At 69.3% G+C, this 46629-nt stretch carries 54 protein-coding genes and 2 pseudogenes; 31 read left to right on the plus strand and 25 right to left on the minus strand.

Features of this window, described 5'->3' with window-relative positions:
• From ACFYMM_RS40525 to ACFYMM_RS40535, 3 genes are all read left to right on the plus strand, one after another.
• Nucleotides 1-404 (plus strand): integrase core domain-containing protein (locus ACFYMM_RS40525; RefSeq protein ID WP_388396879.1); only part of this gene is annotated, 404 nt, incomplete at its 5' end.
• Between the two features lie 25 nt (nt 405-429).
• Nucleotides 430-1401: a hypothetical protein gene (locus ACFYMM_RS40530; RefSeq protein WP_388396882.1), complete on the plus strand. Its 972-nt coding sequence runs from the start codon at nt 430-432 to the stop codon at nt 1399-1401.
• Nucleotides 1398-1598: a hypothetical protein gene (locus ACFYMM_RS40535; protein WP_388396885.1), complete on the plus strand. Its 201-nt coding sequence runs from the start codon at nt 1398-1400 to the stop codon at nt 1596-1598. The genes ACFYMM_RS40530 and ACFYMM_RS40535 overlap by 4 nt, the downstream gene beginning before the upstream one ends.
• Nucleotides 1599-1749: 151 nt before the next feature.
• On the opposite strand, the gene ACFYMM_RS40540 is transcribed toward ACFYMM_RS40535, so the two are convergent.
• Entirely contained in the window at nt 1750-2553 is an 804-nt protein-coding gene (locus tag ACFYMM_RS40540; RefSeq protein WP_388396887.1) for a rod shape-determining protein, read from the minus strand.
• 239 nt (nt 2554-2792) lie between these two features.
• On the opposite strand from ACFYMM_RS40540, the gene ACFYMM_RS40545 reads away from it, so the two are divergent.
• Nucleotides 2793-2987: a ubiquitin-like domain-containing protein gene (locus ACFYMM_RS40545; RefSeq protein WP_388396890.1), complete on the plus strand. Its 195-nt coding sequence runs from the start codon at nt 2793-2795 to the stop codon at nt 2985-2987.
• A 98-nt stretch (nt 2988-3085) separates the two neighbouring features.
• Here the strand turns inward: ACFYMM_RS40545 and ACFYMM_RS40550 are convergent, their stop codons facing one another.
• Together ACFYMM_RS40550 and ACFYMM_RS40555 are read right to left on the minus strand one after the other, a co-directional pair.
• On the minus strand, nt 3086-3235 hold the full coding sequence (locus tag ACFYMM_RS40550; protein WP_388396893.1) for a DUF4913 domain-containing protein: 150 nt from the start codon (nt 3233-3235) through the stop codon (nt 3086-3088).
• 23 nt (nt 3236-3258) lie between these two features.
• Nucleotides 3259-3483, minus strand: coding sequence for a hypothetical protein (locus ACFYMM_RS40555; protein WP_388396895.1), 225 nt, complete (start codon nt 3481-3483; stop codon nt 3259-3261).
• A gap of 83 nt (nt 3484-3566) precedes the next feature.
• On the opposite strand from ACFYMM_RS40555, the gene ACFYMM_RS40560 reads away from it, so the two are divergent.
• A complete protein-coding gene (locus ACFYMM_RS40560; protein WP_388396898.1) occupies nt 3567-4259 on the plus strand; it encodes an ATP-dependent DNA ligase in 693 nt (230 codons plus the stop codon).
• A gap of 37 nt (nt 4260-4296) precedes the next feature.
• Here the strand turns inward: ACFYMM_RS40560 and ACFYMM_RS40565 are convergent, their stop codons facing one another.
• On the minus strand, nt 4297-4509 hold the full coding sequence (locus ACFYMM_RS40565; RefSeq protein ID WP_388396901.1) for a hypothetical protein: 213 nt from the start codon (nt 4507-4509) through the stop codon (nt 4297-4299).
• A 296-nt stretch (nt 4510-4805) separates the two neighbouring features.
• The gene (locus ACFYMM_RS40570) at nt 4806-5003 is read right to left on the minus strand and encodes a hypothetical protein (RefSeq protein WP_388396904.1); all 198 of its coding nucleotides are present in this window, start codon (nt 5001-5003) and stop codon (nt 4806-4808) included.
• A 159-nt stretch (nt 5004-5162) separates the two neighbouring features.
• Here ACFYMM_RS40570 and mobF point away from each other — a divergent pair, with 159 nt between their 5' ends.
• Entirely contained in the window at nt 5163-6974 is a 1812-nt protein-coding gene (mobF, locus tag ACFYMM_RS40575) for a MobF family relaxase (RefSeq protein WP_388396906.1), read from the plus strand.
• Nucleotides 6971-7318, plus strand: coding sequence for a hypothetical protein (locus tag ACFYMM_RS40580; RefSeq protein ID WP_388396909.1), 348 nt, complete (start codon nt 6971-6973; stop codon nt 7316-7318). The genes mobF and ACFYMM_RS40580 overlap by 4 nt, the downstream gene beginning before the upstream one ends.
• A gap of 187 nt (nt 7319-7505) precedes the next feature.
• On the opposite strand, the gene ACFYMM_RS40585 is transcribed toward ACFYMM_RS40580, so the two are convergent.
• The 4 genes from ACFYMM_RS40585 to ACFYMM_RS40600 form a co-directional block, all read right to left on the minus strand.
• Nucleotides 7506-7682, minus strand: coding sequence for a hypothetical protein (locus tag ACFYMM_RS40585; RefSeq protein ID WP_388396912.1), 177 nt, complete (start codon nt 7680-7682; stop codon nt 7506-7508).
• 113 nt (nt 7683-7795) lie between these two features.
• Nucleotides 7796-8311 carry a GNAT family N-acetyltransferase gene (locus tag ACFYMM_RS40590; protein ID WP_388396915.1) on the minus strand — a complete coding sequence of 172 codons (516 nt, stop codon included), beginning with the start codon at nt 8309-8311 and terminating at the stop codon, nt 7796-7798.
• Between the two features lie 622 nt (nt 8312-8933).
• Nucleotides 8934-9398, minus strand: coding sequence for a hypothetical protein (locus ACFYMM_RS40595; protein WP_388396918.1), 465 nt, complete (start codon nt 9396-9398; stop codon nt 8934-8936).
• A gap of 9 nt (nt 9399-9407) precedes the next feature.
• Nucleotides 9408-10007, minus strand: coding sequence for a hypothetical protein (locus ACFYMM_RS40600; protein ID WP_388396921.1), 600 nt, complete (start codon nt 10005-10007; stop codon nt 9408-9410).
• 889 nt (nt 10008-10896) lie between these two features.
• On the opposite strand from ACFYMM_RS40600, the gene ACFYMM_RS40605 reads away from it, so the two are divergent.
• Nucleotides 10897-11688 (plus strand): replication-relaxation family protein, encoded by a 792-nt coding sequence (locus ACFYMM_RS40605; RefSeq protein ID WP_388397019.1) that lies wholly within the window; start codon nt 10897-10899, stop codon nt 11686-11688.
• 53 nt (nt 11689-11741) lie between these two features.
• On the opposite strand, the gene ACFYMM_RS40610 is transcribed toward ACFYMM_RS40605, so the two are convergent.
• Both ACFYMM_RS40610 and ACFYMM_RS40615 read right to left on the minus strand, forming a co-directional pair.
• Nucleotides 11742-12446 carry a hypothetical protein gene (locus tag ACFYMM_RS40610; RefSeq protein WP_388396924.1) on the minus strand — a complete coding sequence of 235 codons (705 nt, stop codon included), beginning with the start codon at nt 12444-12446 and terminating at the stop codon, nt 11742-11744.
• A 151-nt stretch (nt 12447-12597) separates the two neighbouring features.
• Entirely contained in the window at nt 12598-13896 is a 1299-nt protein-coding gene (locus ACFYMM_RS40615; protein ID WP_388396926.1) for a hypothetical protein, read from the minus strand.
• A gap of 193 nt (nt 13897-14089) precedes the next feature.
• On the opposite strand from ACFYMM_RS40615, the gene ACFYMM_RS40620 reads away from it, so the two are divergent.
• The 5 genes from ACFYMM_RS40620 to ACFYMM_RS40640 all read left to right on the plus strand — a co-directional run bounded on the left by ACFYMM_RS40620 (nt 14090) and on the right by ACFYMM_RS40640 (nt 18051).
• On the plus strand, nt 14090-14239 hold the full coding sequence (locus ACFYMM_RS40620) for a hypothetical protein (RefSeq protein ID WP_388396929.1): 150 nt from the start codon (nt 14090-14092) through the stop codon (nt 14237-14239).
• A 19-nt stretch (nt 14240-14258) separates the two neighbouring features.
• Nucleotides 14259-15431 (plus strand): JmjC domain-containing protein, encoded by a 1173-nt coding sequence (locus tag ACFYMM_RS40625; protein ID WP_388396931.1) that lies wholly within the window; start codon nt 14259-14261, stop codon nt 15429-15431.
• Complete coding sequence (locus ACFYMM_RS40630) at nt 15428-16342, plus strand: aldo/keto reductase (RefSeq protein WP_388396934.1); 915 nt, start codon at nt 15428-15430, stop codon at nt 16340-16342. The genes ACFYMM_RS40625 and ACFYMM_RS40630 overlap by 4 nt, the downstream gene beginning before the upstream one ends.
• Complete coding sequence (locus tag ACFYMM_RS40635; protein WP_388396936.1) at nt 16323-17156, plus strand: hypothetical protein; 834 nt, start codon at nt 16323-16325, stop codon at nt 17154-17156. Before ACFYMM_RS40630 ends, ACFYMM_RS40635 begins: the two co-directional genes overlap by 20 nt.
• 76 nt (nt 17157-17232) lie before the next feature.
• Complete coding sequence (locus ACFYMM_RS40640) at nt 17233-18051, plus strand: Ku protein (protein WP_388396939.1); 819 nt, start codon at nt 17233-17235, stop codon at nt 18049-18051.
• Here ACFYMM_RS40640 and ACFYMM_RS40645 read toward each other — a convergent pair whose 3' ends face one another.
• Nucleotides 18052-18297, minus strand: coding sequence for a hypothetical protein (locus ACFYMM_RS40645; protein ID WP_388396940.1), 246 nt, complete (start codon nt 18295-18297; stop codon nt 18052-18054).
• A 505-nt stretch (nt 18298-18802) separates the two neighbouring features.
• Between ACFYMM_RS40645 and ACFYMM_RS40650 the strand changes: the two genes are divergently transcribed.
• Genes ACFYMM_RS40650 through ACFYMM_RS40660 form a run of 3 tightly spaced genes read left to right on the plus strand, consistent with a single transcriptional unit; the run spans nt 18803 to nt 20255 of the window.
• A complete protein-coding gene (locus ACFYMM_RS40650; protein WP_388396943.1) occupies nt 18803-18997 on the plus strand; it encodes a hypothetical protein in 195 nt (64 codons plus the stop codon).
• Nucleotides 18998-19001: 4 nt separating this feature from the next.
• Nucleotides 19002-19634 (plus strand): RNA polymerase sigma factor, encoded by a 633-nt coding sequence (locus ACFYMM_RS40655; protein WP_388396945.1) that lies wholly within the window; start codon nt 19002-19004, stop codon nt 19632-19634.
• Nucleotides 19635-19637: 3 nt separating this feature from the next.
• The gene (locus ACFYMM_RS40660) at nt 19638-20255 is read left to right on the plus strand and encodes a hypothetical protein (RefSeq protein WP_388396948.1); all 618 of its coding nucleotides are present in this window, start codon (nt 19638-19640) and stop codon (nt 20253-20255) included.
• Nucleotides 20256-20524: 269 nt separating this feature from the next.
• Here the strand turns inward: ACFYMM_RS40660 and ACFYMM_RS40665 are convergent, their stop codons facing one another.
• Nucleotides 20525-20806 carry a hypothetical protein gene (locus ACFYMM_RS40665; protein WP_388396951.1) on the minus strand — a complete coding sequence of 94 codons (282 nt, stop codon included), beginning with the start codon at nt 20804-20806 and terminating at the stop codon, nt 20525-20527.
• Nucleotides 20803-21501 (minus strand): HNH endonuclease family protein, encoded by a 699-nt coding sequence (locus tag ACFYMM_RS40670; protein WP_388396953.1) that lies wholly within the window; start codon nt 21499-21501, stop codon nt 20803-20805. The genes ACFYMM_RS40665 and ACFYMM_RS40670 overlap by 4 nt, the downstream gene beginning before the upstream one ends.
• Before the next feature lie 512 nt (nt 21502-22013).
• Between ACFYMM_RS40670 and ACFYMM_RS40675 the strand changes: the two genes are divergently transcribed.
• Nucleotides 22014-22184: a hydrophobic protein gene (locus ACFYMM_RS40675; protein WP_388396955.1), complete on the plus strand. Its 171-nt coding sequence runs from the start codon at nt 22014-22016 to the stop codon at nt 22182-22184.
• 328 nt (nt 22185-22512) lie between these two features.
• Here the strand turns inward: ACFYMM_RS40675 and ACFYMM_RS40680 are convergent, their stop codons facing one another.
• Both ACFYMM_RS40680 and ACFYMM_RS40685 read right to left on the minus strand, forming a co-directional pair.
• A complete protein-coding gene (locus ACFYMM_RS40680; RefSeq protein ID WP_388396958.1) occupies nt 22513-22755 on the minus strand; it encodes a DUF3761 domain-containing protein in 243 nt (80 codons plus the stop codon).
• A 335-nt stretch (nt 22756-23090) separates the two neighbouring features.
• A complete protein-coding gene (locus ACFYMM_RS40685; RefSeq protein ID WP_388396960.1) occupies nt 23091-23282 on the minus strand; it encodes a hypothetical protein in 192 nt (63 codons plus the stop codon).
• Between the two features lie 278 nt (nt 23283-23560).
• Between ACFYMM_RS40685 and ACFYMM_RS40690 the strand changes: the two genes are divergently transcribed.
• Complete coding sequence (locus ACFYMM_RS40690; RefSeq protein ID WP_388396962.1) at nt 23561-23938, plus strand: STAS domain-containing protein; 378 nt, start codon at nt 23561-23563, stop codon at nt 23936-23938.
• Between the two features lie 161 nt (nt 23939-24099).
• On the opposite strand, the pseudogene ACFYMM_RS40695 reads toward ACFYMM_RS40690, so the two are convergent.
• Nucleotides 24100-24384, minus strand: a pseudogene (locus ACFYMM_RS40695) (STAS domain-containing protein); the annotation flags it as partial.
• Between the two features lie 148 nt (nt 24385-24532).
• Here ACFYMM_RS40695 and ACFYMM_RS40700 point away from each other — a divergent pair.
• The 3 genes from ACFYMM_RS40700 (at nt 24533) to ACFYMM_RS40710 (ending at nt 26739) form a co-directional block, all read left to right on the plus strand.
• Nucleotides 24533-25012, plus strand: coding sequence for an ATP-binding protein (locus ACFYMM_RS40700; protein ID WP_388396965.1), 480 nt, complete (start codon nt 24533-24535; stop codon nt 25010-25012).
• Nucleotides 25013-25585: 573 nt separating this feature from the next.
• Nucleotides 25586-26431: an RNA polymerase sigma factor SigF gene (locus ACFYMM_RS40705; RefSeq protein WP_388396968.1), complete on the plus strand. Its 846-nt coding sequence runs from the start codon at nt 25586-25588 to the stop codon at nt 26429-26431.
• Nucleotides 26432-26583: 152 nt separating this feature from the next.
• Nucleotides 26584-26739, plus strand: a complete 156-nt coding sequence (locus ACFYMM_RS40710; RefSeq protein ID WP_388396970.1) for a DUF6131 family protein — start codon at nt 26584-26586, stop codon at nt 26737-26739.
• A gap of 44 nt (nt 26740-26783) precedes the next feature.
• Here the strand turns inward: ACFYMM_RS40710 and ACFYMM_RS40715 are convergent, their stop codons facing one another.
• A complete protein-coding gene (locus ACFYMM_RS40715) occupies nt 26784-26960 on the minus strand; it encodes a hypothetical protein (RefSeq protein ID WP_388396972.1) in 177 nt (58 codons plus the stop codon).
• Nucleotides 26961-28370: 1410 nt separating this feature from the next.
• Between ACFYMM_RS40715 and ACFYMM_RS40720 the strand changes: the two genes are divergently transcribed.
• Complete coding sequence (locus ACFYMM_RS40720) at nt 28371-28592, plus strand: hypothetical protein (protein ID WP_388396975.1); 222 nt, start codon at nt 28371-28373, stop codon at nt 28590-28592.
• A 672-nt stretch (nt 28593-29264) separates the two neighbouring features.
• On the opposite strand, the gene ACFYMM_RS40725 is transcribed toward ACFYMM_RS40720, so the two are convergent.
• Nucleotides 29265-29681, minus strand: coding sequence for a hypothetical protein (locus ACFYMM_RS40725; RefSeq protein WP_388396977.1), 417 nt, complete (start codon nt 29679-29681; stop codon nt 29265-29267).
• Between the two features lie 198 nt (nt 29682-29879).
• Between ACFYMM_RS40725 and ACFYMM_RS40730 the strand changes: the two genes are divergently transcribed.
• On the plus strand, nt 29880-30029 hold the full coding sequence (locus ACFYMM_RS40730) for a hypothetical protein (RefSeq protein ID WP_388396980.1): 150 nt from the start codon (nt 29880-29882) through the stop codon (nt 30027-30029).
• 142 nt (nt 30030-30171) lie between these two features.
• Here ACFYMM_RS40730 and ACFYMM_RS40735 read toward each other — a convergent pair whose 3' ends face one another.
• The 5 genes from ACFYMM_RS40735 to ACFYMM_RS40755 form a co-directional block, all read right to left on the minus strand.
• On the minus strand, nt 30172-31188 hold the full coding sequence (locus tag ACFYMM_RS40735; RefSeq protein ID WP_388396983.1) for a DNA-directed RNA polymerase subunit alpha: 1017 nt from the start codon (nt 31186-31188) through the stop codon (nt 30172-30174).
• A 763-nt stretch (nt 31189-31951) separates the two neighbouring features.
• Nucleotides 31952-32563: a hypothetical protein gene (locus ACFYMM_RS40740; protein ID WP_388396986.1), complete on the minus strand. Its 612-nt coding sequence runs from the start codon at nt 32561-32563 to the stop codon at nt 31952-31954.
• Between the two features lie 734 nt (nt 32564-33297).
• Nucleotides 33298-33825 (minus strand): tectonin domain-containing protein, encoded by a 528-nt coding sequence (locus ACFYMM_RS40745; RefSeq protein ID WP_388396989.1) that lies wholly within the window; start codon nt 33823-33825, stop codon nt 33298-33300.
• Nucleotides 33826-34209: 384 nt separating this feature from the next.
• Complete coding sequence (locus tag ACFYMM_RS40750; protein WP_388396991.1) at nt 34210-35946, minus strand: acyl-CoA dehydrogenase; 1737 nt, start codon at nt 35944-35946, stop codon at nt 34210-34212.
• A 382-nt stretch (nt 35947-36328) separates the two neighbouring features.
• A complete protein-coding gene (locus tag ACFYMM_RS40755; RefSeq protein ID WP_388396994.1) occupies nt 36329-36871 on the minus strand; it encodes a hypothetical protein in 543 nt (180 codons plus the stop codon).
• Nucleotides 36872-38249: 1378 nt separating this feature from the next.
• Between ACFYMM_RS40755 and ACFYMM_RS40760 the strand changes: the two genes are divergently transcribed.
• The 8 genes from ACFYMM_RS40760 to ACFYMM_RS40795 all read left to right on the plus strand — a co-directional run bounded on the left by ACFYMM_RS40760 (nt 38250) and on the right by ACFYMM_RS40795 (nt 46450).
• Nucleotides 38250-38486, plus strand: coding sequence for a hypothetical protein (locus ACFYMM_RS40760; RefSeq protein ID WP_388396997.1), 237 nt, complete (start codon nt 38250-38252; stop codon nt 38484-38486).
• Between the two features lie 329 nt (nt 38487-38815).
• Nucleotides 38816-39379: a hypothetical protein gene (locus tag ACFYMM_RS40765; protein ID WP_388396999.1), complete on the plus strand. Its 564-nt coding sequence runs from the start codon at nt 38816-38818 to the stop codon at nt 39377-39379.
• 802 nt (nt 39380-40181) lie between these two features.
• The gene (gene uppS / locus ACFYMM_RS40770) at nt 40182-40955 is read left to right on the plus strand and encodes a polyprenyl diphosphate synthase (RefSeq protein ID WP_388397002.1); all 774 of its coding nucleotides are present in this window, start codon (nt 40182-40184) and stop codon (nt 40953-40955) included.
• A gap of 66 nt (nt 40956-41021) precedes the next feature.
• Nucleotides 41022-41819 (plus strand): phytoene/squalene synthase family protein, encoded by a 798-nt coding sequence (locus tag ACFYMM_RS40775; protein WP_388397004.1) that lies wholly within the window; start codon nt 41022-41024, stop codon nt 41817-41819.
• Nucleotides 41816-43336, plus strand: a complete 1521-nt coding sequence (locus tag ACFYMM_RS40780; RefSeq protein ID WP_388397007.1) for an oxygenase MpaB family protein — start codon at nt 41816-41818, stop codon at nt 43334-43336. The genes ACFYMM_RS40775 and ACFYMM_RS40780 overlap by 4 nt, the downstream gene beginning before the upstream one ends.
• Nucleotides 43337-43376: 40 nt before the next feature.
• Nucleotides 43377-44873 carry an ABC1 kinase family protein gene (locus ACFYMM_RS40785; RefSeq protein ID WP_388397010.1) on the plus strand — a complete coding sequence of 499 codons (1497 nt, stop codon included), beginning with the start codon at nt 43377-43379 and terminating at the stop codon, nt 44871-44873.
• Between the two features lie 809 nt (nt 44874-45682).
• Nucleotides 45683-45943 (plus strand): hypothetical protein, encoded by a 261-nt coding sequence (locus ACFYMM_RS40790; RefSeq protein ID WP_388397013.1) that lies wholly within the window; start codon nt 45683-45685, stop codon nt 45941-45943.
• 324 nt (nt 45944-46267) lie between these two features.
• The gene (locus ACFYMM_RS40795) at nt 46268-46450 is read left to right on the plus strand and encodes a DUF1918 domain-containing protein (protein WP_388397016.1); all 183 of its coding nucleotides are present in this window, start codon (nt 46268-46270) and stop codon (nt 46448-46450) included.
• 95 nt (nt 46451-46545) lie between these two features.
• On the opposite strand, the pseudogene ACFYMM_RS40800 reads toward ACFYMM_RS40795, so the two are convergent.
• Nucleotides 46546-46629 (minus strand): annotated as a pseudogene (locus ACFYMM_RS40800) (transposase); the annotation flags it as partial.

The following is a 46629-nucleotide window of genomic DNA, read 5'->3' on the forward strand; positions in this document are numbered from 1 at the left end:
CCGCGATACTCCCGCGCCGCCCGCTGCCGATTCCCCACACCCATCCGCAAACCTCCAGTTCACAGGAGGTGTTGCGACCACCGATTGAATCCGCCGAATACACATCCGAGGCGTTCCAGCAGCTGTGCGGCCGCTGGGGCGTGGTTCAGTCGATGGGGCGCGTCGGGTCCGCGCTGGACAATGCCGCCGCGGAGTCGTTCCACTCGGTCCTCAAGGTCGAGTACATCCACCGGCACGCCTTCGCCACCCGCGCCGAGGCCCGGCTGAAGACCGCCACGTGGATCGCGGACTTCTACAACACGAAACGCCGTCACAGCGCGGCAGGCGGGAAACCACCCGTCGAGTTCGAACTGATCATCCAGGAAACGCGAGCCCGGACCGATCAGGAAGACCGGGTCGCATAACCAACGTCTCTACGCAACCAGGGGATTGACAGTTCCCGACCCGCGGGGCCCCGCATCGGCAGGTTCGGGGGTCCTGCGAGTTCTCCTGGCCTGGCTGGGCGCCGAGGCACCGTTCAGCGAGGAGGATGTCCTTGGTCTGTCCGCCACGTTCTCCCCGACCGCAACGGCGCGCGCTCTGGGGTACCTGCGACGCCAGGGCCTTCTACGCCCCGCTGGCCCCACCCAGCAGGGCGAAGATGCGCTACGCGAGATCCACGCCGGGCGGCGCCAGCGTGTCAGCGAGCTTGGCCGCGAACGCCGCAACCGGCGACACGAGGCCGCGATCGCCACCAAGCTCACCGTGCTGCCCGGCCCGGTCGCCGCCCAGGTCCAGGTATGGGTGAGGGTCATGCGCGGCCAGGGGCGACGCCGTCACCGGGCTGCCGACTACGCCCGTATCCGGCGCAACCTCAGCACCGTCCTGCCCGTGCTCAAGGCATGGGCCAGCGTCGGCCTGGACCTGCGGCAGATCACCGCCGAGCACATCCGCACCGAACTCAACCAGCGTCAGGGCAGCCAAGCCCGCGCGGTGCACCACGTCCTGCGCAGCGTCTTCGCCGCGTTGAAGCAGGAGAAAGTTGTCTTCCACAACCCTACGCTGGGAATCTCGCTGACCACCGCGGTGCCCGTCCCTACCCCGCTGCCCAGCGACCGGCTCCGCGGCCTCCTGGACCGCCTCGACGGCCCCCGTGCCAGTCTCACCGTCGGCCTGGTCGCGGTCCACGGAGTGCGGCCTCTCGAAGTCACGCGGCTCAGACTTGACGACCTCGATCTGCACCGCCGCACCCTGCGCATCCGGCGCGGCAAGGGCCACCAGCACGTCGTCCACCTGGACGTGCTGACTCTGCACCTTCTCGCCGCCTGGCTCACGAGCGCCGCAGGAACTGGCCCACCTCGGACAACCCGCACCTGCTCATCACGAGCCACTGCGCCCACCACCCCGCCCAGCCACCCATGAACTACTGCGCACTGAGGGCCGCCTTCGACCGGACCGGCATGCTGCCCAAACAGCTGTGGAGCGACCGTGTCCTCGACGAAGCCAGACACACCGCCGATCCTGTTCACCTCGTCCGCGTCTTCGGCATCCACCCCCACACCGCCGTCAGGTACGTCCACGCAGCCCACCCGGACAAGGCACTGGCGAAAATCCGCTGAGGCGACACCAGCCCCCCCGCGCGGTGATCCGCGCCAGCCCCAAACCCTGGGAAAGGAAGTTCTTCGAGGGGGAAGGAGGTGTACCCCGAGGCCGTCGCACAGGCCCACGCGGGTCGGGACACGAGCGCCGGGCGGCACGTGGTACCGCTGGTCACTGTGATGGGCGGATGTACCCCTTGGTGATGAGGTCCTTTTTGTGGTGCTCGTAGTGCTTGATGCCGTCGCGAAGAGCCGTCTTCAACGACTTCTCGGACACATGCACGCTCATGCGGAGCTCCGCGCGGATCTGGTCCCGGTGGCGGCTGACTTCCTTGTCGTCGCTGTACACCGTCAGCTCCCTCTCCGCGAGCGACCGCGAGAAACCGGGGCCTGACTCGTTGATCACCCAGCGCGCCGTCTCGATGAGCGAGCCCAGGCGCTCCTCGATGGGCAAAGGCTCGGACGATCCGGGCACCGCACCCGGCGGCGCAGCCGAGTGGGAGACGATCATGTCTCCGACGTGATACATCGCAGATGTGGTGCGGGTGGAGGTCAGCAGGTTCAGGAAGACCCCCGTCGCGTCCCAAATCGGCTGCCGCGCGCCGGTGGCGACCATCTTGCTCTCGGGCACGATCACCACCTTGGTGTCGGCACCCCACACCTTCTTGACCAACTCGCCCATCTCCGACCTGGCCAGCTTGGAATCCGGGTCGGGCAACACGAGGAGGACGCACGCCACCCTCGGCTTCTCGTCCGAAATCAGCTCGGCGACGTGCGCAAGGAGCCGCTCCACGACCTCGGGATCAGCGATGTGCCCATCGGCGAGGCAGTGACGCGCCGGTTCCTCCGCCTCGTGCCCTACCAGCACTTCCCCGTCGGGACCGTCACTGACCACGGCCGGTTCGTCGATGATCGTCCGTCCGTTCAGGGTAACGAACAGATCCTCCGTCAGCGACACGGCAACCAGGTCGTCCATGCCCGTGCTCCTCATCTCCCGCTGTAACAGTGCCACACCCAGCCACAACATAAAGTAGTTAGATAATGACAGCGAGTTGTGCAGGGTGACCGACCTCGGGGAACACCGGTACAGCAGTTGGCGCTGAGAACGATCATGGCCAGTAGCGAATGCCGCCTGTGACGGCGTGGGGCACCTGTTTCACGGTGCCTGAGCAGTGGAAGGGCTGAGCGGTACTTCTTCGCTCCTTGGAGGACTTCATGCCAGAAGATTTCGAAGACGTCCCTGAGCCGTACGAGGACACCGTCGACGAGCCCGTCGATGAGACCGGGGTTGACCCCAAGGACATCGAATTGGTTATGGCGCAGACTGGTGCGTCAAGAGCGAAGGCGGTCAGGGCCTTGAAAGAGAGCGGCGGCGACCTCATCAACGCGATCATGGCGGCCGGCGAATAGTCGGCGAACCGCGCCGCCCCCGATCGGTGTGCTAGCCGACCATGATCGTTCTCAGTGCCAACCGCTGTACCGATGTGCCCCGAGGCCGGTGACCGGGTTCAAGCAGCGGCGCGGCCGGGGGCCTGCTGGCCGGTCAGCTCCTGCCAGGCCAGCCAACATGCGTGCAGTCGAGCGACGGCGACCGGGTGCTCGAACCATAGGTGGCACCAGCAGGCGTACGCGCTGGGCTCGGCGAGGTATCCGGGCACGAGGACGCCTTTGCCCCCCTCGATCAGCGCCCCGTAGTTCCTCGTCGTACTCGGGCGAGTCCAGCAGCAGGATGAACGGTGGGGAAGCCCACTCCCCCCTCGGCTGCTTCGTCGTCCTCCCCGGTCTCCGCGTCGGGCTCCGGATCGTTGCCGGCGCCGTCGGCTTGGTGTTCGGCGGCATCGATGAGGGCCTTCACCTGGTCGGTACGCACGTCTTCGGTCTGCCGGCCGACACGGCCGAACGGCATCCGCCTTTGCTGCCGCCACCCCCGACGATCTGGAACCGCCCCACCCCACCCATCAGAACCGCACGCACACAGGCAGGTTCCGAGTGTTCGGGCCCCCGGAATCCGCGAACCCGTTCGCTTTCGCCTTCGACCTCCTCCAGCTCGACGGCCAGGAGCTGCCGCACGTCCCGTACGGCGAGCGGTGCGCGCAACTGGAGCAGCTGTTCACCGACCACGGCCTGAGTGCCCCGTGGACGCTCTGCCCGGAGACGACCGACCCGGCGACGGCCAAGGAGTGGCTAACGTCCTGGACGCAGGTGCCCGGCGTCGAAGGCCTCGTGATCCGGGGGAGCGGTCAGCGGTATCTGCCGGGAGTCCGTGCGCTCTACAAGGTGCGCCGCCGCGATACCACCGAAGCCGTGGTGGGTGCGATCACTGGCACCGTACGGCGGCCGCAGACGCTCGTGCTGGGCCGCCTCGATCAGACCGGCACGCTCCGGCTGGTCGGGCGCAGTACGCCGCTGCGGCCGGACGCGGCGCGGGACCTAGCCGAGCGGCTGACGCCCGCAGGACCCGGCCACTCATGGGAGGGCGTCCGGTTCACGACCTCCTGGGGGTCGCGCACGCCGCTCGACGTCGTGCTGGTCGAACCGGAGCTGGTCGCCGAGATCACGGTGGACACGGCGCAGGAGCGCGGCGCGTGGAGACACCCGGTGCGCTTCGCCCGGCTCCGGCTGGACGTCGCGGTCACGGACGTCCCGCCCTTCGGGGCGGGCGCCGAGCCCGCCAGCAGCTGACCCCCTCCCCTCCGCTCCCGACGCGCTCCGAGCAGCATCACGGGCCGGTGAGGATGTCGTGGGTGCCGATGCGACGCCAGATGACGTGCTGTACACCGGGGCATATTGCTGGCCCGTGCTGCCAGGTCGCCCACCCATTGCCGTCCCAGGCCAACTCGAAGACACAGGGCGCGCTCCGGATGCCCTTCACACGAAGTCCGGCGCGGAAGCGCCCGCGTCCGGCGCGCAGGTCGTCGACGAAGGCAGCCACGGCCTGGCAGAAGCGGCGGCGCTGGGCGGGGGCGGTCCAGATCGGCGGTGAAGCGGGGCAGGACCTCGTAGGTGGGCACGGCGAACTCCTTCAGGACGCACGAAGCCCCCGGCCGGTGGCCGGGGGCGGTGGTGGCTGTTCGTGTTGAAGGGCGTCGGTGACGTGGTGCTCAGTCGTGGCGGGTTGTCGGCGGAGTGGTGCGTTGGTGTGCGGTCGATGACGGTGGAGTCGGTTGGTGCGCGTTTTCGCTGCGGGTGGGGCTCGTGTGGTCGTAGCGCAGTATTCGCACGGCACGGTCAGCTCTCGTAGAGAGCGCGCATGGCGTCCCAGAACTGCTGGGGCCGGGTGGCCTCGCAGCTGGAGCATCGGCGCCCTGTGATCCAGCTACGGGCCGGGTGGTCCTGCTGGGCGGAGCGCTGGGTGTGGCCGTACTCGATCCGGAGCGGTCGGCGGCAGAGCGGGCAGAGGTCGTCGTGAACGAGGTTCGGGTTCATGGGCGGCAGGGTGCACACGTCGGTGGCTTACCGTCTCGGGCTGGCCCGGCGGCCCGCCTGACGGGCGCTCCGGTAAAGACTTGGTGATGCCCTCCCGCCCGGCGGGAAGGACCTCGGATCGCGCTTTTCCGCAGGTCAGGACCGGGGTCCCATGTGGCGATGATCAGCATGTCGGCAGTTCGCCCGGGGACCGGGTGGCGCTACCTGTTCCGTGGTGTGATGGTCGGCGACGGCCACCGCCGGGCGGGCACGCCGCTGCGCGCCGCCCAGGACGAGGCCGGTGTCCCACCCGGTGTCTGGAAGGGGCGGGGCCTGGCCGCGGTCGGTCTCAAGGCCGGGGATGTGGTGACCGAGCGGCAGGCCGAACTGCTCCTGGGGGAAGGCCGGCACCCGGATGCCGACCGGATCGAGCGCGAGCGCCTGGAGGCGGGCGACGATCCGGCGACGGCGCGGCGGGCGACCGTGCTGGGCAGGCCCATCGAGCACAACCGCTCGCCGAAGACCGAGAAGGCCAAGGAGCGGACGCCCTGGCTGGCCATGGACCTGGTGTTCCGGGCGCCGTCGACGGCGCACATCGCCTGGGCGCTTGGGGATGACGAGACCCGGCTGGTGCTGGAGCTGTGCCAGGACATCGCCAGGGACAAGACGCTGGCGTGGTTTGAGGATTCGGTCGCGGAGATCCGCTGGAAAGGCGGCGGCAAGCACCGCGCCCGGGTCAAGGATGGGCTGATCATCGCGGTTTTCCGGCACTACGAGTCGAGAGCTGCCGAGTCGAAGCCGCTTCTTCACGATCATGCGGTGGTGTCGATCCGTGCCCGGCGGCCGGACGGCAAGGGGACGTGGGGCAACCTGTCGGCGGACTCGCTGATGGCTCACATCGTCGCCGCGGACACTCTCTACCTCCTGTACTTCATGGAGGAGGTGTCCGCCCGGCTCGGGTGGGCGTGGGAGCCGCGCGAGGTGACGCCCGGCCGCCGGCCGGTCATGGAGATCGCGGGCATCGAGCAGCGGCTCATCGGCTGGCAGTCGACTCGCCGTCAGCAGATCGAGGACGCGCTGCCCGTCCTCACGGCCAAGTACGAGGAACGGCAGGGGCACGCGCCGGGGGAGCGGGCCTCCTACGCGCTGGCCTGCCAGGCCGCCGACCAGACGCGCCCGCCCAAGCGCACGGAGCTGCTGTCACTGACCGAGCTGCGCAAGCGATGGCGCACCTCAGCGATCCGGGCCTACGGCGCCGACGTCGTCGATCGGCTGGCGGAGCGGGCGCGGGCGGCGGCCGTGGCGGTGTGGGCGCGGGTGCGGCCGGTGGTCGACATAGCGCTGGCGGCCGTCGACGTCGTCGCCGTGGTGTACGTGATGCGCGGAGCGTTCAAGCGCCACCACCTGCTCGCCGAAGCCCGCCGCTACCTCTCCTACGTCCTGCGCGGCCGACCCCACCAGCCCGGGCTGGACGAACAGATCGTGCAGACAGCCGTCGACGACTACACCCGCCCGGCTAGCCGACGGATGATGACCGCCGACCTGCGCGCCCTGTACCCGCGCGACACCGAGGACCAGGCCGTGCTGCGCCCACTGACCCGGAAGCGGTCCGCGCCCCAGTACGAGCGGGCCCGCCTCGCCGCCGGCGCCCTGGCCGCCCGGGTCCACGCAGCGCGGCGTGCGGAGCGCCTGAGCTCCCGCACCCGGCCGCGCGCCGTCGCCGTGCCCGCCGCCTTGAGGTCGCACCCGCGGCCGTTCCACTCCGGCCGGGAGGCCGGCCGCGTCCTGGAGCAGGAGACCGGCGTCGACACGGTGGAGCAGATCCGCCGGACCCTTGAGGCCGCCGCCGCCAAGCTCCAGGACGGCATCCGGGAGCGTGCCGTCGCCCACGGCCCCCGACCGCAGCCCGCCCCGGCGACGGCCCCGCCGCCGCACACCCAGCAGCCCGGCACCCAGCACACGCCGGGCCGGACCACAGGAGGAGTCGCGTGAGCACCCCGGAAGAACAACCCAGCCTTGATGACGCCCTCGCCCGCGCCCGCGCTGCCGCCAAGGACATATCCGCCGCGCTCGATGAGGACCAGGAGCCCGAGTCCGATGAGCCCCTGGGGTGGCAGCCGATCTGGAAGCGCCCCCGGAAGCCGAAGTCGAAGGCGGCGAAGAAGCAGGAGCTGCGCAAGCAGCGGCGGCGACTCCAGGACGCCGGGAAGCGCCGCCTCGCCGCCGCGCAGTCGCGCCGGCCCCGGTCCCGGCAGAACCGGATCGGCAACGCGGCCGCGCGCCGCGATGTTCGTGCCCTGTCCCGGGTGCGGCACTCCACCGCCTGGCTGTGGTGACGATGCCGGGCATCGTCCACCGAGTGGAGCCCACGATGTTCTGCATCCAGTGGCGATGCACGACATCGGGTGGACTCCACTCAGTGAGCCTCCGCCAACTTGAAGTTGCAGGTCAAAGGGCTGGTGTGACCCGTTCTCGGTTTGCTCACGCTGGTCGTGGGCGGGAGTCCGCGAAGAAGATCATCCGTCAGCGGTTGACTTCGAGGTTCGTCAGGACGAGCAGAGCGCGCATTACACGTTCAGCGACGGCGAGTTCGTCCCGCTCGGCCCGCACTTCGGTCAGCTGTTTGGCCAGCTGATCTTCGAGTTCGTCCAGTTCCGCGCGCCGCGCGGTGATCCGTTCCAGCAGCTCGGGATCCAGCATGCACCGGATCGTAGAAGGCTACCGAACTGCTGCGAGCGAGAATCAGCAAGCTGACCATTGGAACGGGAGACAGCGGTCTTCGAGCTGACCAGGATCACCCGTTGCCGCTGAAGTCAGAGCACACGCCGGTAGCGAAGCTCAGTGAGCGTGATCTCGTCGTAGGGGTCGTCCTGAGTAGCACCGTCGGCTTGATAGCCAGACCGCTCGTAAAAGCGCCGGCCTCGTTGGTTGTCAGAGAGAACCCACAAGGCCGACACTTCGAAGCCCTGACTCTTCATCTGCGCGTGGGCCTCCTCCAGGAGCCTCCGGCCGATGCCCTGGCCGATCAGATCCGGCGAGACGTACAGGGCGTAAACCTCACCGACCCGTCCCAGACCAGGCACTTCACCTCGCCACGGCCCGAAGCAGACCCACCCCACCGGGCCACGGTCACCGAGTGCCACAAGATCTCGTGACTGTCGTCCGGGTTGAGAAACCCACTGCCGCCGTTGACTGGCATCACCCTCCACCGTCATGGCATCCAAATACGTCTGGGGAACGATGCCGGCGTACGCCGCCTGCCATCCCCGGACTCGGATCGTCGAAACGGCCTCGACGTCGGCCGCATCCATCTCCCGCACGTGCACCATCGCGCCACCGTAATCGCACAGGTGCCTCAGGACGAACTCCTTTACCCCGCCGTCGGTGCCTCTCCAACGAGAGCAACTCCTGACGAACGATCTACTGCGCAGACAGTCGCTCATGAGCTGCGTGAGTCCCCCGAGCACGAGGCACACCAGCCCTTTGACCTGCGACTTCAAGTTGGCAGAGGCTCAGTGGACTCCACCCGATGGGATCCACCGAGTGGACTCCACTCCGGTGCACCGGATGACGATGCACGCCACGTGGTGCGCATCGCGATGTCCGCCACCGCATCCGGCGGCGCACCACCCGACGATGCCCGGCACTCTCGCGCGCGCCTGGTACGCCGCACCCGATGTCCCGCACCGCACCGGTGCGCACACCGCCGACCGACCCCTTGACCAGGTGCGGCCGGTGGCGTGCGCTACCCCTTGACCAGGTCCGCCACCGAGGACGATTCCCCTTGACACAGCCCCTTTCGGCTGGCGATCAGGTCGTGGTCAAGGGGGTGTGTGATAGAGGAGCCGGCCCGGCCGTGGCGCGCGCCCGGTGCGGTGCGGCGATGCCGATGGAACGCACCACTATGGGCGATGCGGTGGGGCGCGCGGCGGTGGCGCGCATTGGGTGCGCTTAAACGACGGTCAGGCGCACCGGATGCGAGCCGGCCGGTGCGGGGTGGGCATCGAGGGCCTGGCCCACACCGACGGCCTCCAGCTGGCGCAGAGTGTCGGCGACGTCCTCGTGGTCCTCGGTGAGGAACTGCAAGGCGAAGTCGATGACGGAACGGGCGATGCCTTCCGCCGTGTCCGGCCCGGCCTGCGCCCAGGTCCGCAGCGAGGTCACGAAGACGCGCCCGAGGGCCTCCAGAGCGAAGGTGTCCGCGCACGGCTCGCCCGCCTCCGGGCCGGGCAGCGCGGTGACGGGGACGACGATCCGTTCGACGACGTCGACGAGCAGCTCGGGCATCCGCGGCTCGCCGCCGGCGAACTCGCGGGCGGCTTCGACGTCGTCGGCCTGCACGGCCCGGAGGTAGCTGAACGCGGAGATGGCCGCGTCCGGGGGCATCGGGGTGAGCGGCATGTCGGTGGTGGGCATGATGGCTCCTCACGTACGGGGCGCCGCGCCGATCGCGGCGACCTCATAAGCGATCTTCAGAGCAGATGCCTGTGGATAGAGTCCGCGCACCGACGGTGAGCGGACTCGCCTGGCCGGCGCATGCGTTGCCCCCTTGTCCAGTTCCGCTACCTGCGACATTCCGCCCATTCCGGTGAGGAGAAATCTCCGTCCCGCCACGCTGCGCGACGGCCAGAGGAAAAGCCGCTGCCGCCCGGGGCGCGCCGCTGGGAGACTGCGGAGATGACCACGCAGCGGCTGCCGTTCCCGGTCCCGGACGAACGCGCCCACCTCGTGATCGGGCCGTGAATGCGCCGCTAGGCTGCCGACCGTGACAAGGCGACAGTCTTCCCGGCCTGCGGGCTCCATGTCCCCCTGCGCCATCTGTAAGAAGCCCATCGGTACAGCCGCGCGGACGAAGTCCCGGTCCGGGAAGGTCTGCCACGAGGCGTGCTTGAAGCAGGCGAAGGCTGCGGGCGCGGGCGGCGCGAGCAACCAGCCGCCCGCGCTGCGCCAGCCGACCGTGTCTCGGCGTGACCGCCCGGACAAGTCCTCCAAGAAGCCGTCGCGGCCGAAGTTGCAGATGCCCACCCTTGCGCAGATCCTGCGGGTGTCGTGCCCCGCGTGTCAGGCTTCACCCGGCACAGCGTGCACTCTCCGCGGCGGCCACCAGGCCCGTGTCGAGGCATACCGTGCGGTTGCGGGCGAACTGAAGGGCAAGGCGCAGACGCAGAAGAACGCTCGTCGTTCACAGCGTGGGCCTGGTCCTGTAGAGGTCTCCCGTGTCGCCCCGGCGGCGGTTCCGCCGCCCCGGCCGAAGCAGGTCACCGTTTCGCCGTTCCAGGGCCAGCCGGCCCGCTTGCAGACGTGCCCGCAGTGCGAGAAGCCGATCGGGCCTCGCGATCCCGTGGCACCCACCGAGGAAGGGCGCTTGGGCCATTACCGGTGCGTCACGGGGCACGGCTTCGACAGCGGCAAGGCCCTCATCGAATCGGGTGAGACGTTCCGCGCGCGGCGGTCGTCCGGGTGGCGGCTGGGGGCATCCCCGTCCAGCACGGGCGAGAACAAGCGGTAGCTGACACATGGCGGTGACGATCACGGCTCGGTAACGCCGCTCAGTGGAGTGTCACACCGTCGACTTTCGCCACACCTCTACCAGGTGACGGCGGGATTCTTTCCGGAGTCCCGCGCCACCTGCGTGAGGAGCTTCGTCATGACGTACACCAGCAGCGCCCGGCAGCCCGAGCCGGAGCCGCGCCCGACCTGGACAAGGGGTGCTGAACGGCCTCCGGGCGGCCCGGAATCCAGTGCCGTGAACGGTGCCGCGAACGAATCCAACGTCGTGCCCATCACCGCAGCTCACACCGCCCGACAGGGCGCTTCTCGGCATGCTGACACCTCTCTCCCTTCCCCTGAGACGTCAGCGAAGGGGAAGAAGTCCACTCCCACGGCCGGGAAGGTGCGGGCCGATGCCCTGCGGATGCTGGGGTGCGTGCGGATAGCCACGGTGCGGCAGATGACTCAGGTGATCACGAAGGATGAGTCGGACGGCCGGTCGTACGTGCGCAGGGCGATGAAGGAACTGGCGGAACTCGGGCTGGCGGAGACGAACGGCAAGGCGGGCAAGCACCCGATCTGGAACCTGACCCCAGCAGGACAGAAGGCTCTGGCCGACGGCAACGAACTGCCTCCCCGACCGAAGGCCGGCACCGGAGCGAAGGCGGTGAAGGCCGGGTTCGGTCCGCACGGCGTCGCGGTGACGGACATGATCCTCGCCTACGGCGGCCGCAAGCACCTGACCGACTGGCAGGTGGAGGTCAACCACGCCATCAAGGAGACCGGCCTCAGCTTCAACACCGACGCCGTCCTCGCGCTGCCGACCAAGACCAGCGAGGTGCGCCTCTTCGAGCTCGACAACGGCACCATGTCCCAGGCCCGGCTCGCCAAGGAGGTCTGGGACTACGAGCGCTACGCCGGACACCGCGTCTGGGAAGGCGCCCGCGGCACGATCGGCAACACATTCCCGTTCTGGCAGCGCCACCGCTACACCAGCTCCCAGACCTTCCCGCGGCTGCACGTCGTCCTGGCGGGCAAGGAGGAGCACCTGCTCGACAACCGCCTCCAGGCGCTTGCCGACGACGTGAAGGGCATCGCCGTCGCGGTGTGGGTGAACACCCTGCCCCGGCTTCAGCGAGGCGAGCCCTGGTACGAGATCGGCGTCGACGACCCCGATCGGCGCCGCCGGCGGTACCCCGAACCCGTAGGCCGCTGAGCCGCGCGCGACGCCGGGCAAGCCCTTCGCGCGAGGGCTTGCCCGGGGCACGGCTACACGAGGGCGGCGGCCACGGTCTCAAGAACAGCGCGCTGCTGCGGATCGACGGGCACGTCGGCTTGGCGCAGTGAGCGCAGTGTGGCGCCTTCGACGCACAGCCTGCACAGCCCGAACACCGGCATCGGACCGGCACCGATGAGGGTGTGCGAGGTGGAGCTCTCGTAGACAGGGCGGTAGCAGCCGGGGCACAGCTGGCAGTCCTCGGGCTCATTCGCCGGCGGCGCGTCGGGGCCGAGCAGCGGGACGATCCGGCGGAGGTTCTCCCCGGCCTCCGCCCACAGTCCCATCGGCCGTTCCGCGGACCGCTCGAACACGACGTCGCCGTCCGGGCCTTCGCTGGTACGGACCCGGGCTAGCGTGCCGACGCCTTCCTCGGGGTGGTCGGGAAGGAACGCCAGGACGGTCCGGTAGCCGGGCCCCTCGGTCACACCGAAGACGTGTCCCCGCCCGGCAGCGAGCGCCGCGGCCACCTCCTTCAGCCCCTGGCCGTCGTCGTCGTTGCGCAGACGCAGCGGCCACGCAGCCGGAGCGCCGTCGATCTCGGCAGGGGAGGAGGTGATCAGGATGCCGTTGCCGGACTGGCGGACGTCCAGGTGCTGCATTCCCCGGGTGGAGTGGAAGGCGGTGCCGAACCATTCCGTGGTCGGCTGGCTCTCGCCCCGTGGGCGGCGTGGCTTGTGCTGCTTGTGACGTCCCATGTTGTGCCTCGCAGACGTGGGCCCCTGCACGGGCCGGATCGGTCCGCTGAACCCACAACCGGCTGCCCGGCAGGTCGGGTGCGCCACGGGCCCGTCATTCACCCGCACAGCCGATCCGGCTGTCGGGTGCCCGCTGTGAAAGCGGTCGTCGTCAGCCGGCTACGACGTCGCGTAGTTCCTGTACGGCGCGTTCGCGGTGGTGCTGTGCGGGGATCGCCTCGTACAGGTCCAGGGCGCGACGGCGGACCAGGCCGGTGCGGTAGTCGACGGGCAGCGCCGTCAGGGCAGCGACTGTGCGACGGCACGCCTCTTCGCTGTCGCCGTTGTGATGGGCACAGGCGGCACCGTCGATGTACAGCAAAGTGCGCGTCATCGTGCTGGTCGGCGCGGACAGCTCCAGCGCCCGCTGCTGGCTCTCCCGGGCGCGGAGGGTGTCCCCGAGGGTGGTGAAGGCGTGGCTGAGGTGGACGTGGTGCTTCTGTTCGCCGTACGTCAGCCACGTGTCCGACCGCTCGCCCTCGGGGAGCCGGTCCATGAGGGCGTCGGCGGCCTCGAGCGCGGCGCGGGCCTGTTCGCTCTGGTGGTTGAGGGCGAAGGCACGGGCGGCGACGGCGGCCGCCAGCACCGCGGCGGCGGTCGGCCGGGTGCCGGCGATGCGGCGGGCCTGTTCAGCGAGGCCGGCCGCTGCCCTGGGAGCGCCGTAGTTGAGCGGCACCATCGCCTCGCGGGCGAGGACCCAGGCGTGCAGCTGCTGGTCGCCGGATTCGGCGGCGGCCCGGGCGGCGGTGGCGAACCAGGCGCGGGACTCGCGGCGGCTGCCCAGGTCGTGTAAGACGATCGCGGTCATCCCGGCCATCTGCCCGGTCGTCCGGCACAGCCGGGCCCGTACTGGTGCGGGCTGCGGGACGGTGAGCAGCGGGCGCAGGGTCGTGAAGTCGGTGACCAGGTCGGCCAGGACGCGGGTGGGCGCTTGTCCGTGGTAGCCGTATCCGTAGCTTTCGGCTGCGGCCTCGAGGTCGGCGAGGTCCTGGGGAGTGTCGGGGGTTAGGGTCTGGTCGACGTCGGTCCGGGCGGTGGTGAGGGCGGCGAGGGCCGGGGCGGTGAGGCCGGCGGCCAGCGCGCCGCGCAGCAGGTTGCGGCGCTTCATCGGATCGTCTCCATGGTCGGGCTCCGTGCTGTGAACGGCGGTGTCCTCCCAGGGTTGCGCAGCAAGCCCCAGTAGGGCACCGGGAATGCGCAGTCCGCCGGCGATTCGCTCGACAGTCGTGAGGGCGGTGACAGCTGTGGTGCCCCGGGCGATCTGGCTGACCCGCTCGGCTTTCAGCGCGCACGCTTCGGCGATCCGGTTGAAGGAGATCCCCGCGTCGTGGGTCATGGCGAACACGGTGGTGAAGTCCCGTTCGCGCAGGGCACGGACGAACGCCGGGTCGGCCAGGAGGCGGTGCGGCACTTGGGCGGGTGACGGCGGTAAGTCGTCCACAAGGCCCCCAGAAATCTCGTGGAATGACAGTGCGTCAGCCCAACGACCATACCCACCGTGGGGGCCCCGTCACGGGGTTATTGCCCGCGTGGTTCGCGGCTGTACTGACGGTGTCCGTGGCCGTGCCGTCCAGGGCCCGGCCACCAGCCCATAGGAGGATTCCATGCAGAGTCCCGCCACACCCCCGCCCGCCACGTCCGGGCCGTCGACCGTTGGCCTGGTCCGCTCCCGCCGGTCGATCGTCGCCGCCCGGGGCCGCAACGCCATCCCCTCGGACGGCGGCGGCACCGGCAAGAGCGACGGCAACGACTGACGATCGGGAGCCCCACGCGATGACGCACCCGTCCATCGCGGCGTGCCTGGGCGAGGACTTCCTCGCCCAGGCACTGCACCGCGAACACCGCCACGTACCCGGCGCCCTCGATGTCGCCGGGATCATGACCTGGGATGACCTCAACCAGATCCTCGGCGCTCACCGGCTGGAGCCGCCGCGCATGAGGCTGTCCCGCGACGGCGAGACGCTGCTGGTCGGCGGCTACACCACACCGGTCGCCACCCGCCGGCACACCGTGTGGCACCGCCTCCACCCTGCCGAACTGCACGCCCGCCTCCAGGACGGCGCCTCCCTCGCCCTGGACAGCGTCGACGAACTCCACCCACCGATCGCCCGCCTCTGCGAAACGATCGAGCGCGAGCTGCGCACCCGCGTCCAGGCGAACCTCTACGCCTCGTGGACCAGCACCGAGGGCTTCGGCGTCCACTGGGACGACCACGACACGGTCATCGTCCAGCTGGACGGCGCGAAGCGCTGGCGGATCTACGGCACCACCCGCCCCTACCCGCTCTATCGCGACATCGAAGACCCCGGCGAGGCGCCCACCAAGTCGGTCGCCGACCTAGTCCTGTGGCCGGGCGACGTCCTGTACGTGCCGCGCGGCGTGTGGCACGCAGTCTCCGCCGACCAGGGCACCCGCTCCCTGCACGTCACCTGCGGCCTGCAGACCCACACGGCGACCGACCTGATGGCGTGGGTGTCCGAGCAGCTGCTCACACACGAGGACTGGCGGCGCGACCTGCCGCTGCTCGCCGCGCCGGATGTCCAGGCCGAGGCCGTGGACGGGATGCGCAAGCGGCTCGCCGAACTGTTGGACGATCCCGGGCTGCTCGCCCGCTACCGGGTTGCGATGGACGGGCAGGCCGTGGGCCGGATGGTGCCGAGCCTGCCGTACATCGACACCGTCCCCGTCGACGGCGGTCTGCGCGTGCGGCTGACCACCGCCCGCGCGGTGCTAGAGGTCGGCGAGGACACGGTGACGCTGTCCGCCGCCGGGAGCACGTTCGCGTTCGCGCCCGAGGCGGAGGCGGTGCTGCGGCCGCTGGTCGCCGGGCGGACCGTGGACCTGGCCGCGCTCGCCGACACGGCCGGCCTCGCCCTGGAGGACGTCACCGGGCTGGTCCAGGAGCTCGTTGCCGGGCAGGCCGCGACCGTGGGGAGCCTGCTGTGACAGCGGAGCTCGCTCTGGGCACCTACCGGTGCCGGGCGATCCCGGAGGCGGCCGTCCGCGCGGCCGCCTCCGGCGCGCAGTGGATCGACACCGCCCCCAACTACGCCACCGGCCAGGCGCAGACCCTCCTGGCCCCGGTCCTGGCCGCCCGCCCGCACGTACGCATCGCCACGAAGACCGGGTTCTTCACCGCGCCCACCGGCGCCGACGCGGTGAACGACGGCGCCCTCACCGAGGAGCAGGCCCTCGCCGGGCACAGCCTCACCCCGGACTACGTGCGCTGGCAGATCCGCCGCAACCGCGCCCAGCTCGGGCGTGACCGGCTGGACCTGGTCCTGCTGCACAATCCCGAGCGCGCCCACCCCGGCGACCGGCCCGCCCTGCACCGAGCGATCCGCGAGGCCTTCGCCGTCCTGGAGGAAGCCGTGGCGGCCGGGCACGTGACCGGGTACGGCATCGCCACGTGGGCGGGCCTGGAAGAGGGGGCGTTCACGGTGGCGGAACTTCTCGCTCTGGCCGGTGAAGTTGCCGGGGGACCGCAGAGCCATCACCTGGTCACGCTCCAGATGCCGGTCAGCCTGGTGATGATGACGCCAATCGTCCAGGCCCTTGACGGCCGGGGCCCGCTCCCGGCCGCCGCCGGCGCGGGCCTGCGGGTGATGGCGTCCGCGCCGCTGCACGGCGGAGAACTGCCCGGCATGGTCGACCAGGAGCTCGCCGACCTCATCCGTCCGGGCCTGACCCCCGCACAGACGTGCATCCTCGCGGTCGCGTCCTGCCCAGGAGTGACAGACGTCCTTCTCGCCGCCTCCGGTGCGCCACACTGGAGGGAGGCGGCCGACGTGGTTGCTCAACCCTCCCTGACCGCCGCCAAGTTGCGGGAGATCACTGGTGTACTCGCCTCCCCCTGACCCGGACACCGAGCGCCGTATGCGGGCCCACCATGCCCGAGCCGCGCAGGCCCTGGACGTACGAGCCCAGCCGGGCGGGGAGTTCTGGGGTTGGGCCGGGCGCACCCTGGGTGCCCCGGCCCGCACCGCGGCTGGCGTTCCGGCGTGGCTCCGGTTGGTGTCGGCTCCGGAGGACAAGGCGTCGGGGAAGCTGTGGGACGGCGCCCTGGATGCGCAGCACGCCCTCGGCGACCTCGACGGGCGCCGGCCCGCACTCCTGGGGGTGCACGACGCTTTCGACGACGGCACTGCCTACCGGGCGGAGCTGTCGGCCCGCGTCGATGAGCCCGTCCTGTCCGACGATCCGATCCTGCGGCGCGACCTGGACCTGCCCGACTCCTGGTGGGAAGCGCTCGCCGGGACGCTGGAGAAGCTCTCGGCTACCAGCACCGACCGCGTCGCCGTGCGCGAGCAGTACATGAGCCGGGCCATCCCCGAGTTCGTGGGCATCCCGGCCCCGGCCGTGACCTCCGTGGCGACAGCCCACGCAGACCTGCACTGGGCGAACGTCACCTCGCCTCTCCGGGTGCTCGATTGGGAGGGATGGGGGCAAGCCCCTCAGGGCTTCGATGCCGCCACGCTCTACGCCTACTCGCTACTCCAGCCGAACATGGCCGCCCGTGTCCGCGCCGTCTTCCCCGTGCTGGGCAGCCCGGCTTGCCTCGCCGCCGAAGCGACCGTGTGCGCCCAGCTCCTGCAGACCGTGGCCCGCGGCGACAACCTCGTCCTCGAAGCCCAGCTCCGGAACTGGGCTGGGGAACTGCGCCACCGCTGATCGAGCTCCCCGGAAGCTGACGTGGCCGTGGCCGTTCCCGGATGCGGGGACAACCGCGGCCGCCGACGCTGGAAGCATGAGCGCCACCGCCACCTGGTCGGGCACGATCGCCTTCGGGATGGTCGTGATCCCCGTCCAGCTGCTCGCGGCCACCGAAGCGCACACGGTGCGGCTCCATGAGATCCACACCGCCGACGGCAGTCGCGTTCAGCACCGCCGCTTCTGTGCTGCGGAGGACCGCGAGATCCCCTATTCCGAGGTGGGGCGCGGCGTCGCCCTCCCGGACGGTCGCACGCTGCCGCTCTCCGAGGACGACCTCGCCCGCCTGCCGCTGCCGACCAAGCGCACGATCACGGTGGCGGGATTCATCGAGCCGCAGGGCGTGGTCCCGCTCAGCTACGACCGGCCGTACTACATCGCTCCCGCATCACGGGATGCGGACCGCCCGTACGCCCTGATGGTGGAGGTCCTCTCCAAGACCGGGCTTGTGGCCATGGCGAAGGTCGCGATCCGCAACCGCGAACGCAGGGCGATCATCAGCCCGTACCGCGGACTGCTGCTGCTGCAGACCCTGCGCTGGCGCGATGAGATCCGCGACCCCGCAGACCTCGCCCACCTGGTGCCCGCCGTCCCGCTCAGCGACCGCGAGCGACGGCTGGCGGAGGTGCTGGTGCAGGAAATGATCGGCGTGGACGACAGCGTGGATCACGACGGGTACGCCCACGCCCTGGAGCAACTGGTCGACGCCGTCATCGCGGGAGAGGAACCGGCCGAACCGCCTCAGCCCGAGCCTGCTGTCGATCTCATAACCGCACTGCAGCAGAGCGTCGATGAGGCACGATCCACCCGGCATCCCACGAAGCACCCCTCGAAGGCTGACCGGGACGGGAAGTGATCAGCCCGCCCACCCGATGTCACGGACCTCGATTGCTCCGGCGTGCGGCATGTACTGGATCCAGCACCGCCGGCCGAACGCCTCCCGGATCTCCTCCACCGAGCCCGGATCCCGCACATCGGGCCAGGCCCGCGGATCCATCCGCGCGACCTCCACGAGCGCCATCACCTCCCGTCGCGCCCAGTCGTCCGGCAGCTGCGCCATGACCTCCACCGCGAGCTCCTCCACCACCACGCCGTACCGCATCCCGCACACCCCCGTGTGATCGACTCGGGCAGCAGCGTACGAAGGAATCGCCGACCGCGTTTCGGCCTGTGGATAACCCGGATCGGGGAGGTCCAGGCGACGGACGGCGGCGAGGTACAAAATGGGCCGGACCGCCGTGGTGGAGGCCGACCACAGGCCCGACCATGACCGAGGAGGAGCAGCTCCACGTTCGATCATGTGATGTCCGTCACATGACCGATTGTGTGCTGGGCAGTTCATGGCATTTCCTGCAGTCGCTTGCGTCGACTCCTGAAAGCTGTCCTCCCTGGTCACAGTCCGTGCCCGAACGGTAACTCACCGGCAGGTCAATGCCTGTGTGTGCGTATGTGATCACCGAGGGTCAGAAATTGATCGGGCGGACGCTGTGCGTTTGGGCCCTGTGATCCGAAAAGCTGCCGCCGAGGACCCACCGCGGTGTCCTCCAGCGCGACCTGCCCTGCCCGAAGGGCCAGGACGCTGCGTTGGCAGGAAGGACAAAGGTCCCGTGTCCCACAACGATCTGCTCGCGCTGCTGGCGGTGAGCACCGCCCTTCGCGTCTTCCTCCCCGACATGCGCTCGGGGATGCGCCGCCTGCTGCGCGCCGGCGCCCGGGTCGGCGTCGCCGAACTCCTGCACACCCAGCAGACCGCCCCCAGCGAGGCCCGCGCCTCCATGGCTGCCCGGGACACGGAGGTCTGAAGCGATGAGTGACGACAGCGACGCCCACACCCTGCCCACCTCCTTTGAGGAACTCAACGCCTTGCACGGCATCCACTACGAGATGCCCGCCAGCCTGGACGGCTTCTACCGCCGCTACGCCCGCGCCCAGGTCCGCTACGCCGCCACCATCCTCGGCAGCAAGGAAGCCGCCAAGACCGTCGTGCGCAGCCTCTACACCCACCTGGCCCTGAACTGGGGCGCCACCCTCCTGGAAGAGGGCGGCCCGGAGGCCTACGCCTGGCGGGCGCTGAAGCTGCGGGTGGAGACGCACGCCCGCATGACGATCACCCCCACCGCCGACGGCCGTTCCCAGACTGCGTCAACAAACGACCGAACCACCGCCGTCTACCAGGCGGTGCGTGCCACGCTGTCTGACATGCGCTCGCAGATGGCGGACATGGAGTCCCCGATCGGCCTCTACACGGCCATAGCCGCCCTGCCCGAGCGCCAGTTCGACGTGATCATCCTGCTGTTCGCGCTGGGCTACTCGGTGAAGCAGGCCGCGGAGATCATGGGCATCCATGAGGGCACGGTGCGCACCCACCGGCGGGTGGCCCGCCGCAGCATCGCCGCCAAGCTCAGTATCGATCTGGGTGACGACGAGGAGAAGGAGTAGAAGGTGTCGCGCAGCATCGACAGGATCCTCGACCAGGCGGCCATCCCGGACACGGTCACCGACGACGAACTCGACGGCCTGAAACAAGAGATCGTCCGCGACGTCACCGCCACGCTCATGTTCGGCGCCCAACCAGCGCCGCAAGGCCACCACCCCACCCGCCTGGAGTTCGCCGACAGGCACCTGAAGACACTCTCCTGCGACCTGCTGCGCAGCAGCCAGGCCGCAGAACACATCGCCGGCATCGCCGACGACCCCGTCGACATCGACGGCGCCCTGCACTTCGGCTGCCTGCTCAACCTGGCCAGGAAACCCGAGGGAGCGCTGTGGTGGTGGCAGTACGCCGCCGGCGCCGGCAACGCCACCGCCGCCTACTGCCTCCACCTGCTCCACCTGGGCCGCGGCGAGCTGCGCGACGCCGACCACTGGATGCGCCAGGCCCTCGACCTCGACATCAGCCTGGCCCGCCGCCCCACCCGGCCAGAGCATCCATGGCCCACACACACCCGCGTCCTGCGGGAAGCCGTAGACCGTCTCAAGGTCGAGGAAGCGTGCGGCGAATTCCACCACCCCGACCAGCGCCTGGCCGATCAGATCGAAGAACTCGCCGACGCCTGCTGACCGTGGTAACAGCCCCGGGCGCAGAGGGCTCCGGGTATTCACGTGGTGCCGCGTCCCGCTCGAGGACCGGCCGCGGCACCACCACCTAGTAACGCGCCCGGGCTATGCCCGCGCTCCTGGGCACACACCGGACAACAGAGCGCGGCGAAGTGAAAAACCAGTAGCGGACGCCGTTGTGGTGGGAGCAGGTGCCCTGCGAGTGCCGCGAGTACGACGGTGCAGGAACAGCTCCGGCCTCCCTTCAGGCCGGAGCTGCCGATGCCCTGGGGTCAGGTGGCTCGGGCGCCGGCGCCGCGTCGGATGCGGCCGAGGAGGTCGCGGTGGTAGGCGGCGAGGCCCCCTCGTGGGATGGGGGAGGGGCTGCCGGTGAGGGTGTACCACTCGTCAGCACCTGTGTACTGGACGGCGACATGCGCGCCATGCCCATCGTCGGTGAGGGTGGTGCGGACGGTGAGGTCGCCGGTGATGACGCCGGTCTCGTCGGTCATCGCCCCGCCCGGGCCGGCGGTGACGTTGCTGGTGTAGGAGTCGGTGTCCGGAGTGGTGTTCATGCGGGGCAGGTATCCAGCATCTCGTCCAGCTTGCTCTTCTCGGGTTCAGTGATGTTCAACTCGTACACGTACTTCACGTGGGTCCACGCCCGGGCGTAGGTGCACCAGTAGGAGCGCAGCGGCGGTGCCCACTGGTCGGGGGACTGGTCGCCCTTTTGCTGGTTCGAGCTCGCGGACACCGCGATCAGCTGCGGATTGGTGAGGTCGTTGGCGAACTGGCGGCGCTTGGCGGTGGCCCACTCATCGGCTCCGGAGCGCCAACCGTTGGCCAATGGGACGACGTGGTCGATGTCGACCTCGGTGGACGGCCTGGTGGAGACCTTCCCGTCGTAGGCGCTATACCAGGTCCCGGAGATCGCGCGGCACTGCTCGTCCTGGATGACGCCCTGGCCGTCGCGGGCGAGGACGACTTCGCGGGTGTCGCAGGTGCCGTACTGGGTGATCCAGTGCGGGAACTTCGAGCGCGAGTAGCCGGTCATCGGATGCGGGGCGGCGACGGTGAGTTCACCGAGTTCCTTGCGGACGACGTCGGCCGGCGGCGGCTCGGGAAGGTCCCGGCGCACGCTCTGGGCGCCGGCCAGGCGGGAGACAGGTTTTGCGGATGCGGCCGCAGCCGCGGGAGCGGAGCTGGCGGGGGCGAGCAGCGCGGCGACCACCGCGGTGACCAGGGCACGCTTTGCGTGGGACGGATGCATGCGCTCATCTCTCTTGATCGGCAAAGATGCTGATCAAGACAGGTAGCGGCAGGCGGGCTTCCCTGCGGGCGTTCTGGCAGTGGCCTCACTCGGATGGCGGGTGGGGGTTCACCGGAGAAACGAACCGCCAACGTCCAGCCACTGTTTGAGGCGACTGCTCGGCCGCGGGGAGCGATGGGCACTCACTTCCGAGAAAGTGATTGATTCACATCGATGCGCTGGTCTCATGCGCGTCGCCCACGGTCTTGCCCGTGTTGCCGCATGAGTTCCCTCGGTTGCCGGCCCCGGGTGTTGGCTGTACGCGCGACCCCGTAACGCTCCCGGTAAATCCGAGGCCACGGCATCGCTTTGAGCGATACATGCTGCGTAGTGGCGGTGCGTGAGGTGCGAGAAAGGGGGAACCGTCCACGGCGTGCGACGCGCATATGCCCCTCATTCCTTGGAAGTAACTCATATTTTGTGTGCTTGTAGGGCTGAAGTAAGGGCATCCGGTGGCCAGGAGGTTGATAACGATGGTTCCCCTGCTTCTGGTTCTTCTGCTGGCTCTGATCCTCTTCGGCGCGGGTTTCGCACTGAAGGCGCTGTGGTGGATCGCGGTGATCGTGCTGATCGTGTGGGCGCTGGGCTTCGTCGTCCGAACCGCGGACGGCGCAGGCCGCAAGGGCCGCTGGTACCGCTGGTAGACGCATATCCTCAGCGTGAGGAGCGCTGCCCTGTAGCGGAGTATGACGTGGGGCCCGGCCGGGACGGCCGGGCCCCACGTCATACAAGAGGCGCATTCCCGCTCAGACGGAGCGGATAGATCGGGCGTACCGGGCGCACCAGAGGGTACGTGAGTGATGCACCGGCCCCGCAGAAGCAGCAGTGGAACCCTGCGCCTCCTATATTCTGCGGGGCTGCTGCACGCGCCCCGCAGGACCGCCTGCCGCGCGACGAAACGCCAACCTGTTCACCGTCAGAAGAGCCTGAGGTGGCGGCCTGATGCTGAACGAGGACGCCGCACCAGTTCGACTACTTGAACCAATAGCTGACGCCGTGGTGGTGGGAGCAGGTGCCCTGCGAGTGCCGCGAGTACGACAGGGAATCGTCCTTGCACTTCGCGGTCTCGTACTTGTCCGCGGGCTTCTTGTGGTGCGTCCAGCCGCACACCCCGGTGGTGTGGTGGACGCAGTGGTGAGCGGTGTTGGTGGACGGCAGTGTCGCCGCGGACGCGGACTGTGCGCTGAAGAAGACGCCGGAGACGGCGACAGCCACAGCGCAGGCAGCAAGACGAGTACGCAAAGGATCCCCCCGTTGAAGCTGAGCAAGTGCAGCGGGAGCTTATAGCGCTCTCACCTGCCTCCTCACGTGACCTTTGCACCTCTTTACCCCGGGTTCGAGCCGATCCGCCCGTTCGGACACCTGTCAGAGGAACAGGGAGAGGCAGCGCCCTCCGGAGTTCCAGCAAGGGCACCGGGACCAGGACCAGACCGTGCCCGAGCAGCAGGCCGGCGGCACCTGGCTCTCGAGCTTCCGCAGCTGACGCGACCGACCCGGCTGTCAGTGCCGGCGGCCAGGCTGAAGGGATGCACCAGGATGGCGAGCAGCTGCTACGCCGCCGGGTCCATGGCGCCGAGCGCGGCCACCCGGGACCGCGGACCGGTCGGAGCTGCGCCGAACTGGTCGGCGGCCTGCTGGACGGCCTGCTGCTCGGCAGTACCGGCCGAACGCCGGACGGGCTCGACACCTGCGTCGCGCTGCCCACCGGGCTGGGGCAGTTCGGTCCCCGGCGGCCGGGTCATGCATCTCCCGATCTCCGCTGATCCGGCCCGCGCCGTGGGCGGTATGTGACCACAGTCGGAGCGCGGCGACGGTGATGGCAGCCGGTCACAGCGAGCGTGAGTCCTCCGGATGCAGGTCCGGAGGACTCCGCGGGGCTTGCTTTCGAACCCCGCCATCGGTGAGTAGCCGCCGCTGCACCACTCATTCCCCACCACTTCCGCCAGCCCGTCAGGCACGTGATGGGGGGACTTCGGGGGCGGTTGTACCGCACTGCCGGGCGGCCCGGCACAATCCCCGCATGAGTACGGCCGATCGCGACGGACAAGAATCGTCTGCTCGCCTCAACGGACATGCGTATGGGCGAGCGGCGGTGGTTCAGTACGAGCTGGGCGGGGCCTGGGTGGTCGTCGCTCACGGCGATTACGACATGAACTCCATGGGCCCGTTGGCCGAGGTGCTGCAGACAGCCGCCCAGAAGCATTCCCGGGTGGTCCTGGACGCTTCGGGCGTCACGTTCGCGGACTCGACATTCCTGAACCTGCTGCTCCAGATCCACCCCGTGACGCGCCTGCGTGTGGCCGCGCCCACGCCACAGCTCAGGCGGGTGCTTGAGATCACCGGAGCCGACACTGTCCTGGACATCCGTGACAGCGTCGAGAACGCCACCTCGGACTGACGACAGCGCACGGACGACCGCCAGATGCCGGACCGCCGAGTGTTCCTTTCGGGCTGTAACGGCTGACCGCGTGCGCCCGTGGCACCGTCGGCCTTTGACACCGTGACGCCCCGCATGGCGGGGTGGGGCGGGTCAGGGGGAGGGCGTCGTGGAGGGTGGGGTAGCAGGCGCAGCCAGCCGTGCTGCCCAGTCGTGGCCCGGCGGGCGGTGATGAGCAGGTTGATGCCGGCGGAGTCCATGAAGGTGACCTGCCGCATGTCGATCACGACGCGCGGCGGGGAGCCGAGGCGGGAGAGGTCCAGCGCCTGGCGGAGGGGCGGGGCGGTGTCGTGGTCGATTTCCCCGGCCGCGGTCAGCACGTGGATGCCGTCGGTGGTGGTGGCTGTGACTGGCAGGGGGCTGGGCTCGTGCGCTTGGTCGGAGTCCGCCACGCTTGTCCTTGGCACTGTCGGTGATACTTACGGACCGGTTCTCCCGGCGGGCTGATCTGCATACTGCGGGCAGCGCCGGTGCGGGTTGGGCCGGAAAGGTCCGGACCGGGGCGTGGGGGATGGGTCGGCGGGTAGTCGCCGGGGGTGAAGGGTGAGGGTCTTGGTGGAAGCAGTGCCTGTGGGTGAGGACGGTGCGGTGCCGGAGGCTGAGCCGGTCCGGACGGCGGTTGCCCTCACGGGCGACGACGGTTGCATCGCTGAGGCCCGCCAGGTGGCTGTCCGATTCCTGGCCCGGGTGCAGGCGGAGCATGGGCTGCCGGTGTCGGAGCGTGCGATGGATCTGACCCGGCTGGTGGTGAGCGAGCTGGTCACCAACGCCCTCAAGTACGCGCCGGGCCCGGTGCTGATGGAGCTGCGGATCGTCGGTGACCTGGTCGAGGTGAGCGTGTGGGACGGTCAGCCGGTGCTGCCGGTGGCGAGGGCGGCGGATCCGGGCCGGGTGGGGCAGCACGGCCTGGAGATCGTGATGGCCGTGGCCCAGAGTTTCGAGGTGGTGCGGGAGCCGGTGGGCAAACGCATCACCGTCCGTATCGCCCTGCCGGACGACCCGGGCGGCAGCATCACCGGACGCACACCCCTGTAGGGGGCCGGTCAGCTGTCCGTGCGAGGCCAGGAGGCGTGGCGGGCGAGAGCGCCGTCCAGTGCGCTCAGGAGCGAGCGCCGACCCTCATCCGGGTGCTGGAGATCACGGGATGCGACGTACTGTTCGGGCTGCGCCAACGCCCGGCAGCCCACCCCGATGCGTCGGCCTGCTGACCGGGACACCAGGCCAGTACCTGTGCGGCCCAGGATCGTCCCCTCGGTGACGCATCCGATTCCCGGATATTCAAGTATGAAAAGCAAGGGTTCGGGCCGATGTGCCCGTTCGAGTGCCCGCCGACATGAGGGATACGGGCGGCGGCGCGCTCCTGGGTCCTGGCGCGGCGGTGCACCGGGGCCCAGTCCGAAAGCCGCCCCGACCGCCTGCTGCCCGCCCCTTCCCCGGTTCTCCCCTGGTGCGGGATGGTGGTTTCGTGGCCGAGGCGACAGCTGCTCCGCGGGCGAGACGGCGCACCCGTTTTTCATTCGCGCGCATGACCTGAAGATACCGGGGTAGGCGCGCGGTCGTCGGCCCGTGGCAGGCCGGCAGCGTGCAGGAATAGGGGAGGGAAGCATCATGACGACAGTGACTGCGGCGAAGACGGACACGACCGTAGCCGGTCTGCCGGAGGTCGCCGACCCCTCCCAGGTGGCGCCGAAGGACGCCCGGCAGCTCACGCGCCTGTTCTTCGACCAGCTGGCGGTCCTGGAGGAAGGCACCCCCGAGTACCAGTACGCGCGCAACACGCTGATCGAGATGAACATGTCCCTGGTCCGCTTCGCGGCCGGCCGGTTCCGCAGCCGCGGCCCGGAGGAGATGGAGGACATCGTCCAGGTCGGCATGATCGGCCTGATCAAGGCCATCGACCGGTTCGAGCTCACACGGGAGGTGGAGTTCACCTCCTTCGCCATCCCCTACATCGTCGGCGAGATCAAGCGCTTCTTCCGCGACACCACCTGGGCCGTCCACGTGCCACGCCGCCTGCAGGAAGCCCGCGTCCAGCTCGCCCGCGCCACTGAAGAACTCCGCAGCCGCCTGGGCCGCACCCCGACGGTCAAGGAACTGTCGGAGCTGATGAGCCTGCCCGAGGACGAGGTCCGTGAGGCCCGCCTGGCCTCCAACGGCTACACCTCCGCCTCCCTGGACGCCGCGATCAGCGGCAGCGAGGACGGCGAGACGGCCCTGGCCGACTTCATCGGCACCGACGACCAGGCCCTGGAACTCGTGGAGGACTTCCACGCCCTGGCCCCGATGATCGCCGCCCTTGATGAACGCGACCGGCAGATCATCCACTGGCGCTTCGTCGAAGAACTCACCCAGGCCCAGATCGGCGAACGCCTCGGCGTCTCCCAGATGCACGTCTCCCGCCTGCTCTCACGCTGCCTGGCCCGGCTGCGCGAAGGCATGCTCACCACCCGCTGACAGCACCACACGCCCGGCCCCAACCGCCTGACCGCACCACCGCCCAGCGGCCGGCCACGCCGGCAGTTGCCTCCTCGCGTGCCATCACAGTGGGACAAATCGCCACTGAAGGCGCACAGTGAAGGAAGTACTACGCTCAGCGGGAGGCGGCCGTGATCATCCTCGGCATCATCTTGCTCGTCGTCGGTTTCGTCACCGGCATATCCATCCTGTGGACCATCGGCATCATCCTCGCCGTGATCGGCGCCGTGCTGTGGATCCTGGGCTCGGTGGGCCACGCAGTCGCCGGCCGCCGCCACTACTGGTAAGGACCGGACTGGGCCGCGTTGCCCGCTACCAGCTGCTGTGGCTGTCAGGGCGCTTGCGTGGCCAGCGGCCGCATCTCCGCCAGCGGCAGTCTGCACCTCCGGAACCGGGCCAGCAGTCCGAACAGGTGCGCCTGGTCGAGCACGGCGCCGTAGAAGACGGTCTGCCCAGCGATGGAGACCGCCCTGAGTTCGGGAAAGGCCTCGGCTGCTTCCGGCGGCACAGGGCACGAGACACACGGAATTCGTAGAGCATGCGCATGCCTCCCCCCATGTGCAAGGCTGCAGGTGCCGCCCATGCTCGGCCGTACAGACAGCTCGGGCGTCACCCGGCACGGGTGAACCGACTGGGAAATCGCGAAGGTGTGGCCGGTCAGACCCCGAGGTGCTGGGCGGCGGCGGTGAGGGTGAGTCTTGGACGGCCCCATCTCTCTTCATCCGGTCGGCGGCGGTCTGCCGTGCCATGTACTCGCGGGTGCGGGCGTAGATGGGCATGCGGACCAGGGCGATGCGGTAGACGGCGGCGTTCGCGGCCCGGTCACCGCCGCGTTAGAGGTGGTGACGGTTGGTGCGGCCGGCGGGAAGCGGGGACCGGTGCGGCTCTGCAGAGAGCGGCGAGGGAAGCCGCGGTCCGTATGTGTGCGGGATTGTCTTCGGCGGTGACCATCAGCCGGGCCGCGGGGCGGGGACCGACTCCGTGGGCGGGGCTGCAGGCGTGGTCGTGGACGCTCACCACGCTGCCCAGGGCCTTGATCAGGGCCTGGTGCTCGGTGCCGCAGACGCTGTCGTCTCGCGCGTCCCCGGGCCGGCCGTCTCGAGCAGTGCCGGCTCTCGTCCTGGAGGCAGTCGGCTCACTGGCGCCTCGACTGCCGTGCGGCCTGTGAGGCGTCCTGCGGCGGGGTGCGCGTTCCCCCGTTCGGCCGCATCCTGGAGCTGGCTCCGTCAGGTGCCACAGACCGACCTTCTGGGAGGTGCTGTGATCCTGTTTGCCCTGCTCACGCCCGTGGCGATGATGGCTCTGCTGTTCGGGGTGACCGCTTTTGAAGAGCGCCTTTTCCCACATTCATCGGTCACAGAGGACGCCGGCCCGTCCGCACGTCATGCACCCACCCGCTGAGCAGCTGGAGGTCGGCTCGTTGCTCCTGGCGGACACGGAGCCGCTTGAACTGATGGAGCTCGGTCCGCTCGACGACCCAGCGGGTGCGGCCGAGGCCGGAGCCGTGGGCAACGCCGCGTCGGGCGATCAGGAACCTTGCCCAGTAGGACCCTCAACCACCAGCCGACACGCCGACCTCACCCGAAGTGCTCATCGGCCCTCTTCCGGCGCTGACCGCCGGTCGGCGAGACGATCCTGGCCGGCGACGTTACCGTTAGCCTCGGTGCGGTGACCCCGCGCCAGGTAGTCCAGGACGATCAACTCGACAGCGTCCTGCGGACTCCTCGTACCAGCCAGCAGCATGACCTCGATGGCCAGATCATCGAGGCACGACGCGAGCCCGGGTTGCGCATCCTGCCCGAGACTATCGGGACGTCCTCGCGGTCACCCAACGCTCAGCGGGCGTGCAGGCCCTGAAGGCCGAACGCCCGGAGTAGCCCGGCGTGCGCGTCCGTCCGGCCGGGAGCAGGGTGAGTGCATGGCCACCCCGCGCGTCGTCGTCTACCCGCCGTCTGAGACCGGCGGGCGGCGGGTGCGCGTCGACGGGGAGATCTTGGGCACGGCCTACTCGCTACACGACCTCGCGGTGTTCCTCGAGCGCGCCGGCCTGGAAGGCTGGGAGGAGTTGGACGTGATCGAGCATGCCGAGCTGGGGCTGATCGAGTGGCGGGGCGGCGGGGCGGAGACGTGGGGCTACTGAACGCGGCATCCGGCCGTCGAGCAGCCGGTAGGTGTCACGGCTCGATCTGCTCCCGAACGCGGTAGGCCCGCACCCGCCGACGGGCCGGTGACCGGAGATTTCGGGAGAGCGGCGCGCGGGGGCCGGCTAGGCAGCAGGTTTGCGCAGGCGGAGGTGAGCGACGATCTGTTTGCCGGTTTCCAGGGCTGTGGTGTGCAACTGGTCGTATAGCCGGCTGAGCAGCTGCATGCCGTGTCCGCCGACGCGACGGGGGTCGGGTGCGAGCGGAGCTGTCACGCACAGTCGGCTGGCGATCAGGTCGTGGTCAAGGGGTGTGTGATAGGGGATCCCGCCCTAGCCGTGGCGCGCGCCAGGTGCGGTGCGGCGATGCCGATGGAACGCACCACTAATGGCGATGCGGTGCGTCGCGTGGCGGTGGCGCGCATCGGGTGCACCTACACGACGGTCAGGCGCACCGGGTGCGAGCCGGTCGGTCTGCTGTCAGGCTGCGGCGGCGAGTTCGACGGGGAAGGCGGTGTGTTCTGTGGTCGTTGCCGCCCGCTGTCGGGCCCGAACTCCGTGGCGGTCGACGGGCGAAGAGGGCCCGGCGCAAGGTGCGGCGCCGGGCCCTCGCCATGTCCGGCCGAGTAACCGGCCGATTCCAGCGCATCAACGCTCCCCGGCCGGAGGGTGTCAGGCGGTGTTGATGCTGGCGAGGGTGCTTTGGAGTCGACGGACCGCGTCTTCGGCTTCCGCGTACTGCTCGGGAGTCGGCACGACTGCACCGAAGGTGGGGCCGCCTTCGGCAGGCACGGCGCGCCAGTGCAGGACTGGGGTGAGTGCGGTAGCAGCTGCGCCCAGGAACCAGGCCAGGCGTCCATGAACGTGGGCGAGCGCGATGGCCACAGCAGCGAGTGCCTCCCGCAGGTGCTCCAACCGGTCGACCTCGGACAAGGTCGGCTGGGACTGCGGGGTGCCCACGGCGGCGTGCAGGTCGGCGGCGGCCTTCGCCGCGACGGTACGGTCGGCGGGTGTCAGGACCCACACCTGATCACGGATCAACCGTTCGGCTTCCTCCGCAAGGGCCTCGATGACCGCCAGCATGTCCATGCCCGTCATCCTACGGGTGAGCGATCTTGCACATCGGCGGTAAGGCTTTCGTCGTCCGCAGGTGTGTGGAGCGGGAAGAGGAGGTCTTCGAGCTGTCCAGCCCAGCCGCCTGGGCGCGTACGTCATCGGCAGCCGCCGTACGCCAACCGGTTCACGTACCGCGCCGTCCTCGCCGTCGACCGGGCGTAGCATGCGGCCATGCGCTTCCGCTGGGACTGGATCGAGCGCGTGATGCCCGTGCCGTACGTGCCGACCCTCGGGCCGGTCCACCCGGGCAGCTCGCTCCCTGACCTGTTCGCCGCCGTGGTGGCGACCGCCGCAACGGGCCGGTTCCTCCCCACGACATAGAACGCCGCTGGTCCGACCGCAAGGCGGAGCGCGTCCTGACCACGAACCCCGACCACGCCCTCAGGCGCACCGCGCGCAGCCCGACCACAGCTGGTCGGACAAGCGGCGGCGTGTCGACGTTCCCCGCTCCCCAGTGCAGAGTTCAGTACTGCTCGGTCTCTACGAAGCCCGTGCTCCCGTTGTCGTCCGCGCCGAAGGCAGCAGCGGTCGGGTGGAATCCGGGCGGGCTGTCCCTGAGGGCCAGGCCCAGGCCGGCCAGCTTCGCCTTGACCTCGTCGATGGACTTCGCACCGAAGTTGCGGATGTCCATCAGGTCGGCTTCGGAACGGGTCAGGAGCTCACCCACAAAGTGGATGCCCTCGCGTTTGAGGCAGTTGTAGGAGCGGACGGTGAGGTCCAGCTCCTCGATCGGCAGCGCCAGGTCGGCGGCGAGGCCGGCGTCCGTGGGGGACGGGCCCATGTCGATGCCCTCGGCGTCGATGTTCAGCTCGCGGGCGAGACCGAACAGCTCGACCAGCGTCTTGCCGGCGGAGGCCATGGCGTCACGCGGGCGCATGGCCTGCTTGGTCTCGACGTCGACGATCAGCTTGTCGAAGTCGGTGCGCTGCTCGACACGCGTGGCCTCGACCTTGTAGGTGACCTTCAGCACGGGGCTGTAGATGGAGTCGACCGGGATGCGGCCGATCTCCTGGCCCGCCTGCTTGTTCTGCACGGCGGAGACGTAGCCGCGGCCGCGCTCGACCGTGAGCTCCATCTCCAGGTTGCCCTTGCCGTTGAGCGTGGCGAGGACGAGGTCGGGGTTGTGGACCTCGACACCGGCCGGGGGCGCGATGTCGGCGGCGGTGGCCAGGCCCGGGCCCTGCTTGCGCAGGTACATCACGACCGGCTCGTCGTGCTCCGAGGAGACGACCAGCTGCTTGATGTTGAGGATCAGGTCGGTGACGTCCTCCTTGACGCCCGGCACGGTGCTGAACTCGTGCAGGACACCGTCGATGCGGATGGACGTGACCGCCGCACCCGGGATCGAGGAGAGGAGCGTGCGGCGCAGGGAGTTGCCGAGGGTGTAGCCGAAGCCCGGCTCCAGCGGCTCGATCACGAACCGGGAGCGGAACTCGTCGACGACCTCTTCGGTCAACAAGGGACGCTGAGCGATCAGCACGGGGTATTGCCTCCAGTGTGTGGCGCCCGCCATGTGACGCCGCCGTGGACACCACGAGGCTATGAGCCCGCCTGCTGGCCGGCCGACAGGCTCGCCTTCCAGCCGGATACCGATTTCAATCGGCGTCCGGCCGAGCCGGACCCGCCGCCCAGGTCCATCGGACAGGTAGCAGCCCAAGCGCCGGGGTTACTCCGGGAGGATGGTCACGACTACGAGGAGCCGCTGACATCCTCGTCCGCCTTTGGTGGCGTCCTTGCCGCGCAGGGGCCTGCCAACACCGCTTCCTTGGCCTGGGCCGCCCAGTCGAGTCCGAGGCCGGCGAGTCGCTGGAGCTGCGCGGCGCTGATCCCCGCGCGGCGGGTCTTGGGGTTGGACAGGAACACCCCTGATTCGACCCGCTGTTCCTCGCCGTTGATAGTGATCGTTCAGATGTGTGAGCGGTTGACGGGTCCGGTGGTGCCGGTGCGCTGCCGGTACTGCTCCAGTGCCGCGCATCCCTGCTCGAACGCCGCGAACCGTGTGCGCTGCCCCGGCGCGAAACCTCCCCACACGACGTGCTGGCGCTGGCGGTGCAGCCATCCACCAACGTCGGTGCCGCCCGGCTTCCCGGACGGTAGGGGGCGGATCTCCCGGGGGTTCGGGCTGTGTCTTTGACACGCAGGGATTGGGAAGCCCCGGTCTTATGGGGGCCGCTGCTCGCGGCCAAGCAGCCCTGCTCGGGCCCAAGCAGGGGCGAGCGGCGAGCAGAGACCGCCGCAGAGGGTCAGGGTGACTCACGCATGACGATGAGGTTGGGATCGACCGGGACCCTCCAGTACTCGTCGTTGGTGTGCTGGGGGTGCTCCAGGCTCAGCGCGTTCCAGGTGCCTCCTTCGCCGAGGGGGGTGCTGGTCTGCCTCAGGACGGTGGATTCGTCATCTCGGGGGTGGATGGAAACCGTTCCACGCGGTGTCCAGCCATGCTCCGCCCACAGCTGGAACTGCTGGTTCGTGGCGCTTGGACTGCATGGCGACAGGGTGACTACCCAGGGGCCGTAGCGGTCCCAGTCGCCACCGGTATAGGGCTTGGGACTGCGGGTCCAGCAGGTGTTCTTGGTGGTGCTCTGGATGCTGTAGTACCTGCCGTTCTCGCGTGGGGTGAAGATCCAGCTTCTGTCCACCGATCCCGGCCAGTACGAGTCGGTGAACGCGGCAAGCACCACGCCGGCGTTGCCGTAGGTGCCGATGTGCCGGTCGCTGCTCGCGTTGCGGACTTCGCCGGTGCCGACGGGCGGGGCGGCCGAGGCGGACGTGGCAGTGCTCAGGACACCGCTCAGCGTGGCACAGACCGTGGCGGCAGCGACCGCCGTACGGCGCCACCTCTGATGGCTCGGCAAGACCCTCGACGAGGTCCCATGGCGCAAAGAAGCAGAACGCACAGCATTCCCTTTCCGTTGATTGCGTCAAAGCAGACAGCGCCCCTATGCGATGCACATGAGAGCAATGCTGATGCGAAGCGGGGTGGCTGCCGCTGGGTCACGGGCGAGTCCTATGCTCACGCGGCAAGTGCTGCGTTGCGGTAAAAATCAAGACAAACCCCTAAATTGGGCGTTTTGTGCATATTCACATTGACCGTTTCGACATCACAAAGGCTCCCGGAGGACGGGCGTTGGAGGCATCAAGACGTTCTCAGGTGGGGACGTGGCCGGCACCGGCAAGGTGGCTCACGACTTCCCGAACCAGTGAGCGACGCTCGGAACCGCGCGCCAGTAGGAGTGCGCGCCTTGGCTGCCGTCGTCGACCGCAGCGGCAACCTGCGCACTGCTTCCTTGACCGACCGCTGGCGACGCCTGGCCGAGTGCTCGGAGGCCGGGGGTGTGGTCCCGGCTCCACGAGGGCCTTCTTGCCAAGCGCCGCAGCGCGAATGCCCTAACCTGCACCAGTGCGGGCGGCACTGCTTGTATCCCTGACCTGGCACACCACCCAGCGCGCCGCCGAGGAGCTCACGCCGACATCCTTGAGAGACACAAGACCTGGAAGGCTCATGAGGATCTCGGTCGGGGGCTGCCCGGGCCGTAGCTCGGGCAGCCCCCGTGAGGTCGCCAGGGGCGTGTGACGCCACCGGGCAGGATCAGCCCGGCTGGTCTCCGGTGTAGCGGTAGATTTCGCCGCCGGAGTTGACGCCCCATACGGTGCCGTCGGCGGCTGCGCCGATGTCGGACAGGCCACCGGGGATCTTGACCCAGGGGTTCTGGTCGTCGTTGGTGAACCGGTAGATCTCCTGTGCGGAGTTGACGCCCCACACGTTGGTCCGGGATCCCACCGAGATCCGGGACAGCCCTCCAGGGATCTTGACCCAGCGGGTTGAGCCCTGGTCTCCGGTGTAGCGGTAGATTTCGCCGCCGGAGTTGACGCCCCATACGGTGCCGTCGGCGGCTGCGCCGATGTCGGACAGGCCACCAGGGATGTTGACCCAGGGGTTCTGGTCGTCGTTGGTGAACCGATAGATGCCCTGAGCTGAGTTGACACCCCACACGTTGGTCCGGGATCCCGCCGAGATCGCCGATAAGCCGCCGGCGATCTTTGTCCAATGAGCCATACCGCTCGTTCCCTTCGTCTCGGACGTTGCACCCGAGTACTTGGCGAGCGGACTGGTCACCCAAACCGAGCAATATGATGACTGATCACCAAAACCATCCAAAAAAAGCTGTTTAGTGTCAGTGCCACCCTGTGAGGAAAGGCCGGGTAGAGACGCGCTGCAGGAGCCTTATGGCCGGAAGCTCCGTACCGCGTTAGGGGGATTGACGTGACATCCGTCCTTTGCCTCTTGAGACAACCCCGCCCCGTGCTGTTTGCATCCAACAGAGACGAACCTGGGCCGTCGTCCGGGCCACTCCATGGCGGCCTATGACTCAACCGTGCCGCCGCCCGCGCCTCACGCCCCGCGACTGCGAACAGACCGCTCTGCAACTGGCGCGCATGCCAGCACGGCCTTCGCCGGTGTCCGGTGCCACGCCGCGGCCTGTCTTTGAGCGGTCTCTGGTCAGAAGGGGGTTGTCAGCATCGGCAGGGAGGAAAGGTGCTCTTCGGGGATGGAGAAGGCGTCTGTGAGAGCCGGCAGGTGGGGAGCGAGCCGGGCGGTGAGAGCGTGCCGAGTGTGGGGCAGTGAGCGGACCTGGTCGCGGCTGAGGGCGCCTTCGGCCAGGAGCAGTCCGCTGCGGGAGTGGACCTGGTTGAGCAGGAACAGAACGTGCAGGTCGTTCAGGGCCGCCCGGGCGTGGGGGTCGGTGACTTGGGCGATGGTCGCGGTGAAGGCGTCGGCGGCCTGGCCGATGGTGTAGGCCTCGGCAAGGTTCAGGGCGGCGGCGGAGGCGTTGTTCCAGCGCCCGAGTGCGTCGCCGGCCTCACCGCGTCGCAGATCATGCCGCGCGCTGGTGTGCCAGTAGTGCTCGGCGGCGGTGATGTTCCGGCGAAGAAAAGTGGGGTCGGTCAGGCTCTCCTGGCCGGTAGCCTGCCGAGGCGCGGCAGCGAGCGTGTGACCGAAGATCATCTCGGCTGCGGCCTTGCACCAGATCGCGAGGTTGTCTTCCTCGGCGGTGATCGCCCCGTCCGCGTTGGCGGGGTACTCCGCGAGCCCGTTCACGGGGAACAGGGCGCGGGCGCCGCAGCGCTCCCGGCTCTCGGTCACGATCTCCCGGGCCTGCCAGGTGATCCAGCCCTTGGCCAGGGCTACAAGACGCTCGCTTGCCGCCCGTTCCTCCAATGCGTGAATGATCCAGTGTTCTGTGACCGCCCGGTGGAGGAAGGTCATCGCGTAGGCGGTGGCCACCCGCTCCAGCAGCCGGGCGTGGTGACTGCGGTGCGCGGCCAGCGGGACACGCCGGCCCGCTACCGGGCCGGAGATGTGCCGCGTGTGCGCGTAGCTGACAGCGATCGCCAGCGCCGCCCGGCAGCCGCCGAGCGTGCTGGCGCTCATGCACAGCTTTCCCACCGTCACCCGGCCGATCGCGTGCAGGAACCGTTTGCGCGCGCTGCCCACGGAACTGACGAGGCTGCCGTCCGGCAGCAGCCGCCCGTGCTCACCCTGGACGAGGGCGGTCCGCGGCAGGCGCACCCGGTCGAAGCTGGTGACGCAGTGGTCCACCGGACTTCCGACCCGCTCGGGCAGCACGGTCACGGTGACACCCGGCAGGGTCCCGCGGTGGTCGCTCAGCGGGACGAGGAACAGGAAGACGCCGTGGTCCGTGTCCTCGACCAGCAGCCGGGCCGCCACCACTGCGCTCTTCGGCCCGCCGGCGCCACTGGTGTTGGGCATGTACTTCTGCGCACCCTCGTGCGGGGTGTGCAGCACGAACTCCTGGCGCTCAGGGTCGTACCGGGCCCAGGTCTCCAGGGCGGCGGCGTCGTTGCCGTGGGCGCGCTCGGTGCACAGGAACGTGCCGATGCGGTCAAGGGTGTAGAACACGCTGAGGTCGCGCGGCGGTGAGATGCGGTCGTCGAGCAGGCTTCCGAGGAAGAGGTTGTGGTGGATGCCGGCCACGGTCGCCGTCGCACCGTCCACCACCGCGGTCCACTCGTGCAAAGCCGCCAGCCCCCGCGGATCCCGTGCCAGGTCTTCAGGGCACACCAGTTCCTCGTTCAGGGCGCGCAGCCGGTCGTAGGAGAGCTGCCACCTCTCTTCGGTGCCGGCGTCGCTGCGGTGACGGAACAGGCCGGTCGAGACCGCCTTGCGCCACATACCGTGAACATCGGCGCTCTCGGGGCCGTCAGCGAAGAGCACCTCTGCGAGCCTGGCACTGTCGAGATCCGGGTAAGTGCCGACTGCACGAATGGTGTTGATCATCACGCCTGGACCAACGACCCAGACCCGCGAACGGAAACCACCCCAGCTAGAAACTGATCAACACTGGCAGCTGGAAGACCGGGCAGTTGATCGACGGCCCGAGTGCGCGACGGACGCACGGTGCGCCAAGGCGTCACCACCTGCAGAGGTACCCATGCCCCCAGCACGCCCAGTGGCCGGGCGATGCCCGCATCACCCGGCCACTGGACTCCGTGAGGAACGCCAGCTCGTCCTCGTGGACGGTGAGAGCGTCGACGATCGTGCTTGCCCGCCGCCTCGCTTGATGCCTGGACGGGCACAGGGCATGCAAGGCGGGCGGTCAGGGGTTGTGGGACCTGGTCATCGGAAGGGCCATGAGCTGCGCGACGACCCTGCCCGGATCGCCGACGGGGGCGAAGTCGACCGGCTCCTGCGTTTGGTAGACGTGCCCCTGCGGGGGGAAGGCGGTCAGGCTGTCGTTGCGGGTGGTCATCGTCTTGGTGTTGGACAGCACCATCGGCCCGTTGGAGCCGGGCGGCTTCTCGATGGTGAGGGTGAAGTCGTGGTACAAGGTGTTCCGGTACACCGCCGGATTGTCCGAGATGATTTCCAGCAGGCTGAGCGGGGTGACGTCGGTGTCGGCCTGCGAGAGCGTGACCCTGCCGAGCATCGGGTGGTCGGCCGTGTACTCCTCACCGATGATCTTCATCTTCACTCCGCCGAGACCGGCGCCGATAGGCGCCTCCACGCGCAACCTGATGCCGCCCTTGAGGTCGAGCTGGACCATGCCGATCGCGTCGATCTTCAGCGGTACGGCCGCGGCGTGGCTGGAGCACGGGATCTCCATTCCGATCGGGGGCAGCAACCCATCAGGACTCGTCATCACAACACCTCCGGAGCAGGAGCCGCGCCAGACGACGCGGACATGCCGTGCGAGTGACGGCACGTCCGCACGTTACTGATCACCTGCAGCCCGGGCCTGCTCCCGCACCGGGCGACCCCGAAAGGATGAATCCGGCCCCACAGCACCAGGTTCAAGGCATCCCTTCGGACGCTCCCCCGCCTACGCCGGCCGGACCAGACCGACCGAGCCGCACACCCCTCTGGGCAGGCGCCGCAAGGCGCTCGGCGCACAGGGCGCCGAGCGCAACGGGAGAGCGGAAGCCGGCGCGACCGCCCGCTCCGGTATGCGCCAGCTCGCCAGTGGGGGAGAGCGCGCGCGGGAACGGTGGACGCAGTCAGCCGCAGCCGCCCCCGCACTGGCACGAGCCACCGTCCTGGCAGCCGCAGCTGCAGCCGGGACCGCACTGGCAACCACTCATCTGAGAGTCCTCAAGCTGGGCAGGTCGCTCGCCGTTCATGGGCCCATCCTTCCGCATGTGCCCGGCGTTCTACCGAGCCACCAATGACCCACACTTCCCATGCCGCGGGCGGCCCCAAGCCTGCTCCGCGTGACATGCCGGGTGGACCGGGGTGACCTTGCGGCGCGGCGCGCTCCCCGACAGCTCCGGCGCACGCGGCTTCGACAACGACGCGCTCCCGCGGAAGGCGAGAAGCCGCGTGGAGCTGCCCCGGGCCCTCGATCAGGGTGAGGTCACCGCCGGGGGCGCCCGCTTCGAGCAGCGCCGTTCACTGGCTCCTTGGCTGTCGTGCGGCCTGTGGGACGGGGTGCGCGGTCCCCCGTTCGGCCGCATCCTGGAGCTGGTTCCGTCAGGTGCCACAGACCGACCTTCTGGGAGGTGCTGTGATCCTGTTTGCCCTGCTCATGCCCGTGGCGATGATGGCTCTGCTGTTCGGGGTGACCGCTTTTGAAGAGCGTCTTTTCCCGCAGCCATCGGTCCCAGAAGACGCGGGCCCGTCGACACCTCATGCACCACCCACCGAACAGTAAGGCCCGGGTGCGTGCGCGGTCAGTCAGCGCCTGGTCACAGGCCTTGGCAGGCGCGGCGTTGCAAGTCGTGTGGCGGCGAGCCTGCGGATGGTCGCTGCTCGATTACGGCGTCGGCGGCATCGGGGACACAAACTGTTACCAGTCCCTTTGAAGTAGGCAAGGTGAGCGCGCATATCGCTAGCCCCGCGCCCGCGCATGTGTAGGGACAATCACCCGCCCGGGCCCGATCCGTTACCGGCCGAGGTCATCGTGGCGGGCAACCACGGGCCCGACCGTGAGGCCGACCACGCCGGGTGTGAACCCCGACCACGGCGCCAGGCGGGGCGTGTCCGAAGTGACACGTAATTCGAACAAGCGATCTAATGCCGGTATGGACGTGACCGACTTCCCCGACGACCTGGTACAGGCGCAAGCCGCCTGGAACGCCACCTACCAAGCGCTCGCCGCACCCCGCCCCCGCGACACCACCGCCCTGCGCCGCCGCCTGCTGCTCCTGTCCGTACGGCTGTGGTGGCACCCCTACTGGGAGACCGTCCCCTCGGTGCCAGCGGCGCGCTCCGAGCTGCGCCACCGGGTCCGCGCCCGGCGGGCCGCCCAGGCGGCGTGACCGCGCGCCTCGGTCGTGACCAGGAGCACGAGTGCCAGGGGGGAGGCATCCCGATCCACGGTCGGGTGATGTTCACCGAGTTTTGACCGCACTGCGGTTCCTGCCACAACAGCATCGGGGTGGGCCCAGTGCAGGTCATGCGCATGCGCGCAGGAAAAGCGGCCGACCTTCTCGGGTCACGTACCGACGTTCGAACAGGATTCTCCCGTTATAAGTCCTTTTCAAACAGAGCATCACGAACATAACTCTTCGCGTCGATTGGTGGATAGCTTCGTGATCGGTGCGCGGCCCTGCCGTGGGGTCGTGCCGGGGAGGACAAGGGGAGAGCTATGGCCAATGAGCTGAAGTACGGGGACCCGGTCACGCTGCAGAACGGCTGGGCGAATTGGACGGGTGGTTTCCTTGACGTCACCGGAACCCAGCAGCCCCAGGCTGTCTTCGCGGTGCAGACGGCCTCGACCCCCAAGCGCGATCGCGAGAGCGGCACCTGGAAGATCGCCTCGGCGAGGGGCAAGGCCGACGGCACCACCGTGATGTCAGGAGACCTCGTCTACCTGGTGAACCAGCTCGGCAGCACGTCCTACCTCGACGTGAACGGAGTCCCGGACCCAGCCCCCACCGGCGAGCGCTACGGCGTTCACACGGCGGCGACACCGAACCGCAACGGCAACAGCGGCGAGTGGCTCCTCTTCGCCGAGACCTCCTCCCCCGACGACGGCGCCATCCGAGTCGGCGACGTGGTGCACATCCTGAGCAACTGGAACAACACCAGCGGCGGCTGGCTGGACACCAGCGGTGGCGGCCCCGGCGGAAACGGCCTGCACACGGCCCTGGTCGGCCACTACTCCAACCGTGCGAACGGCTCCGGAGCCTGGCGCTTCGATCACGCGTAACCCACCGCCGCACGCATAGGAGCCCCTCTCCTTGTGGGGCAGCCGAACATCTTGTTCGGACGAACTCCGGCGCGGGCTGCCACCGACCTGCGGCAGCCCGCGCTGTCGTGTGTCCCGGACACCCCATAGGGGCCGTTCAGGGCGTCGCCACGCGCTGCCGCTATCGCTGCCTCTGAACATGAACAAAGCCAGCACGAGGTTGCACCAAGTTGCGCCAAGGGTTGCGCCAGATGTTGCGCGGCCCGCAGGACCGTCTCCGTGTCCGCGCAGGTCACCACGCGAATTCGCCGTGGTCGGAGTGCTGATATCCCCGTTGCGGCCGCTCTGCCCATGTTCCCTGGCTGGAGCGAAGGAGTAAGGGACGGGCTGGATGGGCGGTACGGCCGAGGCCGGGGATCGGGCGTGCTCGGTCCGGTCCGGCGGCGGCCGGGCCCGCCGCGCCGCACCCGGCGTCGGTCCGGCGGCCGGGCCGGGACAGAAGTCGCCGGCACTCCGGTGCTGTCCTTCGGGCGCTGGGAGGTCGTTTCATCCAGGTGTTTTATAAGGAATCTACTTTTTGGTCTGTGGTGTCGGGTCGCGCCCCGTTCTGCGCGTCAGCCGCAGCGAGTCCACGCCGAGGACTTCCTCCCTCTTTCGAGTGACATCGCCAGACGCGCGGGGCCTCTTGCCGTACGGGTCGGGCAGGGTGGCTGACTGGTTCCCCCGGTGCGCTTGTCCCCGTGGGGCGCTGTGTGACTGTCCTTCATGGACCGGCGCAAGGTCCGGAAGGTGGGGGCGTGGTGACAGGGGAGGATGCAAGCAGATGGCCGGTACCTCGGTGTCCTGGGGGCCTCATCCGTCCGGGGGCTGGTCGCCCTTATGGGCACCGGGTCGAGTTCCCGCACACGTAGCTCTGATCGTCGACGGCAACGGCCGGTGGGCCACTCATCGAGGACTGGCGCGTAACGCCGGGCACGCAGCCGCGGTGCCGCGTCTGCTCGACACCATCGACGGGGCTGCGGAGGCGGGGATCCGGTACCTGTCGTTCTATCTGTTCTCCACCGAGAACTGGCTACGTGAACCGGAGGAAGTCGCGAGGATTTTCGAGATCATCGGCGGCTTCGTTACCGACAACCAGGCCGCGTTGCATGCCAAGGGGATGCGTGCGCTGTGGTGCGGCAGACGCGACCGTGTCCCTGACGCGCTGGGCCGTACTCTCGCCGGCTTCGAACAGCTCACCCGGGACAACCGGACCATGGACCTGGTCTTCTGCGTCGACTACGGCGCTCGGGACGAACTGTTGCGGGCGGCTGCCGAGTTGGCGCGTGAGGCCGCCGACGGGCGGTTGAACCCTGACCGCATCGACGTCGCCTCGCTGACCAGTCGGCTGTACCAGCCGGGCGTGCCCGATGTGGACCTGCTCATCCGTACCTCGGGCGAGCGCCGGATCAGTAACTTCCTGTTGTGGCAGTGCGCTTACGCGGAGCTGTACTTCACCGACGTCCTCTTCCCGGATTTCGACCGATTCGCCCTCTGGGAGGCGGTGGCCGACTATGCCGGGCGGGAACGCCGCTTCGGCAAGGCGGGGGCGGCCTGAATGATGGTTGTGCCGCCGGCCTCGTACCGGGCCGTGCTGGATCATGCCGGAGTGCACGAGCCTTCGATGCGGAGCACTTATCAGGACATCGCCCGCAAGGTCCGCCGACTCGAGCCTCCCTACTACGCTGCCACTCGGCTCCTGGCGCCCTCCTGGCTGCAGCCGCACATCTTGTGCGTGTACGCGTTCGCGCACGCCACGGACACCGCGGCCGACAGTGGGCCGGTGGCCGGGCGCGCGCACCGCTTCCATGCGTGGGACACGGCCGTACGGGCGGCTCTGGCCGACCGTCGTACGGACGATCCGCGGCTGGCGGCGCTGCTGCACACCTTGGAGCGCACCGGGCTGCCCGAGACGTGGGTAGGCACCTTCGTGGACGGCATGGCCGGCGACCTCGGTTACCGTGACTTCGGCTCGGAGGCCGGCTTCCAGGCGTACGTGGACCGAGTATCGCATCCGCTGATGCTGCTGCTCAGCGGGGTCCACCCGGGGTGCCGCACGCGGGAGGTGGTTCGTGCGCTGCGCGACGCGGCCGAGGCGGCGCAGCGCATCGACTGCCTCAGTGACCTCGCCGATGACGTGCGGGCCGGGCGGCCCTGCCTGCCACACACCGGCTGGCAGCTGCGAGGGCAGATCGAGCTCGCCCGCCAGGCCCTGCGCCGGGCCCGTGACATCCTGCCGTTCCTGCCGCCGGAGTTCGTCCCGGCTATGACGGCGTTCCTCGACGTGCACACCCTCCAGCTGCGAGCGGTCGAACGAGCCGGCCCCCTCCTGACACGCACTACCGTACGCCCCCCTTTGCTGGCCTCGCTCAAGGTCCTCCTCTCCGCCCGGCGACAGCACATGAAAGGCGCCCTGTCATGACCGCATCCCTGCCAGCTCCCGAGCCCGAGGTCTCCATCGACTGGACGGGTTTCCCCGGCCCTGGGTCGGCGACCTGGACGTTGCTGGGCCAGTGGCGGATGACGCTGGTGATGCCGCGCCTGCTGGTGCTGCAAGCGGCTCACCCCGTGGTCGGTGCCGGCCTGGCCAAGCACTCCACCTACCGCACCCATCCCTGGCGGCGCGTCGATCACACCCTGATCAGCCTGCAGCGTTTCATCTACGCCGCACCCGATCAGCGGCACCAGGAAGTGCAACGCATCCTGCGCGCCCACCGGCGCATCAAGGGCACCGACGAGCGCGGCCGCGCCTACAGTGCCGAGCAGCCGGAGGTGCGCGCCTGGGTGCTGGGCACCGTGTTCGAGGCGATGAGCAGCATGGAGCGGCTCGCGGGCCGGCCACTCTCGGCTGCCCAGGAGGCACGGCTGTACGAGGAGTGGTGCGCCACCCTGGGCGCCTTCGGCCTGGAACGCGACCTGCTGCCGCCTGACGCTGCCGGGTTCTGGGAGTACTTCGAGCGGATGCAGCGTGAGGTGCTGGAGGACAACACCGAGGTCCGTTTCCTGATGCGGGACATGTACCGAGGTGCCGCGACACCGTCGCAGCTGGAGTGGTGCCCGCCAGTGTGGGCGCTGGCGCGCTCCTCAGCGGCGATGCTGATGCCCGGCGCGGTGGCCGCACAGCTGCCGCGGACCTACCGAGAGCGTCTCCACCTGCATGTAGGGCAGGCCGACCGCACGCTGTCGCGCACCGTGCACCACACCGCGCACGCCGCGATGAAACCGCTGCCGCTGCGCAACCGGTACATGCCGATCGCCGCCGCCGCGATGACCGGCCAGGTGCTGCACGAGGCCCAGGAGGTCCCCTCCAGCGGCTTCAGGATTCCCGGCGCCGGTTTGTTGACCCGGCCCTTGGGACTGGTCGCGGCGGTGGCTTCGGCGGCCCTTCGCGGGCCGGAGCGCGACGTGAGGGCCGACCGGCTGGGCCGCTTCTTCTCCCAGGTGCTCGACCAGACCGGCGACGGCCGCATCGACGCCCCCGACCTCCAGGCGATGGCCCGTTCCCTGTGCTGGCAGCTGGAGCTCTCCGCGGAGCAGGAGGACAAGGTGTACGCCGGGTTCACCACGTGGTGGGAGCACATGCGCTCCACCATGGACACCGATGGCGACGGAAGTATCAGCAAGGACGAGTGGGTCACGGCCATGCTGCGCAACTGCGACGCGGACCCCGGCTATGTGCGCGACGGCGTGCACCACGCCGTGCGCGCCATGTTCGAGGCAGTGGACACCGACGGCAGTGGGGCGATCGAGCGGCACGAGTACCGCACCGTGTTCGCCGGCGGACGCGTCGACCCCGGTGACCTCGACCGCGGCTTCGACGAACTCGATGTCGACAAGGACGGCACGATCAGCCTGACCGAACTACTCGACGGATTCACCGCGTTCTTCATGGCCCGCCAGACCAACGTCTCCGGAACCCAGCTGCTGGGCCGGGCCTGAGCCGGTGGCCGCAGTCATGGAACCGGTTCGAGGGGTCGGCGTGGCCCGCCTGGCCGGGCTGCTCGCCCAGGACGTGCTCGCTGCCCGGCAGGGCACCGATACGGCTGAGCGCACCATGGGCGCGCAACGCCACCGGGCGCGGCGGATCCGCATGACGATGGAGGCGCTGGGGCCGCTCTACATCAAGGTCGGCCAGGTACTGGCCACCCGACCGGATCTGGTCTCCGGGGCCCTGATCTTGGAGCTGGAACGGCTGCACACCACGGTGCGCGTCGCGCCGTTCTCCGTCTTCGAACCGGTACTGGAGCAGGAGCTGGGGCGCAGGTGGGAGAAGCTGTTCCGTGAAGTCGACGTCGGCCTGCCCTGCGGTTCGGCGTCGCTGGCCCAGGTGTATCCCGTGGTGTTGCACGATGGCAGCCGCGCGGTGCTCAAGGTGCAGCGGCCCGGGGCCGAGGCCCGGATGCGGGCGGACATGGCGGCCCTGAGCCGGGCAGCTCGTATGACGGGGCGGGCGCTTCCCCGGCTCGCCGAGGTGCTGGACCTCGACGGGATTCTGCAAGGGATCTTCGACTGCATGCGTCCGGAGCTGGACTTCACCGCCGAGGCCGCGCACATGGGAACCGGTCGCCGGGCGGCGGAAGGCTTCCGGTACCTGACGGTGCCCGCGGTTCGGCAGGCCGGGCGGCGGGTGCTGATCCAGGACCTCGCGCGCGGACGGGCGCTCAGCGCCGGGGCGGCGGAGGACCTGTGCGAGGAGCAGCGCGAGCGGGTAGGCGCCGAACTGCTCAGGTACATGTACCGGGGCTACTTCGTCGAGCACTTCTTCCATGCCGATCCTCATCCGGGCAACGTCTTCCTGCACCCCGAGACAGGGGCGACCCTCATCGACTGGGGCATGGCCGGGCGGATCGACCGGCACACCGGAACGCTGGGAGCGCTCGCATTCACCAGCATCGCCCACAACGACGCGCGCGGCCTGGCCGCCGCCTGGCTCGAGCTCGGCCGGTCGACCCCGCGCACCGACCTGCCCGGTTTCCGGGACGACCTGACACGCGTGGTGCCGCGACTGGCCGCCAGCCGCCTCGACGGCATGAACTTCGGCTCGGCCCTGGCAACGATCCTTCAGTGCGCTGCCCGGCGCGGGATCCGCACCAGCCCCATGATCGGGATGCTGGGCAAGTCCATGGCCAACGCCGAAGGCACGGTACGCGGCATCGCCCCGAACCTGTCAGCCACGGACGTCTTCCGGGAAACGCTGGTAGACATCATGGCCGAGCTCGCACGGAAGTACTTGTCGTATGAGCAGGTGGCACGGCAAGGGCTGGAACTGATCGCAGTGGGTGACAGCGCCCTCGACGAGGTCCGCGCCGCGCTCCGTATGCTCGCCGGCCGGGAAAACACGACGCGAGCGGAGCCGTGGCCCAGCCAGAGAACCGGTGGTGACGGCCTCGGCCCCCTAGGGCAGCACGGTATTGCCGCAGCCACGTGGGTCTTTGCTGCATGGGCGGTACACCGGGTCACACGCCACGCCCCCTGACACCTGTGTCCGCTTCGGTGATCTCGATACAGGTCAACCGCAGGCCCGGCCGGCCAAGCCTGTCGCCGGTCGTGGCGCTATTGGATCGGCGCCCTCGCAAACGGCCGGTGACCCGCCGACGGGACATCGGCGCCTGGCCGTGCCGCGAACGCGCTGCTGGATCAGCGTTCTGTGCCACGTACGGTGGGAGCGGCGGCACGATCTGCTTGGTAAAACCGACCTCGGAGGGACGAAGCCTGCCGTGGGCGCGGCACCAGCTGCTCGCTCAAGACGTGCGGACCGGCGCTGGCCGCAGGCGTTCGGCGACTCCGATAGACGAAAGCGGCCGGTGCCCAATCCGCCGAAGCGGGTGGCAAGGGCACCGGCCAACCAAAGGACCCCTGGAGCAGCTTTAGGAGCACGGCGCCGGTGCGGCGGTGTGGCGGTGGCTGGGACGGGACAGCGCGCAGACGCTGTCGGACGCGCTCGACAACCCCGACGGCCACGCCCTCTACCGCGACCAGGAGGCCCGCGCAGGCGCGGAGGACAAGCGGCTCTGTGCCGGGCAGCGGGAGGCGCAGCGTCCGGTGTGCACGCGGTGCGGGGGGAAGTTCACCGTAAGGGACGGGCGGGATGGGCGGCGCGGCCGCGGCCGGGGATCGGGGCGCGCTCAGCCGGTTGCGCGTCGGCCGGGGCCGCCGCGCCCGTGCCGCCGTCAGCCCGGCGGCGGAGGCCGGGACGGAAATCGCCGGCGCCCGGGTGCTGTCCTTCCGGTGCCGAGCCCCACCAAGGGGTGAGGCGGGAAGGTCTCGCCGGATGGAGGTACCGCTGTGATCGTCCGACTCCTGGGTTGCTCGCTCGCCGGTCGTGTGCTGGAGACCGCCGACACCCCGTGTGCCGGAGGCTGGCTCACGGCCGGTGACGCTGACTGGGGCCTGTACGTCCCCGTGCACCGCGACCCGGCGACCGGCATCGTCCTGGCGGAGATCTGGGCCACCGTCCCGCGTCGCACCACCGTCAGCCGGTCTGAGTCGTGTGCCAGCGCACCGACTAATGTCCACCGCATGGCACACCACCAACTGGGCAATTGAGTACCCCGTCGACCCGTCCGCGACCCCGACCCCCGTCGGAGGCAAGATCCTCATGGGCCTGGAAGCCGCCCTTCATGACGCCCCGCTTGATAAGTGGACGGCGAACCGATAAAGGGCTACCAGGAGTTCAAGAAGCGCCTCGGTGAGGCGGCAAGCGTCCGTGAGGGCGAGTTCGTCGTGCGCGCCAACGGCATCGTCGTGCGGTCCATCTGATACGCGGCTAGGTGTGCTGTCCGGAGAGGTTGGTGACGGCCTGCATCGTGAATAGTTGACAACGGGCCAGTGGGTAGACCATGGCCAGCAGGCCGAGAGAAGGGTGACAGCGTGCGAGCCAATGTTGGAGACCGGATCATCGTTCACAGCAGGGCCGTGGGTATTCCGGAGCAAACGGGAGAGATCATCGAGGTGCGAGGCGCGGACGGAGCACCTCCCTACGTGGTGCGTTTCGGTGACGGGCACGAGTCCCTGATTTTTCCGGGACCGGACACCGTGATCCAACCGGACTAATAGACAGGACGAGACCTCGGACATCTGCGGCCCGGGGTCTCGCACATTCCGGCTCAGCGCTGGACCGTCATGCCCAGTCGATGCCTAGTGCCGCATCAGGCAACGTTCGCCCTGTTCACGACCTCACGGAGGCGTTCGTCGGCGGCATGCTTGTTCCGCCAGATGATGTAGCGGCGGAT

Origin of the sequence: Streptomyces sp. NPDC006739, assembly GCF_042869815.1 — a bacterium.
Classification (GTDB): Bacteria; Actinomycetota; Actinomycetes; order Streptomycetales; family Streptomycetaceae; genus Streptomyces.

What these genes read in the sequence shown, in the direction of transcription:
- ACFYMM_RS40535 (WP_388396885.1), top strand. Translation starts at nt 1,398, where the DNA reads ATGAACTACTGCGCACTGAGGGCCGCCTTCGACCGGACCGGCATGCTG.
- ACFYMM_RS40540 (WP_388396887.1), bottom strand. Translation starts at nt 2,553, where the DNA reads ATGGACGACCTGGTTGCCGTGTCGCTGACGGAGGATCTGTTCGTTACC.
- ACFYMM_RS40545 (WP_388396890.1), top strand. Translation starts at nt 2,793, where the DNA reads ATGCCAGAAGATTTCGAAGACGTCCCTGAGCCGTACGAGGACACCGTC.
- ACFYMM_RS40555 (WP_388396895.1), bottom strand. Translation starts at nt 3,483, where the DNA reads ATGCCGTTCGGCCGTGTCGGCCGGCAGACCGAAGACGTGCGTACCGAC.
- ACFYMM_RS40570 (WP_388396904.1), bottom strand. Translation starts at nt 5,003, where the DNA reads ATGAACCCGAACCTCGTTCACGACGACCTCTGCCCGCTCTGCCGCCGA.
- mobF (WP_388396906.1), top strand. Translation starts at nt 5,163, where the DNA reads ATGATCAGCATGTCGGCAGTTCGCCCGGGGACCGGGTGGCGCTACCTG.
- ACFYMM_RS40585 (WP_388396912.1), bottom strand. Translation starts at nt 7,682, where the DNA reads ATGCTGGATCCCGAGCTGCTGGAACGGATCACCGCGCGGCGCGCGGAA.
- ACFYMM_RS40590 (WP_388396915.1), bottom strand. Translation starts at nt 8,311, where the DNA reads ATGGTGCACGTGCGGGAGATGGATGCGGCCGACGTCGAGGCCGTTTCG.
- ACFYMM_RS40595 (WP_388396918.1), bottom strand. Translation starts at nt 9,398, where the DNA reads ATGCCCACCACCGACATGCCGCTCACCCCGATGCCCCCGGACGCGGCC.
- ACFYMM_RS40605 (WP_388397019.1), top strand. Translation starts at nt 10,897, where the DNA reads ATGCTGGGGTGCGTGCGGATAGCCACGGTGCGGCAGATGACTCAGGTG.
- ACFYMM_RS40610 (WP_388396924.1), bottom strand. Translation starts at nt 12,446, where the DNA reads ATGGGACGTCACAAGCAGCACAAGCCACGCCGCCCACGGGGCGAGAGC.
- ACFYMM_RS40620 (WP_388396929.1), top strand. Translation starts at nt 14,090, where the DNA reads ATGCAGAGTCCCGCCACACCCCCGCCCGCCACGTCCGGGCCGTCGACC.
- ACFYMM_RS40625 (WP_388396931.1), top strand. Translation starts at nt 14,259, where the DNA reads ATGACGCACCCGTCCATCGCGGCGTGCCTGGGCGAGGACTTCCTCGCC.
- ACFYMM_RS40640 (WP_388396939.1), top strand. Translation starts at nt 17,233, where the DNA reads ATGAGCGCCACCGCCACCTGGTCGGGCACGATCGCCTTCGGGATGGTC.
- ACFYMM_RS40645 (WP_388396940.1), bottom strand. Translation starts at nt 18,297, where the DNA reads ATGCGGTACGGCGTGGTGGTGGAGGAGCTCGCGGTGGAGGTCATGGCG.
- ACFYMM_RS40655 (WP_388396945.1), top strand. Translation starts at nt 19,002, where the DNA reads ATGAGTGACGACAGCGACGCCCACACCCTGCCCACCTCCTTTGAGGAA.
- ACFYMM_RS40665 (WP_388396951.1), bottom strand. Translation starts at nt 20,806, where the DNA reads ATGAACACCACTCCGGACACCGACTCCTACACCAGCAACGTCACCGCC.
- ACFYMM_RS40670 (WP_388396953.1), bottom strand. Translation starts at nt 21,501, where the DNA reads ATGCATCCGTCCCACGCAAAGCGTGCCCTGGTCACCGCGGTGGTCGCC.
- ACFYMM_RS40675 (WP_388396955.1), top strand. Translation starts at nt 22,014, where the DNA reads ATGGTTCCCCTGCTTCTGGTTCTTCTGCTGGCTCTGATCCTCTTCGGC.
- ACFYMM_RS40685 (WP_388396960.1), bottom strand. Translation starts at nt 23,282, where the DNA reads ATGACCCGGCCGCCGGGGACCGAACTGCCCCAGCCCGGTGGGCAGCGC.
- ACFYMM_RS40690 (WP_388396962.1), top strand. Translation starts at nt 23,561, where the DNA reads ATGAGTACGGCCGATCGCGACGGACAAGAATCGTCTGCTCGCCTCAAC.
- ACFYMM_RS40705 (WP_388396968.1), top strand. Translation starts at nt 25,586, where the DNA reads ATGACGACAGTGACTGCGGCGAAGACGGACACGACCGTAGCCGGTCTG.
- ACFYMM_RS40720 (WP_388396975.1), top strand. Translation starts at nt 28,371, where the DNA reads ATGGCCACCCCGCGCGTCGTCGTCTACCCGCCGTCTGAGACCGGCGGG.
- ACFYMM_RS40725 (WP_388396977.1), bottom strand. Translation starts at nt 29,681, where the DNA reads ATGGACATGCTGGCGGTCATCGAGGCCCTTGCGGAGGAAGCCGAACGG.
- ACFYMM_RS40730 (WP_388396980.1), top strand. Translation starts at nt 29,880, where the DNA reads ATGCGCTTCCGCTGGGACTGGATCGAGCGCGTGATGCCCGTGCCGTAC.
- ACFYMM_RS40755 (WP_388396994.1), bottom strand. Translation starts at nt 36,871, where the DNA reads ATGACGAGTCCTGATGGGTTGCTGCCCCCGATCGGAATGGAGATCCCG.
- ACFYMM_RS40760 (WP_388396997.1), top strand. Translation starts at nt 38,250, where the DNA reads ATGGACGTGACCGACTTCCCCGACGACCTGGTACAGGCGCAAGCCGCC.
- ACFYMM_RS40765 (WP_388396999.1), top strand. Translation starts at nt 38,816, where the DNA reads ATGGCCAATGAGCTGAAGTACGGGGACCCGGTCACGCTGCAGAACGGC.
- uppS (WP_388397002.1), top strand. Translation starts at nt 40,182, where the DNA reads ATGGCCGGTACCTCGGTGTCCTGGGGGCCTCATCCGTCCGGGGGCTGG.
- ACFYMM_RS40775 (WP_388397004.1), top strand. Translation starts at nt 41,022, where the DNA reads ATGCGGAGCACTTATCAGGACATCGCCCGCAAGGTCCGCCGACTCGAG.
- ACFYMM_RS40780 (WP_388397007.1), top strand. Translation starts at nt 41,816, where the DNA reads ATGACCGCATCCCTGCCAGCTCCCGAGCCCGAGGTCTCCATCGACTGG.